A 55,610-nucleotide genomic window follows, 5' to 3' on the forward strand; every position below is an offset into this window, starting at 1 on the left:
CCGCCGTTCACCCTGATTCATGCCGTGCACCGCGAGGCGGAACAGATCGGTGTTGGCGCGCAGGATTGTTTCCCCGGTGAAGACGGCGCGCATACCGGAGATATCTCCGCGACGATGCTCGCCGACGCCGGTGCCAAGTTCGTCATTATCGGACACAGCGAGCGGCGCGGCGACCACAAGGAAACCGCCGCACAGATCAATGCCAAGATCGAAAGCGCGATCGAGGCCGGCCTGCGCATTATCCTGTGCTGCGGTGAAACTCTGCCTGTTCGCGAGAAGGGCCAGGCAGAAGATTTCGTGCTCGAGCAGCTGCGGGCCAGCCTCTCGAAGATCGAAGATCCGGCCGAACGGCTGACCGTGGCCTATGAGCCGGTCTGGGCCATCGGCACCGGCAAGACCGCCACGCCTGACGATATCGAAGCCATGCATAAGGCGATTCGCGGCCTGCTGGATGAAACCTATGGCGAAGAGCAGTCTTCCGGGGTGCGGATCCTCTACGGTGGATCGGTAAAGCCAGAAAACGCCCGCGAAATCCTCTCTCTGCCGGAAGTGGGCGGTGCGCTGGTCGGCGGTGCAAGCCTTTCGGCCGAAAGCTTTCTCGGCATCGTGGTTGCAGCGTCGGAGACCGAAGAGGCCTGACGCTTGCCGTTTTGCCGCACTGCCATTAGATGCGGCGCAGAAATTCACAGCTTTCCCAGAGTATCTCATCCATGTTTCTCTTTCTCACCGTCGTTCAGGCCATCATCGGCGCGGCACTCATCACGGTAATCCTGATGCAACGCAGCGAAGGCGGCGGCCTGGGTATCGGCGGCAGCCCGAGCGGCATGTTGAGTGCACGCGGTGCGGCTGACTTCCTCACTCGTTCGACGAAGTGGCTGGCTATTGCTTTCGTCGCGCTTTCCATCGCGCTCGCCGCGATGGCCGTCGAAGGTGTCGGTGCAGGTGAGATTGAATCGACGCTCGATCGCAGCGTTGCTCCTGTGGAAAACGATCCGCTTGGCGGACCGGCAACAGCTCCTGCCGCACCGGCTCAGGCACCTGCTCCTTCCGACGATCCGCTGGCCGAATAAGGCCCGCGCTTTCGATATTCGCTTGCGCTATGGTGGATGGCGCGCCTTGCCGCGCGCCTTTTCCCTTGCGCCGACTCAACACGCACGCTTAAGGCCCGACTCCCATGGCGCGGTATATCTTCATCACCGGCGGCGTGGTCTCCTCGCTTGGCAAAGGTCTCATGGCAGCATCGCTTGCTGCCCTCCTCCAGGCGCGTGGCTACAAGGTCCGCATTCGTAAGTTCGACCCCTATCTCAACGTCGATCCGGGCACGATGAGCCCCTATCAGCACGGCGAGGTCTATGTGACCGACGACGGGGCGGAAACCGACCTCGATCTCGGCCATTACGAGCGCTTCACCGGCGTTTCGGCGCATCAGGGCGACAATATCACCAGTGGCCGGGTCTATCAGCAGATCATCGCCAAGGAACGGCGCGGCGATTATCTCGGCGCGACGGTGCAGGTGGTCCCCCATGTGACCGACGCGATCAAGGAATTCGCGCTGGCCGGGCAGGACGATCACGATTTCATCCTGTGCGAAATCGGCGGTACGGTTGGGGATATCGAGAGCCTGCCGTTCATGGAAGCGATCCGGCAGCTCCGTAACGAACTGGAGCCGATGCAATCGCTGAGCGTCCACGTGACGCTGGTGCCCTATATCGCGGCGGCGGGTGAACTGAAGACGAAGCCGACGCAGCATTCCGTGCGCGAACTGGCCAGCCTCGGCATCAAGCCCGATGTGCTGCTATGCCGCGCCGAGCATCCCATTCCCGACAGCGACCGGCAGAAGATCGCCAATTTCTGCAATGTGCGCAAGGAAGCGGTCATTCCCGCTCTCGACGCGCCCTCGATTTATTCGGTCCCGCTACAATATCACAGGGAAGGGCTGGATACCGAGGTCCTGCGCGGTTTCGGCATTAAAGATGCGCCCGAACCGGATCTTTCGCGGTGGTACGATGTGGTGGACCGCCATTCGAACCCCGAAGGCGAGGTGACTATCGGCGTGGTCGGCAAATATGTCGGCCTGCAGGATGCGTACAAATCGCTCAACGAAGCGCTTATCCACGGCGGAATGGCGCACCGCGTTAAGGTCAACATCAAGTGGATCGACGCCGAGGTATTCGAACAGGCAGATGGCGATATCGCCGCCCAGCTCGAGCCCATGCACGGTATCCTTGTGCCCGGCGGGTTCGGCGAACGCGGCAGCGAGGGCAAGATCGCCAGCGTCCGCTTCGCCCGCGAACGCAAGGTGCCGTTCCTGGGCATCTGTCTGGGCATGCAGATGGCCTGCGTGGAAGGGGCCCGCAATGCCGGCTTCTCCCAGGCCAGCTCGACCGAATTCGGCAGCACGGACGAACCGGTGGTCGGTATCATCACCGAATGGATGACACAGGAAGGTTTGCAAACTCGCGAGGACGGGGGCGATCTGGGCGGTACGATGCGGCTCGGGGCCTATGACGCAAAGCTCGCCGCCAACAGCCATGTGTCCTCGATCTATGGCGGCAGCACCGAGATTTCCGAGCGCCATCGCCACCGTTACGAAGTGAACGGCAAATATATCGAACCGCTGGAAAAGCAGGGCCTGATCTTCTCCGGCATGTCGCCTGACGGTCTGCTGCCGGAAATCGTCGAACGGCCCGATCATCCGTGGTTCGTCGGTGTTCAGTTTCATCCTGAACTCAAGTCCAAGCCGTTCGATCCGCATCCGCTTTTCGCCGGTTTCATCGGTGCAGCGCTCGAACAGGCTCGGCTCGTCTAAATTTTTTTGCCCGGCGTCCGCCTAATCTAAAGTCCTGTAATCCCTGCGAACGATAGTAGGCATTTGTACGGGGGCGACACTCTGCCCGTCGCACCCACAAGCGCGCGACTTTATCTTTTGTTATAGATGAGGCAGACAATCTCCGACTCAGCCCGAGGCTGACGAGCAGGGAGATTTACGCTGCGTTGAGCAAGCGGTGGGGCTTGCCTCGAACTCGGTCGTCTTCTGCGACCCGGACAACCGTATCCGAGGCTTGGCGGCGCATCGCGTCGTGGGGCAGTGCTCTAGGGCGCTGCCCCTATCGCGTTGTTAGCCGTGAAGTTTTGTGGTCATGAAAAAGGCGGCGCCCCTTTCGAGGCACCGCCAGCGGTAAGCAAGCGAGCGGGATCAGGCCGCTGCGCTATCGTCCTCATTCTTGACGACTTCGAGCGTCTTCTGTCCGCCGATGGCGATCTTCTTGGGCTTCATCGCATCGGGGACCTCACGGACGAGATCGATGTAAAGCATCCCGTCCCGCAGATCGGCATTCTCGACGCGTACGTAATCGGCCAGGTCGAAGCGGCGTTCGAAACCGCGATTGGCGATGCCGATGTGCAGCATTTCGCCTTCGGGCTGGTCGTCACGCTTGCGGCCCTGGATCACGAGCAGGTTCTGCTGGGCAGTGATCTCGAGATCTTCGGCGCGGAAGCCGGCAACGGCGAGAGTGATGCGGTACGCATCCTCGTCGCGGCGCTCGATATTGAAAGGTGGGTAATTATCGCCCCCGGCATTGCGTGCCTGACGTTCCATCAGGTCGAACAGGCGATCGAAGCCAACTGTGGAACGGCGATAGGGGGTGGTATCAAAACGGTTCATCGAAACAAATCCTCCAGTGAGCAATTTGATTGTGTAAGGAGCCCTAAGTCGGCACTCCCGTGTCTGCTCAAAGCGAGCCGACCCGAATAAAATAGGTACCGCCAAAACGCTTTCAAGCGTTGTCATTCGTAGCTAGCGATAGCCCGCAACATCAGAGGATATGCAATGAGCCAACCGCAAATCGACATCTATACCAAATTCGGTTGCGGCTTTTGCGTCCGTGCAAAGCGCCTGCTCGACGAAAAGGGCGCCGATTACAACGAGCACGACATCACGATGGGCGGCCCGAAGCGAGAAGAGTTGCAGCAGCGCGCCCCGCAAGCGCGCACGGTGCCGCAGATATTCATCGGTGAAACCTATGTCGGCGGTTCGGACGAACTCGCTGCGCTGGAGCGTTCCGGGAAACTGGATGCATTGCTCGAGGGCTGAATGACCGACATTGCCGTCCTGCAGATGACTTCGGGCATCGCTCCCGAAGAAAATGCCGCATTCCTCGCAGACATGATCGGGGCAGCGGCGGGGGAAGGGGCGGCCATGCTGTTCACGCCCGAAATGTCGGGCATGCTCGACCGAGATCGCAAGCGGGCGGCCGGGTCGATAAGGCTCGAGGAAGAAGACAGGGTTCTGTCGACCGTCCGCGATTGCTCTGCGAAGCACGGGATTTGGATCTGCATCGGCTCGCTCGCCATCGACACTGGCGAAGGTATATGGGTCAATCGATCATTCGTGGTGGATGATAACGGCGAGATAGCGGCCCGCTATGACAAAATGCACATGTTCGACGTGGATCTGGCTTCGGGCGAATCCTGGAGGGAATCCAATGCCTATCGTCCGGGCAATAACGTTGTGACGGTTCAAACCCCGGCCGGAAAGCTTGGCCTCGCGATCTGTTACGACCTTCGCTTTCCCGCTCTGTTCGAAGCGCTGGGCAATGAGCGCTGCGACGTGATCGCCGTTCCCGCCGCGTTTACGGTGCCCACGGGCGAGGCGCATTGGCATGTCCTGCAAAGAGCCAGGGCCATCGAGGCAAGCGCCTATCTCGTCGCCTCGGCGCAGGTTGGCACGCATGCCGACGGCCGGCAGACCTATGGGCACAGCCTGGTGATCGACCCGTGGGGCGAGGTCCTGGTAGATTTGGGCGATGCTCCGCCGGGGCTGGGATTTGCCCAGGTGAACCCAGCGCGCATTTCAGAAGTGCGTGCGCAAGTTCCCAGCCTTGCCAATCGCCGTGAATTGGCCAAGTAGCGCCGCATGATTGTTTATGATCTCCATTGCAACAACGGCCACCGGTTCGAAGGATGGTTCGGCTCGTCGAGCGATTATCAGATGCAGCGCGACCGAGGCCTGGTGGATTGCCCCGAATGCGGCAGCAATCTCGTCGACAAGGCACCGATGGCTCCTGCGGTGGCGCAAAAAGGAAATCGCGGATCAACTCAGGCACCAGCATCAGAGGGGGCGCAGCTTTCCAACGCTCCCATGCCCCCGGAGGTTGCGGAGGCACTGACCAAGCTTGCGAAGGCGCAGGCAAAAGCGATCGAGAGCAGTCAGTGGGTCGGCGACAAATTCGCCGAGGAAGCGCGTTCGCAGCATTACGGCGAAAAGGATGAAGCGCCCATTCACGGCAAGGCCACGCGCGAGGAGGCGGAGAACCTTGCAGCGGAAGGAATTACGGTTGCCCCCCTCCTTTTCCCGATTTCGGATCCGGACAAACTGAACTGATTGCCTCGGAGCATCGAGACGTTATAGAGCCGTGCTGAAGCGCCCGTAGCTCAGTCGGATAGAGCACCAGATTCCTAATCTGGGGGCCACAGGTTCGAATCCTGTCGGGCGCACCATCATTTCCCCAGTTTCATCGCCCGCCATGCAAGCAGGGTCAGAATTGCTGATGATGCGATCAGCAATGCGCACACCCCTGTCCAGCCCAGATTGCCATAGACGGAGGTCGCAAAGATGCTCCCGATCCCGCCTCCGACGAACATGAGGACAATGTAGACAGTCGTCAGCCGGGTCCGCAGGTCAGGCTGGAGTGCAAGAAACGTCATGCGGCCCGTCACATCGATCGGCGGACCGACGAGATTGACGATCACGAGCGGCACCAGCAATCCCCACAGGCTGCCGCCAAGGGGCAGGAACAGAGCCATGCCGACAAGCTGGATCAGAGCAAAGATTACGCGCGCCTTGCGCGGGCCGATGGCGTCTGCCCAGCGGCCGAGACGAGGGGTGGAAAGAATGCTGACGGCGGCAATCGCGGCAAGATAGCCCACGACATCAGTTCCATATCCCAGCGGGCCGGTGAGATAGAGCGCGAGCGCAAGCCACAGCGCAATAAATTGCGCGAAGTTCAAGGCCTGGATCGTGCCGGAAAGCAGCACTTCCTTATGCTTCCGAGCGACCGGAAAGACCGAGAGGACCAGCCTACCGTAAGGTTCGCCGCCCCGATCCCGCTCGCCGCTCTCCATCAGACGGGGAAGGGCTAGGGTCACGGCGAGCATGAGGCCGGTCGCGATCCAGTAAACCAAACGCCAGCCATAATGTTCAGCAACCCAGCCAGCACCGACTCGGGCCACGAGAATGCCGAGAATCACCCCCGCGGTGAGCAGGGCGGTGACCTGGCCCAGCCTTTCCGGAGCGACCCTCTTGGAAGCATAGGCCGGCAGCAGATATGGGGCGATCGTGAAGAAGCCAAGAAGAGTGGATCCGGCAGTGAAGCCGAAAAATCCGCCGGAGAACGCCATCAGGGCGAGTGAAAGTGTCTGGCCGATGGAGAAGATGATCGTCAGCCGCCGGTTGGAATAGCGATCTCCCAAAGGAAGCAGAAAGAGTATCCCGATTGCCAACGCGATCTGGTTGAGAGCCGGGACAATTCCGATGCGCGCTTCGCTGACACCGAAATATGCCGCGACATCACCAATTATGGGATGAATATAATAGGCATTCGCGGTCACTACCGCCGCAGCGAAAGCGAGCGCATACTCCTGTTTGCGCGAAAGCCGCGACGCATTGCTCATCTGCCAATTTCCAATAATCTGGTTCGATTGGCGCCTTAGGGCGTCGGCTTCGAACTCTCGCCCAACTGGCTAATGGGCACGGTCTCTTTGAAGGTATGCGTCACATAAGGGAACGGAATTTCTATTCCTTCCTCGTCAAGCGAGGCCTTTATGGCGCGGACGACCTTGTCCTTACTTTCCCATCCCGCCCGAGGGGCGGCACCAGCCCACCAGCGGACGAGAAAATCGACGGAGCTGGAATTGAACTCCTGCGCAAAAATATCGACGCCCTTGCTGGCAAGAACCAGATCCACCCCCTCGACGGCCCGGCGGATTACGTCCGCTGCGTGGTCGAGATTGGTGTCGTAGGAAACGCCAACGACTACATCGTGGCGGCGCTGTTCGACATCGGTCAGGATCTCCACCGGATTCTTGAACAGGATGGAATTGGGAACGACGGTGAGTTCGCCCGAAAGCTTGCGGACGTGCGTTTCACGCAGGGTAATATGTTCGACCTTGCCTGTGATGCCTTCACACTCGATCACGTCGCCGATCTGCATCTTCTCCCGCAGCATGATGAGAATGCCGGCAAAGAAGTTTTCGAAGATGTCCTGAAAGGCGAAACCAATCGCGACCGCCCCGATGCCGAGGCCGGCGAGCAGGCTGGCGAAGGTTAGGTCGGGCATCACCACGACAGCCGCGATGAAAAGGCCAATTACCCATATCGTCAGCTTGACTACGGTATCGACCAGATTCTTGAGACTGGTCCGGATTTCCGTCCGGCCCACGATCATATCGGAAATGCGCACCGCGAACCGGGCAACGATCCAGGTCAGCAGAATGATGAACAAGGCGATCGCAATGCTGGGCAGGGCCTCTATGAACCCCTTTCCCATCGACTGAAGCTGATCGCGCAGCGTTCCGATATAATTCACTAAGCAAGCTCCCTTTGCAGGGCAACGACCAGTCGCCTCTCAGGTTCCTCAACGCCGCCGAAGGGCGGACAAGGACGCGCTATTTCTGGGCATGCTCCTGGCGTGCCAGTTCATGGAGCCAGTCGGCGTGACGAGGGGCCTTCTTGGTCTCGCTCCATTCTTCCAGCATCATCGGTGCCACGCGCTTCAGTTCGGCATATTGCTCATCCGTCCCGATATCGGCAGCCAGTTCTACGCGATGGCCGTTCGGATCGAAGAAATATATCGATTTGAAAATGCCGTGATGCGTTGGCCCGAGGACGTCGATACCAAGGCTTTCGACATGCTTTTTGGCTGCGTTCAGTTCCTCTTCGTTCTTGACCTTGAACGCGAGATGCTGGACCCACTGGGGAGTGTTTTCGTCCCGGCCCATGTCCTTCTGGTTCGGCAATTCGAAAAAGGCGAGGATGTTACCATTACCTGCGTCTAGAAAGACATGCATGTAGGGATCGTATTCACCGGTAGACGGAACATGATCCTCGGCAAAGGCAGTGGTGTACTCCATGCCCAGCACCTTTTCGTACCATTCGACGGTCTTTTTGGCGTCCTTGCAGCGATAGGCCGCGTGATGGACGCCGCCGAGCTTTACGGGATGTGCAGAAGGGGCGCTCATTCTGCTGGCTCCGCATCCACGGTCTGCGCATCCTCTACGCTGAGGACGCCACGCTTGATCTGGTCCCTTTCCATGCTTTCGAAGAGCGCCTTGAAATTGCCTTCACCGAAGCCGTCGTCGCCCTTGCGCTGAATGAACTCGAAGAAGACAGGGCCGACCTGAGCTTCTGCAAAGATCTGCAGCAGAAGTCGCGGCTTTCCGCCTTCGGTCGTTCCGTCGAGCAGGATGCCCCGCATCTTGAGTTCGTTCTCGTTCTCACCATGGCCGGGGAGACGTTCGGGCAGCATTTCGTAATATGTTTCGGGCGGGGCGGTCATGAACGGAACGCCGAGATCCTTGAGATTGTCCCACGCCTTGATCAGGTCGTCGCAGATCAGCGCAATATGCTGGATACCTTCGCCATTGAATTCGCGAAGGAACTCTTCGATCTGGCCCTTGCCGCCTTCGCCTTCCTCGTTGAGGGGGATACGGATCTTGCCGTCAGGAGCGGTAAGCGCCTTCGAGGTCAGGCCAGTATATTCCCCTTTGATGTCGAAGAAGCGGATTTCACGGAAGTTGAACAGGCTTTCATAATAGTCGGCCCAGTATTTCATGCGACCGTTGTACACGTTGTGGGTCAGGTGATCGATCACGTTGAACCCAGCGCCCTTCGGCCACTTGTCGACGCCATCGAGATATTCGAAATCGATGTCGTAAATCGACAGCGTGCTTTCGCCCTGTTCCGCGTAACGGTCGATCAGATAAATGATCGCTCCGCCGATGCCGCGGATTGCAGGGATGCGCAGTTCCATGGGGCCGTTTTCGACAACGACCGGCTCCGCACCGCGCTCGAGCAATTCGGCGTAAGCCTTTTTCGCATCGCGGACTCTAAACCCCATTCCGCAAGCAGAGGGACCGTGTTCTCTTGCAAAATACCAAGCCGCGCTTCGCGGTTCATAATTGATGATGAGATTGATCCCGCCCTGGCGCCAGAGATGGACATCTTTCGAACGATGGCTGGCCACCTGGATAAAGCCCATGGCCTTGAACACCGGTTCGATAACGCCTTTTTCCGGCGCGCAAAATTCAACGAATTCAAATCCGTCGAGGCCGATAGGGTTCTCATAAAGGTCGGGCATGGGAAATCCTCTGTCCATTAAGTAGTTTCAATAGAAACCAAATACATTTCACGTTTGGCACTGTCAAGAATCCAACGGTTTTCGATCGGCTGATGTTCCGCATCCTCAATCTCATCCCATCGATCGAACGGCCTGGCTTCGGGCGCGAAATTCCGGCTTGCGCGCGGGTCGCAACTGTGATTCTGTGAAATCGATGAGAAGCAGGGGCAGACTCGATCTGGTGCGCAAGCAAAAGGCGACGCAAAGCGCGGCGCTTTTCGTGCTGCTTGTCATCAGCGGCCTGGCGATTGCAGGGCCGTCCGGGCTTCTTGCGTGGAGCGAGAATCTCCGCCTGCTTGATCAGCGCAAAGCCCAGCTCGCTGCGCTTGAGAAAGATCGCGCGGCTCTGGAAAACAAGGTCGCTCTTTTGCATCCCGATCATGCGGATCCCGACATGGTCGGCGAACTTCTTCGCAGCCAGCTCAATGTCGTCCATCCGGACGAAGTCGTAATCAAGCTGGACGACTGATCGGCCGCGCTCGAGCTCGGCAATTCCGTAAGGTTTTCGTATGCAGATGAAGCGGGCCGTTGCGCTCTGCGCGGCGCTGTGGCTATAGGCGCAGCGAGAGAATTCCCCGACTGGAAAAGGGACGAGATATTTTGGCCAAGGCCCCTAAAAGCAGCACGCCGCGCAGCCCCGCGGAGAACCACGATTTCGCTCTCGGCTCCCTTCAGGAGGAGTTCGAAAAGAGCAAGCGCTTCGATGCGTCGCCTGAGCAGATGCACAAGTTCTACGAGCAGATGCTTCTGATCCGCCGTTTCGAAGAGCGCGCCGGGCAACTCTACGGGCTCGGACTGATCGGCGGCTTCTGCCATCTGTATATCGGTCAGGAAGCTGTTGCCATCGGTCTGCAATCCGCGCTCGATGGTGATAAGGACAGCGTCATCACCGGATATCGCGATCATGGCCACATGCTGGCCTATGGAATCGACCCCAAGGTCATCATGGCCGAATTGACCGGCCGCGAGGCCGGCATTTCCAAGGGTAAGGGCGGGTCGATGCATATGTTCTCGACCGAGCACAAGTTTTACGGCGGCCACGGCATCGTCGGCGCGCAAGTCGCGCTCGGAGGCGGTCTGGCGCTCGCTCATCAGTACAATGAGGATGGTGGTCTCTGCCTCGCCTATTTCGGCGATGGTGCCGCCAACCAAGGGCAGGTTTACGAAACCTTCAACATGGCATCGCTCTGGAAGCTTCCGATTGTTTTCGTGATCGAAAACAACCAGTATGCCATGGGTACGGCCGTCAGCCGCAGCTCTGCCGAAACAGAATTTTACCGCCGCGGCACTGCATTCCGCATTCCGGGCATGAAGGTCAACGGCATGGATGTGCTCGAAGTGCGTCAGGCCGCCGAGGTCGCCTTCAAACATGTCCGCGAGGGCAAGGGCCCCGTCCTGATGGAATGCGAAACCTATCGCTATCGCGGCCACTCGATGTCCGACCCTGCAAAGTACCGGTCGCGTGAAGAGGTCCAGGACATGAAGGATCACAAGGATCCGATCGAAAACCTGAAAAAGATCCTGATCGAGCAGGGCAGCAAGGAAGAAGAGTTGAAGGCGATCGACAAGGATATCCGCAAGCTCGTTAGCGAAGCCGCGGATTTTGCTGAGAATTCTCCGGAGCCGGAAGCATCCGAGCTCTACACCGATGTTCTGGTGGAGGAGTATTGAGCCATGGCGATCGAACTGAAAATGCCAGCTTTGTCTCCCACAATGGAAGAGGGAACGCTAGCAAAATGGCTCAAACAGGAAGGTGACGAAATCGTCGCCGGTGACATCATTGCCGAAATCGAAACCGACAAGGCCACCATGGAATTCGAAGCTGTCGACGAAGGCACGCTCGGGAAAATTCTGGTCGCGGAAGGTACGGAGAACGTAGCTGTCGGTACCGTCATCGCGATGCTCGCGGCAGAGGGCGAAGACGCTTCCGAAGTTGCCGCTTCGGCTCCCGAGAGCGAGGACGTCCCGGGCGAGGGCAAGGATGTCGGCCGCGACGCGTCCGAAGCCGAGATCACCAAGCCCGCTAAAAAGACTGACGTAAAGGATCCTGAGATCCCGCACGGCACCAATATGGCGACCGTCACAGTCCGCGAGGCGCTGCGCGATGCGATGGCCGAGGAAATGCGCCGTGATGAACGCGTTTTCGTCATGGGTGAGGAAGTCGCCCAGTATCAAGGCGCTTACAAGGTCACGCAGGGCCTGCTTGACGAATTCGGCCCTAAGCGCGTGATCGACACGCCGATTACCGAATATGGCTTTGCCGGTATCGGGACGGGCGCTGCGATGGGTGGTCTGCGTCCGATCGTGGAGTTCATGACTTTCAACTTCGCGATGCAGGCGATTGATCACATCATCAATTCGGCAGCCAAGACCAATTACATGTCCGGTGGCCAGATGCGCTGCCCGGTCGTTTTCCGTGGTCCGAATGCCGCAGCGAGCCGCGTTGGCGCGCAGCACAGCCAGAATTACGGTCCGTGGTATGCCAGTGTCCCGGGCCTGATCGTGATCGCGCCTTACGATGCGTCCGATGCAAAGGGCCTTATGAAAGCTGCGATCCGCTGCGAAGACCCTGTCGTGTTTCTCGAAAACGAGCTTGTTTACGGGCGCAGCTTCGAGCTTCCGGAACTTGATGACCACGTCCTTCCGATCGGCAAGGCACGGATCGTGCGTGAAGGCTCGGACGTGACAATCGTGTCTTACTCGATCGCGGTTGGGCTCGCCCTGGAGGCTGCCGAACAGCTGGCGGAAGAGGGCATCGACGCCGAGGTGATCGACCTGCGGACGCTGCGCCCGCTCGACAAGGAAACGGTCCTCGAAAGCCTGAAGAAAACCAATCGCATGGTGATCGCCGAAGAAGGCTGGCCGACCTGCTCGATCGCTTCGGAAATCGTTGCGATCTGTATGGAAGAAGGCTTCGACCATCTCGATGCCCCGGTCACGCGCGTATGCGATGAGGACGTGCCTCTGCCCTATGCCGCAAACCTCGAGAAACTGGCGCTGATCGATACGCCGAAGATCGTGAAAGCGGCCAAGAAAGTCTGCTATCGCGACTGAGCAGGGCGGGTGGTTTAACCATCCGCCTTAGCGAAATATTAGCGAACATGACGCTACGCATCTCCCCAAAGTGTAGAGAACCTTTGGGGTTACGAATATGGTGCGTGAATATCGAGGAATGCTTTCACAGCTTCGGGAAAGCGAAGCTGGTAACGTCTTCCCGCTGACTGCGGCCGCCATCTTCGTCCTGGCTGGATTGGTGGGCGGCGGCGTGGACGCGTCTCGCGGCTATCTTGTCCGTAACAAGCTCCAAAACGCCTGCGATGCCGGGGTTCTTGCTGGCCGCAAGAGAGTGGGTACCGATGGCTTTGATGAAAATGCCTTGAAAGCAGCGCGAAGCTATTTCAACGTTAATATGGCTGGCGCATCGAACTTCGAAGTTCCGGAATTCAACCCGACCAGCTCCGATAACGGAAATACAGTGGAAGCTACGGTTTCCACTTCAGTCGACACGACACTCATGCGGATATTTGGGTATGATACCATCCCCTTGAGTGTTTCGTGCAGCGCCAGCATGTCGATGGGTAACGCCGATGTCATGATGGTGCTCGACACGACCGGCTCGATGAACTCAACCGTTGAAGGATGGAGTACAAGCGACGATTCAAAGAGGCGGATTACTTTCTTAAGATCCGCGATGATGGACTTTTACGATACCGTAGCAGAATCGGCCGACGGCACCAATGCGCGCATCCGTTACGGTTTTGTACCTTACAGTTCGTCGGTCAACGTTGGCAGACTCCTTCAGCCTGAATGGATTGTCGACCAGATGGACATCCAATCTCGTCAACCTGAGTTCAACTGGAAGTGGACAGTAGTCGGCTATAAACCAGCTGTATACTCTACTAATCCTGGGGTGACAGATCCAGAAGATACCGAATGGATAAAGTACGGCAATCAAACAAATGCTTCGAAATGTAGGAATTCCCTACCAAATAATCAAAATTGGACCAACTATGGTGGACCAGAAGAAGAAACAATAGAAGAAATAAATTCTGCTCAGCAGCGTATTAGGCGCGAACGTACTTATGTGACTCAGGTTCGGCGCGCTTATTCGTGTCAGTCTGATGGTCGCAATAGTTTCAAGCCAGCTTATCGCGATGAGACAAGAAAGAATTTCGTTGACGAAGTTTGGACGGAAGATCCCATCTGGGCGCAGCGGGAAGATGAGAATGATTTTCGGCGGTGGCTTTACAAAAAAATCACTGTTGACGTCAGCCGTTATAAGACTTTTTCTCCCGTCACTGTTCGAAATCGCGACTCCGACGCGGGCAATGTTAGCTACACTTGGGCCGGTTGCATCGAAGAGCGGGAAACGGAAGCGGCCGACAGTTTTAGCTTTAGCTCGCTGACAGGGATGTCGCCTTACACTTGGGATTTGGACATCGATTCCGCTCCCGATGGATCACCAGAGTCGAAATGGCGCCCTTTTTGGCCAGAACGATCATATTTCCGCGGCGAGAGATATTGGAATTCTTATTACCGGCAGTGGTACACGAACTATTTCAATCGTGACGAAGACTATAAAGGGCTGAAGAGCGACGCCTTCTGTCCGTCACAAGCTTCCCTGCTCGCGAAAAGAGACAGGGGCGAATTTAAGGATCAAGCGGATGCTTTGAACCCGAACGGGAGTACTTATCTGGATCTCGGCATCCTGTGGGGGGGAAGACTAATATCTCCCACGGGCATGTTCGCTTCGAATGTTATGGAGGCCCCTGCCAATGGTGCCGAGGTCTCCCGTCACATGATCTTTCTCACTGACGGAGAAATGCAGCCGAGTTCCGTGATTCATTCCTCTTACGGATTTGAATATTACGATAAACGCGTCACGAGCGACGGGCAGACAAATCAGCGTGATCGCCACACAAGCCGGTTTCGCGCTGTCTGCCAGGCTGTGCGCGCGAAGGGTATCCGAATTTGGGTCATCGCATTCGGCTCGAGCCTGAATGGTGATTTGCAAGCCTGTGCATCGCCGGACAGCGCTTTTCAGGCATCAAGCTCAGACGAATTGAATGAAGCGTTCCAAGATATCGCTAAAAACGTCGGCGAACTTCGGATCACGATGTGAATCGTAGGAGGGAAATCATGGTTGGAAGGTCGCTTTCGAACTCCTTAGTTGCCGATCAAGAAGGCAGCGCTCTTATGGAATTCGGACTTATCGCCATTGTCTTCATAACGATGGTGCTGGGCATGATGGACATTGGCCAAGCAGCTTACACCCAAGCCGTTTTAAATGGCGCGGCGCAAGAGGTGGCCCGAGCAGCATCACTTGAAACAAGAGATGTGGCTCTCGCGGACGCAGAGCTAGAGAAAATTGTGCAGCGCGTCGCCCCAAACGCGAAGCTAACTCCTAAGCGCGTCAGTTACTTCGATTTCGAGGACATCAGTCGAAGTGAAAGTTTTCGAGATACAAACGGAGACGGCGTCTGTAATAATGATGAAAACTACGATGACGAAAACGGCAACGGCCAATGGGACGAAGACATTGGCGTAGAAGGCAACGGCAATGCTAGCGATGTGGTGGTTTATACAGTCAGTGCCGAATACAAGCCTTTATTCGCAATCCCTTTCTATGACGATGGGGAATCGACAAGAACGCTCTCGGCTACATTTGTGAAAAAAAACCAGCCTTTTGAAAGACAAGAAGGCTACGGTAATACGGTGGAAATATGCAGCTAAGGGCAATCGAGAGGAGCAACTTTGCTCGGTCGTGGAGCAAAATTGCAAGCAACATACGCAGCCTTTGGCGGCAAGTTGACGGTATCGCGTTAACTGAATTCGCGGTGGTTACACCGGTATTTCTATCGTTAGGGATGGTCGGTTTCGAAATCGCCAACTTGGCGGTTACGAAAACCCGAGTGAGTCAGATTGCGTTATCTGTTGCCGACAACGCATCTCGTCTGGGCCAGACTGACAATACCGCGCTCGCTCCGACGATAAGTGAGAACGAAGTCAATGCGGTACTTCGCGGTGCCGAAGAGCAAGGAAAATCGATCTCATTTGCTGAGAATGGAAGGGTTATATTAAGTAGTCTCGAATATGATGACGTGCTTGATCGACAGTTTATCCATTGGCAACGCTGTTATGGAGATAAAGACGTCGAAAGCGCCTATGGCAATGATTCAGACAAGAATGGCAAAAGCGGTCCTCGGCTTAACGGGATGGGTGAAGTAGGCCGCGAGGTAACTGCTCCGTCCGGCGAGGCTGTAATGTTTGTCGAGGTTTATTACGAATATCCCGCGGTATTTTCTAACTCGCTCACTCGCGATATTACATTTAGAGAAGAGGCCGCCTTTATCATTCGCGACGATCGAACTCTGACCCCTGTAGACGATCCGAATGAAAAGGGTTTGACAGGAGCTCTTCTCAACGAGTGTTAAACGACGAATCGTCGCTTTAGGATTGTTGACAGCGCCTTTCCTCGGCAATTGGAATAAATGGCCGAACTCAACGATGCTGTCAGATTCGCCCTCACAGGCGCGGGGAAGAGGAAAGATCTGTATCGTGCATCGTTTCAACTGGATGCCGTTCTCGGGACGATCGCACTAAGCGCGAGAGAGCCGCTTTTGGCTCAAATACGTATGGCTTGGTGGCGCGATCAATTGACGGTTCCGGAAGCAGGATTTCGAGCGAAAGATCCACTAGTGCGTTCGTTAGCTGAAGCTTGGGGAACGGATGCTTCGCAATTGGTAAATTTAGTCGACGGATGGGATTCCCTAATCGACGACCGTGGCAGCGGCTCAGCGTTCGTTGAAGGCAGAGCTGATTTTGGTGCAGCAATTGCTAAGTCGCTCGATTGTGAGCAAGATGTTGATGCTGCACGAATGTACGGAGCATTGTGGGCATTTTCTGATTTAACGAATTATTCTCCTCATCCAAAAGTCAGAGAATGGGCTATCGAACACTGGAAGACCGAGTTTGAGGGGACTTCCAAGACGAGTCTTGAATTAAGACCTCTCGCCATACTCGGTGGCTTAGCTAGGCGAAGTCTTGAAAGAGGCGGCACTCCGATGCTTGGTGATCGAAAAAGTCCCTTTGTCGCTCTAAGATTGTGGTTTACGGGAAAGTAAATCTGGGGTCTTCTGTATCTGCGACAGGTGAGCAATGAAAAGCTTGGTATTAGGGGCGCTTTTAACTTTGCTTCTTCTCGCGATCGGGCTTTTCTGGTGGGAAGGGCGTGCCGAAGTTGAAGAGGCGGCTCCTCCGCCTCAAGACGACATAGTTAAAAAGGTTGATCCCGACGAGCTACCCATTGCCGATCCGCTTAATGCGATTGGACCAGCGCCGCCAGAAGCGACCGAGCTTTCAAAAGAACAGCGCCGTTTCTTTCGTTATGATCGCAATCGCGATTGGCGGATAACGCGGAGCGAAATGCTCTCCACCAGATCCGATGGGTTCCGCAAGCTCGACAAGGATGGCAACAATCTACTGACATTCGAGGAATGGGCGGTAGCGACGGTCGACAAGTTCGAGGGCGCCGACGCCGATGGCAACCGGGAGCTCTCGCCGGCTGAATTCGCCACCACGAAACCAAAACCTACGAAAAAGCGGAGCTGCGCCTGCTGATCAGGCGGGGACGACGTCCATGCCTGCAATCCATTCTCCAAGCTCTGCCTTGGCTCGGGAGGTGTAGGCTTCCTTGCGCTGCTTCTTTTTCACCTCGTGGAGCGGCGGGAACAATCCGAAATTGACATTCATCGGTTGAAAGGTTTCTGTTTCGGCATCGCCCGTGATGTGGGAGAGCAGGGCACCGAAAGCTGTAGTGCGCGGAGGAGGTGTCCAATAAGCTCCAGTCAATTCGCTCGCGGCCATCATTCCGGCCAGCAGACCGACGGCCGAACTTTCCACATAGCCTTCGCAACCGGTTATCTGACCAGCGAACCTGATATGTTCGGCGCCGCGTAGCCGGAGCTGGCGATCAAGAACAAGCGGCGAGTTGATGAATGTATTGCGATGAAGCCCCCCAAGCCTTGCGAATTCCGCATTTTCGAGTCCTGGTATGGTTCGAAACAGTTCGACTTGAGCGCCGTATTTAAGTTTCGTCTGGAAGCCGACCATGTTCCACAAAGTGCCAAGCTTGTTGTCCTGACGCAGTTGGACAACGGCATAAGGCCAGCGACCCTGCGGGTGCTCCTCCGTTGTATCGTAAGGATTATCGAGACCAACGCCTTTCATCGGACCATAACGAAGGGTCTCTATCCCGCGAGCCGCCATCACTTCGATCGGCATGCAGCCATCGAAGTAGGGGGTATCCGCCTCCCATTCCCGGAACTCGGTTTTCTCGCCGTCCATCAGGCCCTGATGAAAGGCATGGTATTGCTCCTTCGTCATCGGGCAATTGATATAATCGCCTTCTTCGTTCGATGCTTCGGTGCGCTTGTTCCAGCGGCTCTGGATCCAGCATTTCGACATGTCGATGCTGTCCCGGTGGATTATGGGCGCAATGGCATCGAAAAACGCTAGCCGGTCCTGACCAGTGGCTTTCACGATGCTTTCCGCCAGTGTTTGGGCCGTAAGGGGACCGGTTGCCACTATTGTGAGGCCGGTCACTGGTAGCGCATCAACCCGTTCGCGAACAACGGTGATGTTGGGATGTTCTTCGAGTGTCCGCTGGACTTCGGCAGAAAATACGTCGCGATCTACGGCCATGGCACTGCCGGCCGGGACCCGGGAAACCTCTCCGGCACGCATAATGATGCTATCGAGACGTCGCATCTCGTCATGAAGGAGGCCCACGGCATTCTTGTCGCTATCGTCTGATCGAAAGCTGTTCGAGCAGACCAGTTCGGCCAGACCTTCAGTCTGATGCGCGGCGGTCATATCCCCGCTGCCGCGCATTTCAGATAGCTTTACCTTGAAGCCACGTTTAGCCAATTGCCAGGCCGCTTCGCTTCCCGCGAGGCCGCCTCCGATAATTTGGATGTCATGTGTCATTGCAGCTACGCACCTAGAGCTTGCACCCACCCGGTATCAAGGGAATAGATGCGCGATGACAAAGCGCGCCTTGATTGACCATCGGCCATACCTTCTGCTGAGCCTGCTGTTTGCGATCAGCTACTTCTTGGCTATGGACGGAAAGGTGGGCGGGGCATGGATGGCTTTGTGGAAAGGTGCGGGCATCGCATTTCTCGCCGCTTATGCGGGCCATCGCGGAAAAGGAAAGGGGCGCGTTCTGATCGCCTCGGTCATGGCCCTCGGGGCCCTGGGCGATGTAGCTCTGGAATTCAGCTTTTTTGCAGGTGGCCTAGTTTTTGCGCTAAGCCACCTCACAGCGGCCTATCTTTTTCTGAGCCACATGCGCCATCCGACCAGCGCCAGCCAAAAGATGGCAGGCTTGGCGTTGCTTCTCGTTACTCCAGCTATCGCAGGTATGTTGACATATCCCTTGGATAATTGGTTGCTCGCTACTTTCTATGCCTCGCTTCTAGGGGCGATGGCAGGAACGGCGTGGATCAGTACCTTCCCGCGATATCGGGTTGGAGTGGGCGCAGTCTTATTTGTCGCAAGTGATCTGGTGCTTTTCGCGCAGGAGTCCTCGCATGTCTCAAATGAACTGACCGCATGGATAATCTGGCCGCTCTATTACAGCGGCCAGTTTCTCATCGTGACCGGAGTGGTTCAGACACTCCGAAAGCAGCAAGTGTGACGAAAAGGGACCCGGTCTAACCTCCCGGTTCGTCCTCGATATTACGGTCCGAATGCGCAGTCGTATGCGGGGTAGTGGGGTTCAACCCGCCACCGCGCGCTGCGATCTCATCATGGACCATTTCTTCGGCCTCGTTTTCCGGCTCTTCTGTCTCGTCGATCAGTGCAGCGCCGACAATCTGTTCGCCTTTGGAGACGTTGAAAATACGAACACCGGACGAACCGCGGCCCGAAATCGAGAAGCCTTCGTGGTTTTCGAAGCCGCCTTCGACCAGATGCCGCAATTTTATCGGCATGCGAATGAGCTTCGCCTGATCAGTCACCAACATAAGCTGCGAACCGTGCTTCACCGGGAAGCTGGCGACGACCGGCCCGTTCCGGTCGGGGTTGCTCGACGGCTCCCCGATATTCGTCAGCCCCATACCGCCACGACCGATGGTGCGGTATTCGTATGAGGAAGAGATCTTGCCATATCCGTTGGCAGTCAGAGTGAGAATGAATTCTTCAGTCTCAGCCAGTTCTGCCGACTTTTCTTCGTCGAGCGTCGGCTCGTTATCGTTGTTCTTCCAGTTGGCCGCACGCAAATAGGCTTCGCGTACTTCCGTATCGCGCTCGCCAGCATCGAGGACCGTCATCGAGACGACCTTCTGACCGTCTTTCAGCTTCATACCGCGAACACCGATACCGGTCCGGCTCTTGGTCTCGCGGGCGTCCGTTGCGGAGAAGCGAATTGCCTTGCCCGAGTCCGATGCCAGGAAGATTTCCTGATCTTCGGTGAGCAATTCGACGCCGATGAGACGATCGCCGCTGTCTTCCACAAAACCCATGGCATATTTGCCGTTGCTGGGCACGTTTGTAAAAGAGTCCATCGAGTTGCGCCGGACCATGCCTTGCTCGGTCGCAAATACGATATTGAGCTTCGACCACTCGCCTTCATCTTCCGGTAGCGCAAGTACGTTGGTTACCCGCTCATCATCTCCCAGAGGAAGCAGGTTGACCATCGGCCTCCCCTTCGTCTGCGGGCTGCCTTCGGGCAGTTTCCACACCTTCTTACGATAAACGCGACCCGTATTCGTGAAGAATAGCACGGGATTGTGGGTCGAGGTGACGAACATTTCCACCACGGCATCTTCGTCCTTGGTGGCCATCCCGCTGCGGCCTTTACCACCACGCGCCTGGGCGCGGAAGGAATCCAGCGGCGTCCGCTTGATGTAGCCGCCGTGAGTAACCGTGACGACCATCTCTTCACGTTCGATCAGATCTTCGTCGTCGATGCCGTCCCAAGCCGGCGCAATCTCGGATACGCGCGGGGTGGCATAGGCCGCCTTGATCTCTTCGAGTTCAGCGCGCATCACACCATAGAGTTTGACACGATCAGCCAGGATCGAGAGATATTCCTCGATCGATAGAGCCAGTTCCTTGAGTTCGTCGCCGATCTCGTCTCGCCCCAAGGCCGTCAGGCGGTGGAGGCGAAGGTCGAGGATGGCTTTGACCTGCCGCTCGGACAGACGGTATGTTCCGCCCTCCTGTTCAGCGTTCGGCTCTATCGCCTCAACCAGGCGGATATACTGCGCAATGTCCCCAATCGGCCACTCCTTGGTGAGCAGGCGAGCACGCGCTTCGGCCGGAGTAGGGGCGCTGCGGATCATCGCGACGACCTCGTCGAGGTTGGACACGGCAACGACCAGACCCAGCAAGATGTGCGCACGGTCTCGCGCCTTGTTCAGCTCGAACTTGGTACGGCGGGTAATGACCTCTTCACGGAACGTGATGAAGGCCTGGATAAACTCTCGCAAAGTGAGAACTTCAGGACGCCCGCCGCTGATCGCCAGCATATTGGCAGGGAAGCTCGCCTGAGCTGGGGTGTATCGCCATATCTGGTTGAGCACGACTTCAGGCGACGCGTCGCGTTTCAGATCCACAACAACGCGGACACCCTTGCGACTTGATTCGTCACGGATGTCGGAAATGCCCTCGATGCGCTTGTCCTTGGCAGCCTCGGCGATCTTCTCGACCAGTCCGCTCTTGCCGACCTGGAAGGGAATGGAGGTGAGCACGATCGACTTTCTGTCTCCGCGCTTATCCTCGATCTCGTGTCGGGCGCGCTGCAATATCGATCCACGTCCGGTCGTATACGCTGCGCGGGCGCCTGATTTGCCAAGAATGAGCGGCGCGGTGGGGAAATCGGGCCCCGGAATGATCTCAAACAATTCCTCGCTCGTGATGGCGGGATTGTCCATATACGCAAAACAACCGTCGATCACTTCGCCGAGGTTATGCGGAGGGATGTTGGTCGCCATACCGACCGCGATACCGCCTGCACCGTTGACGAGCAGGTTGGGGAACCGAGCAGGAAGGACAGTCGGTTCCCGGCGGGACCCATCGTAATTGTCCGCGAAGTCGACTGTGTCTTTGTCGAGATCGTCGAGCAGGGAGTTCGTAACACGGGCCAGGCGGGCCTCGGTGTAACGCATCGAAGCTGGCGGATCGGGATCCATGGAACCGAAGTTGCCCTGCCCGTCAATCAGGGGGACGCGGAGCGACCAGTCCTGCGTCATGCGGGCCAGAGCATCGTAAATCGCGGCGTCACCGTGAGGGTGATAGTTACCCATCACGTCACCCACGATCTTGGCGCTCTTGCGGAATGGCCGGCCCGCCACGAAACCGCCTTCGTTACTGGCGAAGAGGATCCTGCGGTGAACCGGCTTCAGACCGTCACGCACATCGGGAAGTGCGCGGCTCACTATCACGCTCATCGCGTAATCGAGATAGCTCGTCTTCATTTCCTCGACGATGTCGATGCGTGTGTGTTCTTCGCCACCCGGTACGGGGGAATCGATCGTGTCGATGTCGTCAGCCAAAGCTAAACCATTCCATATACTGTGTAAGACAGATTTTCAGAGCGGAACCCTAGGACAGAAGGCCGGGATGCGCCACCGAAGCCGGGAACCATTGGTCCATGTCCGGCGCTTTTTCCACATATGGGTTGTGTCCGGACGGAAGATAAGCATGAACTGCGCACAAGATCGCTATTCAAATGCCGTTCAGGGCAAAATCCTCAGTTTATTTGCAATGATTGCGCGCACGCGGCAATGGCAAGTTCGATGAGCTTTCCACCCTGCTAGCACGGTGCGCTATCCTAACATTTTGGGAGTTTACGAATGATTTTTACCCGTCTTAACAAGGCTTCGCGGCCGTCTTCCGCAGTGGCCATGGCCCTCGTGATCGCTGCCACGGGCGCGCTGGGCGCGACCGCGCTTGAAGCGCCAGCTTTTGCACAGAAGAAAAAGAAGGAAGAGAAAGAGCAGAAGGGTCAGTACAGCAAGGAGTTCCTTGCTGCGTACCAGCCGATTGACGCGGTTCAGAAGGCGGAGACACCAGACGCCGCCGCGGCAAAGGCTGCCGTACCGGCTCTGATTGCTGCGACCTCAAGCCCGGATGAAAAGCGCGCGACCGGTGGAGCGCTCTTCAACATCGGCAACAAGATCGGCGACGAGGATATGCGTATTCGTGGTCTCGAATTGATGATGGAAAGCGGCACTCTGGAGCCTGAACTCGCCGGACAGATCGGTTTTGCTGCGTATCAGGCCTATAGCGGTCGCAACGACATTCCAGCAGCGCGAAAAGCCCTCGAAAGCGCGATTGCAGCCAATTATTCGACCACTGCCACAATGTCGGATGGGTCGCAAAAAACGATCGGCAAGCCGGAAATGCAGCGGATGATCGCCGATCTTTATTTCAATGCCGATCAAACCCAAGAAGGTTTGGCCTATGTAAGCCAAACCATTGACGGGCTGAAAGCTGCTGGCGAGCCGGTACCCGAACAGCTGATCCGTGTCGGGCTGGCACAGGCATATGAGAACAATCTTCAGCCACAGTCGCGTCAGTACGTGGCGATGCTAGCCGAAAACTATCCCAGTCCTTCGGTCTGGGGTGACGCAGTGATTATCACGCTGAATTCGGGTGGGTACGCCAATGCGGATGCTCTTGATCTTCTTCGTCTTTCGCGCCGGTTGAACAGCTACAACGATACGCGCGTTCTGGCAGAGTACATCGAACTTCTGGACTCTCGCCGCTATCCGGGCGAGGTGGTCAGTGCGATCGACGAAGGTTTCGCCCTTAGTAATGTCGACAAGAGTGATCCATTCCTGATCGAATCCCGCAAGGAAGCTGCTGGTCGCGTCGCGGCCGACCGTCAGGGCCTCTCGGCGCTGGCTGCAGACGCACGCAAATCTGGTGCGACGTTGAAGACGCTCGTCGTGGCGGGTGACACCTTCCTCAGTTACGATCAGCCAGCAGAAGCCGAAGAATTCTATTCGAAGGCTCTGGGGATGAGCGGCGTTGAAACGCCAGTGGTTCTGACCCGTCTCGGGATCGCTCAGTTCGATCAGGGCAAATACGCCGAAGCCAACGAAACGTTTGGTAAAGTTGAAGGCGCTCGCAGGGATATCGCTAATCTCTGGGCGATCTACGCAGCTCAGAAGGGCGGAATGTAAAAGCGCTCCGCTCCATTACCATTGTTATTCGCGGCGCGGGTTCTTTCGAATCCGCGCCGTTTTTCGTTCAGCGTAAACGCTTCACGTAAAGAGTGTTGTCACGGCGCTCGACTTTGAACTGATCCATCGATTCCAGCAGATCAGACAATCGTTTGAATCCGTAATTCCGAACGTCGAAGCTTGATCGATTGCCTGCCAGACTGCCGACCTCGCCCATCTGGGCGTAGCCTTCGTCGTCCCTTTTGGCAGCCTTCCAGGCAGTCCCCAGCAATTCGACCAGTTCTTCATCGATCTGGCCGTTGCCTCCGGAGCGTTTGCTTTTCTCCGCTGCGGGCTCTTCGTCCGCGCCGGCAATGAGAGCATCAATATCGATGAACCTCGTGCAAGCACTTTTGAAGGCATCCGGAGTCTTATTCTTGCTGCCGAAACCGTAGACGATCAGGCCATCCTGGCGCAGCCGCGTGGCAAGCGGCGTAAAATCGCTGTCGGAGCTCATGATCCCGAAACCGTCGACCTTGCCCTGATAAAGCAGATCGATGGCGTCGATGGTCATGGCCATGTCGGTGGCATTTTTGCCAGCAGTGAGGTCGAATTGCTGCTGCGGCCGGATGCCGAACTTGTGCGTTATCGTGTCCCATTTAGCGAGGTTGTTCTTGGCGAAATTGCCATATGCTCGCTTGATATTGACCTGGCCCAGTTCCGCCATGACGGTCAGGACCGGATCGATGCCGCGTGGTGACGTGTTGTCAGCATCGATGAGCAGGGCGATGTTTTTTAATTCTTTGTCAGACATGCGTATTCACATGCCGGGCAAGATAGGCGGACGCAAGCTATTCGGCGGCGAAGAATTCACCCTGTTGATTGTCGAGCAGGCGCAGAATCCCGTCTGAAATTGCAAAATGTGCGCCGCGAAGGGAGAGTTCGCCGCTTGAAACTTTGTCAGCCACATATGGAAAAGTCTGCAAGTTCTTCAGGCTGACCTTTACCGCTTCCAGCTCCATCGCCAACTCCGCTTCCCTGCCGTCGGTGCCAAGCTTCTGCGCGATGGGGGCACGCGCGTCGTCGAGCATGTCGACCCAGTGAGCAACGTGTCCCCCTTCGCCCAGTTCATTGCCGTGGAGGTCCTGAGTAAGCGCAGCCTTGCAGCCCCCGCAAAGCCCGTGTCCCATGACGACGATCTCTTTGACTTTCAGGAACTGCACGGCAAATTCCACCGCTGCTGACACACCGTGACGACCGGGAGTGGTTTCAAAGGGAGGAACCAGAGCGGCCACGTTGCGAACCACGAAAATTTCTCCGGGCACCACATTCAGGATTTGGGCAGGATCTACGCGGCTGTCGGAGCAGGAAATGACCATAACCTGCGGCGACTGGCCTTCGGCGAGTTGCTGCCACCGTTCACGCTCATCCTGCCATCCGGTGGCACGGAAGTGGCGATAGCCCTCGATCATCTGCTCGAACGTTTTCATGCAAATGCTGCTGCCCCGAAAGGCCGTACAAGGCAAGAGATCAAATTGTGGTTCCGATGCGTTAGGATGCAAGGTTGCGAGAAGGGGGCGTCGAGCCTAGATGGGGCGCGACATGAACGATCTCTCATCCACGCCCAACTCCGCTAGCGAGCCTCTTCGCAAAACCCGCAAACCGGATTGGATTCGGGTCAAGGCGCCCGTTAGCAAGGGCTATCATGAAACGCGCAAATTGATGCGCGAGCTTTCGCTTAACACCGTCTGTGAAGAAGCGGCTTGTCCCAATATCGGCGAGTGCTGGGACAAGAAGCACGCCACCGTCATGATCCTCGGCGATGTCTGCACTCGCGCCTGTGCTTTCTGCAACGTGAAGACGGGCATGCCGCGACTGGTCGATCCGATGGAGCCAGAGAACGTTGCGATCGCCGCTGGCCAGATGGGTCTCAATCATATCGTGATAACCAGCGTGGACCGGGACGACCTGCCAGACGGGGGTGCGGATCAATTCGTTAAGGTCATCAAAGCCCTCCGGCGCGAGACGCCCGAAACTACGATCGAAATTCTTACGCCCGACTTTCGCGGGAAGATGAGAGCGGCGGTGGAGAAGATTTGTGAGGCTGGGCCTGACGTGTACAACCACAACCTAGAGACTGTTCCGCGTCTCTACCCGACGATCAGACCCGGCGCGCGCTATTATGCCTCGCTTCGCCTGCTGGAGGAAGTGAAGGCTCACGATCCGCTTATCTTCACCAAATCGGGTATCATGCTCGGCCTCGGTGAACAGCGGCTGGAAGTCCATCAGGTGATGGACGACATGCGAAGCGCCGATGTCGATTTCGTCACTATGGGGCAGTATCTGCAACCAACGCCCAAGCATGCGGCAGTCGAAGATTTTGTCACGCCGAAGGCGTTCGACGCGTACGGCTCGATCGCACGAGCAAAGGGCTTTCTGCAGGTCGCATCCAGTCCCCTGACCCGCTCCAGCTACCATGCCGGTGATGATTTCGCGGTAATGAAGGACGCTCGTGAGCAACGCCTGGCGAAGGAGAAGGCGAGGGCGCACGCCTGATGCCTGGAATTCGTGAGACGCGGCGGCTGCCGTATAGTTGCGAGCAAATGTTCGATCTGGTCGCGGATGTCGGCAGCTATCCCAAGTTCCTACCTTGGGTCGTAGCGACGCGCATTCGCAGCGACAGCGCCACCGTGATGGAAGCGGATATGCTTGTCGGTTTCAAAGCTATCCGCGAGAAATTTACTTCACGTGTCGTCAAAAGTCGGCCGGAGCGACTTGAGGTTTCCTACGTGGACGGACCTTTGCGGGATCTCGACAACAAGTGGAATTTTGTGTGCCTGCCCGATGGTGGATGCGAAATCGATTTCTGTGTAGATTTCACCTTCCGCAACGCTGTGTTTGAAGCGCTTGCAGGGCAATATTTCGATAGGGCTTTTCGTAAGATGGTTGAAGCGTTCGAAAAACGCGCAGACGAGTTGTACGGCCGGGAAAACGCAGCAGCCAATCTTTAGGGAAGAAGCAGTTCCAGTGCGCAAATCGTTGCCTGTCTGCGGATATCGGCGCGTGAAGTCTGACCGAATTGCTTGAGTTCGCCCTCGGGTTCCCCCTCCGCACCGCGAACTACACGGGCAAACACCACTGTGCCGACAGGCTTTAATGCAGTGCCGCCTGAGGGGCCTGCAACGCCGCTGATCGCGACCGCTACATCCGCATTGCTGTTGGCCAATGCGCCCTTAGCCATTGCCCAGGCACAGGCGATGGAAACCGCACCGAAGGTCTCAATAATGTCGAGTGGGACATCGAGAACTTCCATCTTTGCTTCGTTGGAATAGGTCACGAAGCCGCGGTCGACCACGGCCGAAGAGCCAGCAATCTCGGTGAGTGCGGCCGAAACCAAGCCGCCCGTGCAGCTTTCAGCCAGAACGACTTTTCGTCCTTTGACTTTATTCTCCGCCACAACGCGCTCGGCAAGGCGTTCGACGTCGTCTGGCAAGAGTTTGGTGAGGGTCATTGGCGCGTCTCTTATTTCAACTTCTGACGACGGTAGCAACCGCTTGAGCGGCGATTCCCTCTCCGCGACCGGCAAACCCCAGCCTTTCGGTAGTAGTCGCCTTCACAGATATGGCCCCGATGTCGACGTGGAGCAGTTCTGCTATTCGGCCACGCATTGCCTCTCGATAGGGGCCAATTTTGGGAGCCTCGCAAATAATCGTGAGATCGATATTCCCAATCTGAAAACCAGCACTTTCAACCAGCTTCGCCGCATGTTTAAGAAACTGGTCGCTGCTCGCTCCTTTCCATTGGGGATCGGATGGAGGGAAATGGCTACCTATGTCGCCGCAGGCGATAGCTCCGAGCAGTGCGTCCACGATGGAGTGGATGGCCACATCGGCGTCGCTATGCCCCGCCAGGCCAAATTCGGATTCGATTTTGATACCGCCCAGCCACAATTCTTCGCCAGCGGCTAGCTTGTGAACATCGAAGCCTGTCCCGACGCGGACCGGCGGTCGAGGGTCGCCAAAATCCTCCGCGAAAGTAAGTTTCTTCAATCTCTCATCCCCTTCGACCAAAGCGACCTCGCCTCCAAAAGCTTGCAGTACCTGTGCGTCGTCACTCGCAGGCGTTTCCTTTCTCCAAGCCTGATGGGCTTGCGAAATCTGACTATAGTGGAAGGCCTGCGGGGTCTGCACCCGCCGCAAACTATCTCGATCGGCGGGATCGCCCATCGCCCCCGAACTTTCCGAGACTAAGCTGTCCACCACAGGCAGAACTGGAATCGCCGCGGGATGATTACTCAGCGCTGCCAGAAGCCTTTCGATCACCGGAAAAGGGAGATCGGGGCGCGCTGCATCGTGAATGAGTACTCTTTCTGCGCCATCGAGGATATCCAATCCCTTTGCCACTGACTGCTGGCGTGTTTCCCCTCCAGTGACGGGCATCCACCCATCAAGTCCAACCAATGCCCGTGAGATAAGGTCCTCACTTCCAACAGGTATGACCACGACAACTGGAGATGCTCCGGCATCAAGCAGCGCTTCGACAGAATGACGCACGACTGGCTTGCCGCGCCAGACTGCGAATTGTTTTGGCGTGGGCAATCCTGCCCGCAGGCCTTTTCCAGCAGCGACGATAATGGCCCCGAAAGGGGGAAGGGAGGGAGATATGTCCATGGCTCGCCAATCCGCTAGCGGCTTGAGGTTTTCGCCGCAACGCACTATGTGGCTGCCCAAAATTTAGGCATTCCAACATGACGACAAAAACTCATCAGCACGCCCCGCCGGCCCCGATCATGATCGGAAATGTCATGATCGACACGCCAGTCATTCTGGCGCCGATGACTGGTGTAACCGATCTGCCATTCCGAAAGCTGGTCCGGAAATACGGGTCGGGCCTTAATGTGACAGAAATGATAGCGAGTGAGGCGGCGATCCGTGAAACGCGGCAATCGGTCCAGAAGGCCGCATGGGACCCGATTGAAGAACCGGTATCGATGCAATTGGTCGGCTGTGATCCCTCGAGCATGGCAGAAGCTGCAAAACTCCAGCAAGATAATGGCGCGGACATCATCGACATCAATTTTGGTTGTCCTGTCCGCAAGGTCGTTGGTCAATTGGCAGGTTCTGCCCTGATGCGCGAAGTCGGCCTTGCAACCAAACTGATGGAAGCAACCGTGCGAGCCGTTGATGTGCCTGTCACGGTAAAAATGCGGATGGGCTGGGATCACGCTGATCTCAACGCCCCTGAACTGGCAAGGATCGCTGAAGATCTGGGTGTTAAGATGGTGACGGTGCATGGGCGCACACGCAACCAAATGTATAAAGGTAGCGCGGACTGGAAATTCATCCGTAAAGTGAAGGAAGCGGTCTCCATACCGGTGATCGTCAATGGCGATATCTGTACCGTCAATGACGCCGGATTGGCGCTGGAGCAGTCAGGCGCAGATGGATTGATGATTGGGAGGGGGGCTTATGGGAAGCCCTGGCTTCTCGCTCAAGTCATGCACTGGTGGCGAACGGGGCAGACTCTCAAGAGCCCAAGTTTCGATGAGCAATTCGAAGTCGTACTCGAACATTACCGCGATATGCTGGAGTTGTATGGAGAGCAGGTGGGCGTCAAGATCGCTCGAAAGCATCTTGGATGGTATACCAAAGGTATGCACGGCTGCGCAGAATTCCGACACAAGGTTAACTTCATCGAGCAACCATCTGTTGTGATTGACGAAATAACTCGTTTCTATGAACCGTTTCTTCGTCGGCGGGCAGCGTGAATCAAGGATTGGGCGCGCCAGACGCGGCCACCCAGATTGCCGGTCTTGTCTTCGCGGTTCTCCTCATAGATCAACAAGGGCGGATCATACAGGCTAACCAAGCAGCCGAAGAACTCTTGGGCCGTAGCGCCCAACGGATGGCGAACGCCAACCTTCTCGAAATTCTGAGCATTGACAGCGAACGTCTCCGCTCCAGCTTGCTGGCTTGCGACGAGAAAGTGATAGCGAGAAAGATATCCATCATTGCGGGAGCGCGCTCGCGACTGGTGAATATTACCAGCTCTCCGGTGCCCGGCCATTTTGGATGGCAGGTGGTTACGCTGTCTGAAGTCGGGCAGGAGGAGATGGGCGATATCGATTCCGAAAGGGTGGAATTACGCGCGCCCTCGGTTCTTGCACATGAAATCAAAAACCCTTTGTCAGCGATACGCGGAGCAAGCCAGCTTCTATCGAAACGAGCATCGGAGCGCGATCGTCCGCTAGCCACCATGATCGAGGGCGAGGTCGACCGCATTGCGCGCCTGATTGACAGGATGCAGCAATTGGGGAGCCGAAATCCCGTGGAAACAGGACCCTGCAATCTTCATGCGGCTATCCGCAATGCGATGGCGACCGTGAGGGCGGGGCGGGGCGATGCTTGCGAGTTGCTAGAAGAGTTTGACCCTTCACTTCCAGCGGTCGAAGCGGATCAGGGCGCTCTCGAGCAAGTTCTTATAAACCTTCTCGCGAATGCCTGCGATGCAAGTAGCACTGTGGAAGGTGCCCAAATCGTGGTTCGCACCCGGTTCGTAAGTGGGCTGGTATTTTCAGCAATACGGCTTGGAAAGGCTACGAAATTGCCGATCGAAGTGACTGTCAGCGATAAGGGACCTGGCTTACCGCCCGAATTGAAGGATCACGCGTTCGAGCCATTCGTTTCGGGAAAGAAGAACGGGCAGGGATTGGGGCTTGCTCTGGTACGCAAACTGTTGCGCGACATGGGCGGTCGCATCGTTTACGAGCGAGACGACCGCGCCGGGCTTACACATTTTCGGGTCAATCTTTCGGTCGCCAACGGGAAAGCAGCATGAAACCTCGTGTTCTTCTGGTCGAAGACGATCGTGCAATTGCCACGGTGATCTCAGAAGCGCTGCAGGATGAGGGGCTTCACGTTACGGCCTGCAGTTCGATCGCCCGCCGGAACGAGTTGATCGAGGCGTGTGAATTCGATGTCATGCTGACTGACATAATGTTGGATGATGGCGACGGGCTCGAGACCATCAAGGTTGTTCACGAGACGGCACCGGCCATGCCCATCATTGTCCTTTCTGCACAAAACACGCTGGATACAGCTATTCGGGCGAGCGACAGCAACGCCTTCGAGTATTTTCCGAAGCCATTCGACCTCGACGAACTTGCACAGGCAGTCCGCCAAGCGATCGCAAAAACACCCAGCAAGTCATCCCAGCCAGATGAGACGGATGCTGGATCCTTGCCGCTGATCGGCCGCAGCGTGGCCATGCAGGACGTTTATCGCATGATCACGCGTGTCTTGCGAAACGATTTGACTGTTCTGGTCACCGGAGAAAGCGGGACAGGAAAGGAACTGGTTGCAGAGGCAATACATCAATTGGGGGTGCGGCGAACGGGACCTTTCGTGGCAGTCAATATGGCTGCCATTCCGCATGACTTGTTGGAAAGCGAATTATTCGGTCACGAGCGCGGCGCCTTCACCGGCGCCCACTCACAGTCTATCGGGAAGTTCGAGCAGGCCAATGGCGGGACGCTCTTTCTTGACGAAATAGGTGAGATGCCCGCGGATGCGCAAACGCGGCTTCTGCGTGCTCTCCAGTCAGGCAGGATCCGGCGAGTGGGTGGCCGTCAGGAAATCGGTGTGGATGTGCGGATAGTCGCCGCCACAAATCGCAATCTGCCAAATTTAATTGCCTCGGGCGGGTTCCGCGAGGACCTGTATTACCGTCTGAATGTAGTTCCGATACACCTTCCCCCTCTGCGTGATCGGCGGGAGGACATCGGGGTGCTAGCTCGACACTTTTTGTCACAAGCAAAGGCTGAAGGCCTTCCCTCCAAGGCTATCGAGGAGAAGGCAGTTGAAGCTCTTTCGGGGTATGAGTGGCGAGGCAATGTTCGGGAATTGCGCAACGTAATCTTCCGACTGGCCTTGATGGCAAGAGATGATGTAATCGACGCCCATTCAGTCGAGGACCTACTATCTACAGCTAAATCGCCGGCCGAGGCTGCGCATAGCAACGCTTTCGAGCCCGCTCTATCTGAGTGGATCAGATCGAAAAAACCGGCTGAAGGCAATGTATATCAAGAGGCGATCGCTTCGTTCGAAAAGCCACTGCTTGAGCATGCTTTGAAGGTCACCGGGGGGAACCAGCTTCGCGCCTCTCGGCTATTGGGCATAAACCGGAACACCTTACGGAAAAAACTGAGTGACCTCGGGGTGATCGCCGATCAGTTCATCGAGCGCGGATGAGGAGCCGTCCGTCTTTTAATGCTTGCAATATTGCAACAGTAGCGATGTAAGCCGGACACTATGGCGACCCAGGCGGCTACTCGAACAGGACACACGCCGCGCTTCTGGCGCAGGTTCGTCGTGGCATCCAAAAAGGCTAACCTCTTTACTTTGATTGAAATCGCGGCTGCGACTTCCTTCTTAGTGATGCTGGGTACGACTTGGGCGGCGTTCACGAGCGCGCCAGCTAACGGTCAGCTTTTGCCTAGTGGCCAAGTTGCCATGCTTTTGATTGGCACTCTCCTGCCCGCCATGGCCCTATTGATTTTGATGGGCCGGAGAGTCGCGCTCAGGCGAGCGGCCGGAAGCACGGCCCGCTTGCACGTGCGCTTGGTGTTCTTTTTCTCAATTGTAGCTGCGGTGCCAACGCTGCTCGTCGTCGCATTTGCGGCGGTTCTCTTCCAGTCGGGCGTGGACTTCTGGTTCTCTGACAACTCTCGGGGGCTCATGAAAAATGCCAATGAATTGGCAGAGAGTTATTACGAGGATAACCAGCTCGATCTCGGGCAGGAAACGATCTCGATGGCGATGGACATGCGCGCTAATTTGCAGAAAATCGCAGTCACCGATCCAGATTTTATGCTGGTTTATGAATATCAGGCCCAGCCCCGGGACGTGGTCGAAAGTGCAATTCTACAGGCCATGCCAGACGGGAGTGCACGGACAGCTGTGCTCTATAACATTAGTGAAGGTTCTGATCCGGTTGCTTTCACCGAGGAATGTCTTTCCGAGCTAAGGTCGGGGCAGGCAGTAGCAGTTCGCGGGAGTTCGGAACGAATTGAGGCGATTGCGCCTATTGATCGCCAAGCGGGCATTTATCTCTATACCTCGCGCAATGCCGAGGCATCAGGCTTTCGCAGCTGGGAAAGTGCGCGTTCGATCTCCAATGCCTACGATGATCTGACTACCCGCGCCCGGGCCCTGCAGTTGCAGTTCAACGTCTCCCTTTTTCTCGTAAGCCTCTCCTTGGTTGGACTTTCGGTCTGGTTCGCACTGAAATTTGCCGATCGACAGGTGGAACCACTAACCGACTTGGTCGCTGCGGCAAGAGAAGTGGGCGCAGGCAATTTCAGAATGCGGGTCGATGGGCGGACCGGAGCCGATGAGATCGGCCTCCTCAATCGGGCCTTCAACAGAATGACGGCACAGCTTGAAAAGCAAACCGATGCATTGGTGTCGGCAAATGGAGAGCTGGAGGAACGGCGCAGCTTTATTGAAGCAGTTCTGGAATCGGTCAGTGCGGGTGTCATCACGATCGATGGCGAGAGGCGGGTGTTGCTGATGAATGCTCCGGCGCAGAGCATCCTTCTCGATGAGGGGGAGGGGGGCACGGCGCCCGACACTCTCGATCAGATGGCACCGCAGATCGCGGCGATGGTCATCGCCAATCTGGAAAAGGGTGTTGTGAGCCATTCCAGGCATGGTGAAATGATGACCCTCGCGGTCAAGCTGGTTCGTGAGGGCACCGGCCACGTGATTACTTTCGAAGACATTACCCGGCAATTGCTGGATCAAAGGCAGGCTGCTTGGTCTGACGTTGCCCGGCGCATTGCTCACGAGATCAAGAACCCACTGACGCCGATACAGCTCGCCACGGAACGCCTCAAACGTCGATACCGGAAGCAAATTCAACAGGACGGTGAGCTGTTTGACGAGCTTACGAACACGATTGTTCGGCAGGTCGGTGATCTGCGTAAAATGGTTGACGAGTTTTCCAGCTTTGCGCGCCTGCCCAAACCGGTTTTCAGGGCCGAAGACGCGCTTGATCTGGTTCGACAGTCAATCTTCCTCCAGGAAGTGGCCAATCCAGACATCAATTATGGGCTATCAACACCGCTTGAAGGTCCCCTTAAAATACAGGCCGATCGCCATCAGCTGGGCCAGGCAGTCACTAACATTCTCAAGAATGGCGCAGAAGCCATTGAGGCGCGATCAGCTCAAGCCGAACCTGATTTTCGCGGGCGAATAGCGGTCGAGGTAACCGAGACTGAGAAACATATTGCGGTCGGAATCACCGACAATGGCATCGGTCTGCCACAAGATCGCGAACGCATCGTCGAGCCCTATGTCACGACGCGGGCCAAGGGCACTGGCTTGGGCCTCGCCATCGTAAACAAGATTGTGGAGGAGCACGGCGGTGAGATGTCCTTCTCTTCGGCAGAAGGTGGCGGGACGAAGGTTACCCTCAAATTTGCTCGTGATCCGCACGGCACCAATGCGGGCGCCTCTAAAACCCTAGATGAAGATACTGGACTCTAATTATGGCTTTGGACATCCTCATAGTAGACGACGAGCGCGACATCCGCGAACTCGTAGCGGGCGTCCTCAGCGATGAAGGTTATGAATGCCGAACCGCAGCTGACAGCACGTCAGCATTACAGGCTGTAGACGAGAAGCGCCCCAGTCTCGTGCTACTCGATGTGTGGCTGCATGGAAGTCAAATGGACGGCCTCGAAGTGCTCGATGCCATCAAAGCGCGCGAACCTGAGCTTCCAGTCATCATCTTCTCGGGCCACGGAAATATAGATACCGCCGTCAGCGCTGTCAGCCGTGGAGCGATGGATTTCATCGAGAAGCCGTTCGAGGCCGAGCGCCTCTTGCTCTTGGTCGAGCGCGCGACTGAGACTGAAAATTTACGACGGGAAAATAGCAGGCTGCGGGCGAAAAACGTTGAAACGGGAGAATTCACCGGGAATTCCGTGGCAATCAATTCGGTAAGGGCAACGCTTAAGCGCGTCGCCCAAACCGGTAGCCGTGTGTTGATCACCGGTCCGGCAGGTGCGGGCAAGGAGGTGGCAGCCCGCCTGCTTCACAATTGGTCTACCCGAGCAGAAAAGCCTTTCGTCACCGTAAACTCTGCCCGCATTACCCCGGAGCGCTTTGAAGAAGAGCTGTTCGGCGAAGAAAGTGACGGCAAATTGATCCGGCCCGGTTTGCTGGAAAGCGCGGACGGGGGCACACTCTATCTCGATGAGATAGCCGACATGCCCCTATCGACGCAGGCCCGCATCTTGCGTGTTCTCACAGAGCAGAGTTTCGTGCGGGTCGGGGGAAGTCGGCAGGTCGGGGTCGATGTTCGAGTGGTTTCATCATCCGCTCGCGACCTCGCAAAAGAGATGGAGGATAAAAGTTTTCGCGAAGATCTCTTCTACCGATTAAACGTGGTTCCAGTTGAAATTCCTTCCCTTGCCGAACGCCGCGACGATATTCCTGCGCTGGCCGAGTATTTCTTCGCTCGGTACGCTTCGGAACAGGGGATCCGTCCTCCGAAGATCAGTGAGGAGGCTATGGCCGCCCTTCAGGCCTATGACTGGCCCGGAAACGTGCGCCAATTGAGAAACGTGGTGGAAAGAACCATAATTCTCACTCCAAGAGACAAGATCGACACGATCGAGGCGAACATGCTCTCCGAAGAAGTGGCGGGCGGAAGTGACAGCGGCGCCGCGGGCGTCGCAGGCTTAATGGGGGCGCCGCTAAGAGAAGCACGCGAAAGCTTTGAAAGGGAATATTTATCCGTTCAGATACGGCGCTTCTCTGGAAACATTTCAAAGACGGCCAGTTTTATCGGAATGGAGCGATCGGCGTTGCACCGTAAATTGAAACTGCTTGGCATGGCAGAGCGGAAGGAAAGCGAACGCAAGTAAGATAGCATGATGCGGGGATCTACCGTGGCAATTTTTCTTCGTTGCGGATCCGTTGGCTGATAGCCAGATTGACGAGCACTTGGCCAATCAGGCTGGTACCCGGACGCGGGTGGAAGCGTCCAGATTGCGGTCGCGAATGATCGCCAAGAAAAGGAGACACAAAGATGTCCGGAGAGCGAACCCTGTCTGCCCGGCCAAGATCGGAGAAAGACGCTCGCAGCAAAGGCAAATCACCTAGCCTTCAAGATGCCTTCCTGAACCTTTTGCGGAAAGAAAAAACGCCGGTTACGGTGTTTCTCGTGAAGGGAGTGAAGCTTCAAGGTATTGTGACGTGGTTCGATAATTTTTCGATCCTTTTGCGTAGGGATGGGCAGTCGCAATTGGTCTACAAGCATGCGGTGAGTACCATAATGCCAGCGCAGCCGATCGACGCTACACAGTTTGTAAGCCAAGGGTCGGGGGCAAAACAGCGCCTTCTTCAGGACGTATTTCTAAGTCGGGTGCGTGAAGCAGAGGCTCAGGTCACCATGTTCCTTGTCAATGGCGTGATGCTGCAAGGTAAAATTGCCGCGTACGACCTGTTCTGCATGCTACTGGAACGCGAAGGGTACGTGCAGCTCGCTTACAAGCACGCGGTGTCCACAATTCAACCTGCAGAGCCGGTCGACCTCACGGAAGACTGGGAAGAGGACGAAAACTGAGTTTCGATGATGATCTTATGGGGGAAGTTTCGCGCGGTGCGCGAGCCCTCGTCGTGTGCCCAGATATCCGTGGCTTTGCTTACGATCTCGACGCTGAAAGCCGGCTGCAGGAAGCCGAAGGTCTCGCTCTAGCCATTGGCATCGAGATTGAGGCGAGTTTTGTACTTCCTATACGAGAAGTCCGGCCAAATCTTCTCTTCGGCGCTGGCCAAGTGGATAACATCCGCATCGCCTGTGAGCAGAACGAGGCCGAACTTGTGGTCGTTGATGGCGCGCTAAGCCCCATCCAACAACGAAATCTCGAAGAAAAACTCACTCGCAAGGTAATCGACCGTACCGGGCTCATCCTTGAAATTTTCGGTGAACGCGCAGCTACAGCCGAAGGGCGTCTACAGGTTGAACTCGCGCATCTTGATTATCAGCAAAGCCGTCTTGTTCGGAGCTGGACACACTTGGAACGGCAGCGCGGCGGTTTCGGCTTTCTTGGCGGACCCGGCGAGACGCAGATAGAAGCGGACCGCCGTATGATACGTCAGCGAATGGGGAGGCTACGCAAGGAACTGGAGCAGGTACGGAAAACTCGCGGCCTTCATCGAGAGAGGCGTGAACGTGCTCCTTGGCCAGTAGTCGCGCTTGTTGGCTATACCAATGCGGGAAAGTCTACCCTTTTCAACAATTTGACCGGTGCCGAAGTGATGGCGGAGGACTTGCTCTTCGCCACTTTGGACCCAACCATGCGCGCGATCTCGCTTCCCGGAGTGGAAAAGGCAATTCTGTCCGACACGGTAGGGTTCATCTCTGACTTGCCCACGCAGCTTGTGGCGGCCTTCCGCGCGACGCTGGAAGAGGTAACAGCTGCCGACGTTATCTGCCATGTGAGAGACATATCAAACCCATCAGCCGAGGCACAAAAAGCCCAAGTGCTGAACGTGCTGACGGATCTGGGTGTCATCGAAGGGGAGGGTGGAGGCTCCACAATTCCCATTCTGGAAGTGTGGAACAAATGGGATCTGCTAGGTGAGGAGCAGGCTGCGGAGCTACGGGCCGTGGCCGAAGCATCCGACGAGATCGTTAAGCTGTCGGCACTGTCGGGCGAAGGAATTGACGAGTTCGTCGAAACCCTTGGGCAAATGCTGACTGCCAAAGCTTCCGTCCGTCAATTTGATTTGCCGGCAAGTGATGGTCGGCGGATTGCCTGGCTCCATGCGCATGGCGATGTTTTGGAAGAAAATGATGCCGGGGAGGGCGAAGAAGGCCCAATCCGCAGGTTCGTGGTTCGATTGAATCCTAAGGAACTTGGACAGTTCGAGACCCTTTAGTTCCTTTTTTCCTGCCTTTTAACCTCTTGCCACAACTCTTCCTGCTCCTCCAGTTCGCGCTCGGCAAAGTCACCGCCGGCCAATTCTTCCATGGCTCGGAAACGGCGCTCGAACTTGGAATTCGCGAACCGTAAGGCTTGTTCTGCATCCACTCCGTAAGCTCTGACCAAATTCACAGCCGCAAAAAGGAGATCTCCAGCCTCCTCGGTCCGGTCAAGTTCACTGGCTTCTTGAAGCTCGCCAATCTCTTCGATCACTTTCGCTTTGGGGCCAGCAATGTCTGGCCAATCAAAGCCTTGGCGCGCGGCTCTTTTTTGTAATTTTTGAGCACGCATCAGAGCCGGAAGGGCGAGGGCGACTCCATCCAGAGCACCGGTCGCGCCTTCCGCCTCGCGCTCCGCCGCTTTCAGATTCTCCCAGCGAGCGTCCTTCATCACGCCGCCTTCGTTACTGAAAATATGAGGATGCCGCCGTTCCATTTTCTCCGAGATGGTTTTGGCAACATCGTTGAAAGCGAAATGTCCGGCTTCTTCGGCAATGCGGGAGTGAAACACTACCTGCAATAGGAGATCCCCCAATTCGGCCTTGAGATCGTCTAAATTTGAACGCTCGATCGCGTCCGCTACCTCATAAGCTTCCTCGATGGTGTAAGGCGCGATAGTCGAGAAGTCCTGCGCGAGGTCCCATTCACATCCTCTGACGGGGTCTCGAAGTAATGCCATGATCGAAAGCAAGTGATCTAATTGTTCGGTCATGGGATATCACCTGGATTTTCACACATATAAACGGGCAGTGCCTTTAGTCGAAGAGTGATAATATATATTATGTTAAATCTCATGCGTTTTGAGAGGCATGTTCTCAGGACAATCCCGTCACCCAGCTTACAATGAAATACGCCCCACCGATAATGGCGACCCAGATCAGTGCCATCTTGATGATCTGATTTCCACGCAATCCATCATCGCGTTTCATCCCAGCCACATAAGCGATCACGAGAGCCGCCATCATGGCGACCCAAGCCATTTCGCCCAGACCGGCATTCATACGCGGACTTCCAAGCCATCATATCCGACAATCACTCCCTGAGGAACCTTGTCGCACAAGCTTCTGTAATCGAGCGATTTGTCCATATGCGTCAGGACGACCGCCTTTGCCTTGCACTTCTTTGCGAGCTCCAGTGCCATATCGAGGTGCGCGTGCGTAGGATGCGGTCGCTCGCGCAGGCAGTCCACCACCAGAAGATCGCAGTTGCGGAAGCAATCCACCATCCCGGGAGTGATCTCACTGAAGTCGGTTGCGTAGACGAGAGATTTCCCATCGGCGTCGAAACGGAAGCCAGTGCTTTGCACCGGGCCATGAGGCATCTCGACATCATCGAAAGAAAAGCCAGCAACCAATTGGGCTTGCGAGGTTTCTTTGAGCTCAATCAGCGTTGGATAGCCAAATTGCCCTTCGAAGACGTAGTCGAAGCGGCGGCGTAGCCGCTCACATGTAAACTGGCTCGCAAACCCAGGTAACGGATTGCTGCGATCGTACCTCATGACCCGCAGGTCATCGATACCATGGCAATGATCCGCGTGGTCGTGAGTCCAAAAAACGGCATCGACCTTGCCGATGTCGTTGGCGAGAAGCTGGGCCCTTAGATCGGTCGACGTATCCACCAGAATACGCTGTCCGGAGTCGTTTTCGACGACAATGGAAACGCGTGACCGGCGGTTTCGGGGTTCTGATGGATCGCATTCGCCCCAGTCGTTGCCAACACGCGGCACGCCTGTCGATGTTCCGCATCCGAGCATGATCAGTTTCATGCCGCTGCCTTTGAAAACAGCCGGTAGAAATTGCTCGTCGTGTATTCGGCAAGATCGTCAACCGTTTCGCCGCGCAGACCGGCGATGAAGGTAGCTGTGTTCCGAACGTAGCCGGGCTCGCATGTTTTGCCGCGATGTGGAACCGGAGCGAGAAAAGGACTGTCGGTTTCGACAAGCAACCGGTCCTTGGGCACGCTTTTGGCAACTTCTTGCAAATCTCTGGCATTCTTGAAAGTTACGATGCCAGATATGGAGATAGAGAGGCCGAGCGCCAGTACCTTTTCCCCGAATTCTGCTGATGCGGTGAAGCAATGGATGAGAGCTGGGAAAGCACCCTTGCCCATTTCGTTAGTTAGAATTGCGAGAGTATCGTGCTCCGCAGCGCGTGTATGAATGATGACCGGCAGGCCCGTCTCGCGCGCCACATCGATATGCAGACGGAACAGCCGTTGCTGACGCGCACGGTCCGAATGATCGTAGAAATAATCGAGACCGGTTTCACCAATACCGATGACCCGCGCGTTCTGGGTCGCGCGCAATAACTCTTCGCGGGTCAGATCGGCATGATCGTCGGCATTGTGAGGATGGATGCCGACACTGGCCCAGACGTCGGGTCGCGCGTTCGCGGTCCCAACCACCTGATCCCATTCTTCCCGCTTGGTCGAGATGTTGAGAAACGCCCCTACCCCGGCCTCGCGTGCGCGGCGAAGGACCTCGGCTTTGTGATCTACGAGGCCCTCATACTCGAGGTGGCAGTGGCTATCGACGAGCATCAGCTGTCCTCTGTTTCCGGAAGTTCCAGTCTCGGGAATGCCGGGACTGGTTTGTCGATCACGTGGCCTGCCGCTACAAGTGCAGTGAACCATCCTTCATCCGATAAATCGGCATAGCTTCTACCGTCTGATTTCACGCCAAGCTGGTCGAGCACTGCAGAAGACTTTGTTGGCACGACTGGCTGAATTGCGATGGCAAGGTCACGGATGGCAAGGAAGAGCGTCTGCAATACTGCCTTCATGCGCTCGGGATCTGTCTTCTTCAGCGCCCACGGGGCCTGCTCGTCGACATAGGCGTTGCAGGCGAACACAGCCTTGAGCCAGGCTTCGATCCCGACGCTGAAATTAAGCGCCTCGAATTCCGTCGGCAACGTGACGTTACACGCCTCCCGCACAGTAGCGAGCAGCGACTTGTCCTCTCCGTTTGGAGAGAAGCCTTCGAGCTTGCCGTCCATGTTCTTGTGGATCATCGACAGCGTGCGCTGGGCCAGATTGCCGAAGCTGTTGGCCAGTTCGGCATTGACCTTGTTTACGAGCGCTTCTGCCGAATAGCTGCCGTCTTTTCCAAAGACCACCTCGGCCATGAGGAAATAGCGGAGCGAGTCGACTCCGAAGAGGTCCACCAGCTCGTTGGGGTCCGTTACATTGCCTGCCGATTTGGATTCCTTCACCCCGCGATTGAGCAGGAAGCCGTGGCCGAAAACCTTCTGCGGCACAGGTAAATCGGCACTCATGAGGAAAGCCGGCCAATAGACCGTATGAAAGCGGACGATGTCCTTGCCGATCAGATGCAGATTTGCGGGCCAGAATTTGTCCCACATTTCTCCGCCATCTGGATAGCCGAGCCCGGTGATGTAATTGGTGAGCGCATCCACCCACACATACATTACGTGATTATCGTGCCCGGGCACTTTCACGCCCCAGTCGAAACTGGTGCGGCTGACTGACAAGTCCTTCAAGCCGCCTTCGATGAAGGCGATCATTTCGTTTCGCCGGCTCGCTGGCTCCAGAAAGCCCGGCTTGTTGAGCAATTCGACAAGCTGATCGGCGTATTTCGACAGGCGGAAGAACCAGGTTTCCTCTTCGGTCCATTCGACAGGCGTACCTTGCGGAGACAGCTTTTCGCCGCCCTCCCCTTCGATCAGCTCCTTTTCGTCGTAATAGGCCTCGTCGCGGACCGAGTACCAGCCCTCGTAGCGATCCAGGTATAGATCGCCCTTGGCCTCCATCGCCTGCCAGATCGCGCGGCTCGCCTTGTGATGATCCTCGTCGGTCGTGCGGATGAAGCGGTCGTAAGTTATATCGAGCCGGTCGAAGAGTTCCTTGAACGCACCCGACATCTCGTCGGCAAGCTCCCTCGGAGTTTTGCCAAGGTCGCGTGCCTTCTGCGCCATTTTTAGCCCGTGTTCGTCCGTGCCTGTCTGGAACCGCACTTGGCGGCCCATCAGACGCTGGAAGCGCGCGATGACATCGGCAGCAATCGTTTCATAAGCATGGCCGATGTGCGGCTTGCCGTTGGGATAATGGATTGCGGTGGTTATGTAATAAGGGTCAGCCATTGCCGCGTTCGCTAGCCGCGCCCGCTTGTACGAGCAAGGTCCCGATTTCCATTCCAAGCAGACCGGGATCGAAATTATAAGTCGGCTGCTCTGCGCTTAGCCGTACGAGTTCAGCGTGTGTATCCACCAGGCCGGCGGGATTTCCCGCATGCTGGTGGGTCCGTTCCGATAAAATCGCACGTGCCAGACCCAGCACCGCCTGAAGCCGCGGAATGTCCTGCTTGGCGCCGATCGCACCGGCTAATTGACCGCGTAGGACGAAGTCGCGGTCTCCCTGCTCAAGGATTGTGCGCATCAGCTGCGCAGGCTTGCCAAGCTCGTATTTGAGAAACGTCAGTGCAGAACCTGGCGATCCGGACGATGCGGCAATCGCAGCATCGCGTGAAGCGATATCCGCTTCCGGGGCAAGGTCGCGCAAGAGATCATCCATCGCTTCCTTGCCGATCGGTGAAAAGCGGACCGTGCGACAGCGCGAGCGGATCGTGGGAAGCAAGCGCGCGGGACTATGAGCGATCAGCAGGAAATATGTTCCCTGCGGCGGTTCTTCGAGGCTCTTCAGCAGTGCATTGGATGCCGATACTTCCATATCGTCAGCGGGATCGATGATCACTGCACGCTTCGAGCCGAGCGTTGGCCTTGTTGTGAGGCGGCGCTGAATGTCGCGGACCTGGTCGACCTTTATGCCGCGCGCGAGTTCGAAGGGCTTGCCGTCGTCGCGCTTCTTCGCTTCTTCCTTGTTCTTCGGGCCGTATGTCAGCGTGAGAATGTCGGGATGTTCCGCCCCCCCTTCCCCGCCCAGAAGTTCACGCGCTGCCGCTTGCGCAAAGCTTGCTTTTCCGAGCCCTTTCTTGCCGGCCAGGAGCCAAGCGTGATGCATGCGATTGCCGTCCAAGGCGCGGCGCCACTGGCTCCATGCCTCGTCATGTCCGATGAGGCTCATGGCGCTGCTTCCGCCAGGAACGGGGCCAAAGCTTCGAGGAGGCGAGCATGCACCTCTTCAACCGTCCCGTCCCCGTTCACACGGAGAAAACGCTGGGGCTCGGCTTCCACGAAAGTGTCGAAGGCTGCATTTACGCTGGCGTGATAATGGCTATCGCGCCCGCCGATCGCGTCAGACATCTCGCCATCGCGGGCGCGCAGGCGACGTGAGACTTCGGCGCTCTCCGCTCCGATCACGATGGTCAGATCGGGCAGCAGGCCGGCACTGCCAACGTCGTGCAGCCTGCGCACCGCATCATCGCCAAGAGTGCCGGCAGCCCCCTGATAGGCTCTGCTGGAATCGAGGAAGCGGTCGCATACCACCCATTCCCCACGCTCCAGTGCGGGCAGTATTAGGCGCTGAACATGGTCCGCGCGCGCCGCCGCAAACAGCAATGCTTCTGCCTGCGGCCCCCACCCCTCCCCTGGCGGGTGGAGCAGCAAGCCGCGAATGGCTTCGGCTCCCGGCGTGCCGCCTGGCTCACGCGTCGCCACGACATCCATTCCGCGCCGCTTCAAGGCGTCGCACAGAAGCCGGGCCTGGGTGGATTTACCCATCCCTTCGCCGCCTTCGAAGGCAATGAACTTGCCGCGTGTCACGTGATCCAGCCTAGGACGCCGTTTAGGATACGGCGCCCAAGCCCGGCCTCCTCGACTGCATCACGCGCGACGAGCGGGACGCTGAAATCTGACATACCGTCGATCGAGACAGTGAGTTTCGCGATCTGCTCGCCCTGGCGAATTGGCGCGCGAACGGGGCCTTCATAATTCACGGTCAATTTCACATCGCGATGGGCGCCGGCCGGGATATCGACATAGACCCCCGCAGGAGCGACGAGCGCAACCTGCGTGCTGTCGCCGCCCTGCACCTCTGCCACGGCGACCTGTGCTTCGGGAGCGAAGAGCCGCTGCTGGTCAAAGGCCGAAAAGCCCCATTCGATCAGGTCGCGTGCAGCCCGGTTGCGATCCCGGCCGCGCGGACTTGCCGCGACCACCATGACCAGCCGCCGCCCGTTGCGTTCAGCAGAGCCGAGAAAACCGTAGCCGGCCTGATTGGTGAAGCCGGTCTTGATGCCATCTGCGCCCGGCACCACGCCGCTGATCGGATCGTGGTTGGACTGGGTGATGTCGTTATAGGTAAATTCGCGGTGGCCGATGTAACGGCGATATTTCGAGGGATGGCGCCGCAGCATTTGCGTGGCCAGTGTCGTCAGGTCGCGAGCGGTGACGAAGGTATTACCTTCATCCATCCAGCCATTGGGCGTGCCGAAATGGCTGTCACGCATGCCGATCTCGCTGGCCTTGGCATTCATCGCGGCGACCCATTTGTCGACCGATCCCGCGGCCCCGTCGGCGAGCGCGGCTGCCCCATCATTGGCCGAGACGGTGGTTACGCCGTGCACCAGATCGTCCACCGTAACCCGCGCATCATGCGGCAGGAACATGGTAGACCCGACCTGATTCCAGCGCTTCCAGACTTCCGGCCGAATTGAAAAGCTCTGCTGCGGCAGGATCTTGCCTTCCTCCATCCACTCGAATGCGAGGAAGGTCGTCATCACCTTGGTGATCGAAGCGGGCATGAAGCGGCGATCCGCCTCGCGTTCGAAGAGAATCTGGCCGCTGGTGACGTCGAACAGATAAGCGATTGGCGCGTCGGTGGGGGATGGAGGCATCGGCCTCTCCATCTCCTGAGCGATTGCGCTTGATGGTATCAGAGCCGCAACGGAAGCGGCCAGAATGATTTTTCGCAATGATTGTCGCAACGGGTTTCGCGCCGCCGCGAGACGGCGCTCTCCTCTCGGATTAACTGGGCTGACTTCTATATCACGGAGAGCGGCGATGACGAGAGCTACCGCGCGCTTTCCACGGTGGCGATCAGCGCGCGATCTCGTCCGCCAGCAATCCCACGCTCATGGCGTAGTAGTTGGAGCAATTATATTCGAGGATCACGCGGTAATTGCTAGTCAGCAGCCAGGCGGGCGTACCCGGTCCATCGGGCTGGAACAGGCTCACCAGCGTATCCTGCGGCAAGGCCCGCTGCGGCTGCACGCCCAGCGATCGCCACTCGGCGACGGTCTTGTACTGGCTGTGGCGTTCATGGACACGTGGGCAGACCGGCGCGTTGAGTTCGCTCCTGTAGCGATCGATGTCGAAGCCCGATGGCACCGAAGCGCGGACACCCCATGGCTGGCCAGGGCGCCATCCGGCATCGCGGAAATAATTGGCGATCGAGGCCAAAGCATCGGCATCGTTGTTCATGATGTCGGCGCGGCCGTCCCCGTCGCCATCGGTTGCCAGTCTGAGATACACGCTCGGCAGGAACTGGGGATTGCCGAAAGCGCCGGCCCAGCTACCCTGCAGTTCGCTGCGGGAATAGCCCTTGTCGGCCACCTTCATGAGATCGACCCATTCGCTGGAGAAGAGTTCGCGCCTGCGGCCTTCCCAAGCGAGCGTTGCCAGCGATTGCGACAGGTCGAAGCCGCCCTTCACGCGGCCATACGCCGTTTCATGACCCCAGATGGCCACCATGATTTCACCGGGTACGCCATATTCCTGTTCGAATCCGGCGAGGCGGCTGCGGTAATTCGCATATTCACGGCGTCCGCCGTTGATCCTGGCGCTGTCTACGTGGGTAGAAATATAGGGAGCGAGCGGCGGATAGCCCGACCCGCTCGACGATCCGGGCTGGCTCTGGTCCAGCTCGATTACGCGGCGACTCGGCGTGAGGCCGGCGGTCATCCTGCGCAGCGTGTTTTCGCTTACGCCTTCTGCACGGGCGCGGGCGATCAGCAGTTGCATATAGGCGTCGAAGGACATGTCCTGTGCGGCCGCAGGTGCAGCGGGAAGTGCTAGAAGCGAAGCCGAAGCGGCGAGAAAGAGGTTTCGTAATTTCATAGATGATCTGTCGCAGGCTCAAGCTGAATGGCAAGTGTCATGAAGGGCTTACGCAAAAAGGCCTGCCACGGTTCCGATATTGGCGTGACAGGCCGGTTATGTTTGTCTAGCAAGCGCTTCGCTCGCGGACAGGTGGCAGAGCGGTTGAATGCACCGGTCTTGAAAACCGGCAAGGGTGCAAGCCCTTCGTGGGTTCGAATCCCACCCTGTCCGCCAGCTACTTCTGCTGGGTTCCGGTAAGATCGGCGCCCTTGCGATCGGCCTTCGGATAATCCTGCGGCTTTACGCTCGACTGATTCTTCAGCGCGCGATGGTCTTCCACGATACCGCCATCGGCCGTATTTTCATCGTCTTCATCGATACCCTGCGGTTCGTCGGCTATTTCGAATTCCATGATATCTCTCCTTTAAATACCCAACGCAGAGGGGAGAGGAAGTTGCCGGTCGCCAAGCCGAAGAGCTTTGAATTTACGGTGAAACGCCGAGAGAGGCGATCACCGGTCGCTCAATGGTTGTGTCGCAGTATCTCGATCATCTGTTCGCGCAGGATGGGATCCCAATCGTCGCGCAGCTGCCGCACCCGGGCGATCAGCGCCTCGTTCTCGCCATAAGGAATATCGGGATCGTAGAGATCGGCGATGGCGGGCATGAACTTGCGGTCCATTTCTTCGAACGCATCGGCCGAAGCCTGCGCCTGCGCCGCGTTCATGCCCAGTGCCTCGAAGGAAGAGCGGCCCATGCGGATGCTGCTGTCGTAGGTTTCGCGGATGATGTCCCGGCAGCCGTAATACCACAAATCGTAGACATGGCTGCGGTCGATCGCGCGGGCGACGACGTGGACCTGCGGGTGGTTCTTCACCACATATTTGACCAGCCGGTCGATCTGCTCGCGCTCGTCCAGGGCGACCACCAGCAGCTTTGCCCTGGCGATCCCGGCGGAATCGAGCAGGTCGGGCCGCGTGGCATCGCCGAAATAGGTGCGCAGGCCGAATTTGCGGGCAATTTCCAGCTGCTTGCTGTCATAGTCGATGACGGTGGTGGAATAGCCCGCGGCCTGGATCATCCGGTCAACGATCCCGCCGACACGGCCGCGGCCCGCAATGATGACCGGGTTTTGCTCTTCGATCACATCGGCCTCTCGCCCCTCCCCTTCACAGAGCGCATGGGCGATCACCTTGTCGTAGAGGATGAAGAGCAGCGGCGTGGCGAGCATGGTGAGCGCCACGACCAGCAGCAGCATGTCGGCCATTGCTTGAGGGAAGACCGCATTCGCCGCGGCAAAGGAGATCAGCACGAAAGCGAACTCGCCCGCCTGCGGAAGGCTGAGGCAGAACAGCCAGAGCGCCTGGCGCCTGAGGCCGTAGAGCCAGCCCACCACGAAGAGCACCGCGAACTTGGCGGCAATGATGACCCCTGCCCCCAGCACCACGGTTTGCCAGACTTGCTCCGCCAGCGCGAAATCGATGCTGGCCCCCACGGTAATGAAGAACAGGCCGAGCAGCAGGCCCTTGAACGGGTTGATGTCACTTTCGAGTTCGTGGCGATATTCGCTGGTCGCCAGCACGACGCCGGCGATGAAGGCGCCCAGGGCGGGAGACAGGCCGACAAGCGACATCAGCAGGGCGATGCCGATCACGACGACCAGCGCGGCAGCGGTGAACAGCTCGCGCAGCTGGGCGGCGGCGATATAGCGGAACAGCGGACGGATGGCGTAGATCCCGATGCCGACCACGGCGGCGACCGCGGCAATCCGCGTTGCGGCTGCGAGCCAGATCGGCATCTGCCCGGTCAGGTCGAGCCCGCCATGCGCGCCCTCCCCATGCCCGGCTGCTGCGGGATAAAGGTCCGGCAGGGCGAGCAGCGGCAGCAGCGCAAGGATGGGAATAACCGCCACATCCTGCACCAGCAGGACCGAGAAGCTGGCCTCCCCGCCCTCGCTGCCCATCAGTTTCTTTTCGGTCAGCGTCTGGACGATGATGGCGGTCGACGACAGCGCCAGCACCATGCCGATGGCCAGGGCCGTCTGCCAGGGCTGCGCATCGATCAGCGCAAGGCCGGTGATGGCCAAAGTGGTCAGCAGGACCTGCCCGCCGCCCAGCCCCAGCAGCTTGCCGCGCATGGCCCACAGCCGCCGCGGCTCGATCTCCAGCCCGATGATGAACAGCATCATCACCACGCCGAATTCGGCGAAGACCTGCAAGGCCTCGACATCGACGCGCAGCGCCACGAGCAGCGGGCTGATCGCCATCCCGGCCAGCAGGTAGCCGAGCACCGAACCCAGCCCGAAGCGGCTTGCCAGCGGCACTGCCACCACGCCCGCAACGAGGATGAGGAAGGCGAGGATCAGGAAACCGGCCATCCTAAGTCACTCGCCCCGCTCCGTTTTCGTGCATTCTGGCCTAGACGTGCAATGCGCGTCCGTAGCTGGCCAGAACGCTTTCATGCATGGATTCCGAGATCGTGGGATGCGGGAAGACGGTCTGCATCAGTTCCGCCTCGGTCGTCTCCAGCGTTTTGCCGACGACGAAGCCCTGGATCATCTCGGTGACTTCCGCGCCGACCATATGCGCGCCCAGCAATTCGCCGGTCTTGGCATCGAACACGGTTTTCACGAAGCCTTCCGCCTCGCCCAGCGCGATGGCCTTGCCGTTGCCGATGAAGGGGAAGGTACCGGCCTTCACCTCGTAACCGGCTTCCTTCGCCTTGGCTTCGGTCAGGCCGACGCTGGCGATCTGCGGGTGGCAATAGGTGCAGCCCGGGATGTTGTTGCGGTCGAGCGGGTGCGGATGAAGATCCTTCTTGCCCAGTTCCTGCGCGATGGCTTCGGCGCAGGTGACGCCTTCATGGCTCGCCTTATGCGCCAGCCACGGCCCTGGCGTGCAGTCGCCGATGGCCCACAGGCCCTTCGACTTGGTGCGGCCGTAATCGTCGATCTGGATGAAGCCGCGGTCCATTTCGACCAGCTTTTCGAGGCCCACATTCTCGGTATTGGGCACGATGCCGATGGCGGTGATGCAGTGGGTGAACTCGGTTTCCGACACCTTGCCCTTGCTGTCCTTGATCTTCGCCTTCACGCCGCTGCCGGTGACCTTGAGGTCTTCGACGCCTGCGCCGGTCATGATCGTCATGCCCTGCTTGGTCAGGCTCTTCTCGAGGAAGGCGGACACGTCCTTGTCTTCCACCGGCACGATCCGGTCGAGCATTTCGACCACGGTCACATCGACGCCCATGTCGTTGTAGAAGCTGGCGAATTCGATCCCGATCGCACCCGATCCAATGACCAGCAGCTTCTTCGGCATTTCCTTTGGCGTCATGGCATGGCGATAGGTCCACACGCGTTCGCCATCGGCCTTGGCAAAGGGCAGGTCGCGCGCGCGCGCGCCGGTGGCGACGATCACATGCTTGGCGGTGAGCATTTCCTCGCCCTTATCCGATTTCACGGTCAGGCTGGTGGGGCCCGTCAGCGTGCCCGTTCCCATGTGCACCGTGATCTTGTTCTTCTTCATCAGATGCGTGACGCCCTGATTGAGCTGCTTGGCGACACCGCGGCTGCGCTTCACCACCGCGTCGAGATCGGCTTCGATCTCGCCCGCGATCTTGAGGCCGTAATCCTTGGCGTGCTGCGCATAATGCAGGATTTCCGCCGAACGCAGCAGCGCCTTGGTCGGGATACAGCCCCAGTTGAGGCAGATGCCGCCGAGCAGTTCGCGTTCGACGATGGCGGTCTTCAGGCCCAGCTGCGCGCAGCGGATCGCCGCGACATAGCCGCCGGGGCCGGAGCCAAGAACGATGACGTCGTAATTATCAGCCAAGGGGTATTCCTTACTCTATTCAGCAATCAACAAGCGCGCGGCGGCCGGGAACAAGCCTGTCGCCGCGCCAATGAAGGCAATTATCGCGCAGATCGGACCCACCGGAGTCACGATTCGCCCATTGCCCATGTTCAGCTTCGCGGTGCGCACCCTGAAGCAAGTTGACACAGTTGACAGTGTCCTGAGGATAAAACTCCCTCTCGCAAAAGCGGCGGATTTGCAGGGTTTGCGAGGAGGGTCGGCGCGCGTGACATGCGCCTGTGCTAGCATTTGCAGCCGCGTGTAGGAAAGCGCTCATGCATCGTTCTCGGGCACGGGATTGGCCGCCTTTGCCGACATGCGGACGGGGCGCGGTTTGTCCTCGTCATCGAGGAGGACGAATTTGAAGGTGCCTTGCGCGACCTTGGTTTCCGCCGTGCCGTTGCGGGTGCGCGCGATCGCCTCTGCCGCCACGGTAAGCGAGGTGTTGCCAGTGGCGAGAACCTCGCAATAGACCGACAGCTCGTCGCCCACCTGCATTGCACCGGGGAAGGCGAAATCCGTGGCCGACACGACCACCGCCTTGCCCTCGCCCTCGCGGCTTGCGAGCGAGCCTGCGCCGAGCGCCATCTGGCTCATCAACCACCCGCCGAACACCCCGCCATAGGGGTTGAGATCGGTCGGCATGGCCGTGACGCGGATAAGGGGGGAACGGGTTTCCATCGATCAGCCTGCAATCATTTCCAAATAGCGCTCTTCAACCCAGCCCTGCCTGCAAGGACCGGTGTAATTCTCTTCGGACGCGACCGGTCTGCCGGTGCCGCAATCGGCGGCAGTCTGCCCTTCGCCCGGATAGACGATACCGCTCCAGCCGTTTTCGCTGGCGCAGATCTGCACGCCCTGCGCGGGCGAGAGCGTGTGACGCACCTTGGTCGAAGCGCTGGGCGCGTCGTGCACATAGGGCTTGTCTTCGCCAGCGGCGTCATACTCGGCGACTTCGGCATAGGTGCCGCAGGCGTCGAAATCCGGCCCATCGCCGCCGATCCTGATCGGCATGGGAATCGGGCCGTCATAGGCGGTTTCGGCAGGCGCGGCGCTTTCTGCCGGAGTAACGGCCGGCGCGTCATCAACCGCAGCACCTTCCTCCTGCGGCTGCGAACAGGCGGAGAGAAGGCAAAGAGCAATGGCAGGAACGGCGTATTTCATTGCATCAACTCCGGACATTCTTCGGTGCGATCCGGGTTCTGTGTGACCCGGCACGCTCCGCGATAGGTTTCGGGTCGTGGGCCGCGTCGCCGAACGGGCGTGAGCGGCCCCGATCACCGGTTCAGCCGTCCTTGCGCAGGACGAGCGTCATACCGTCGAACCAGTTTACCGTGACCGTGCCATCCGAATTCTGAGCGAAAGCGGGAGTGCCGGACACGGCGGGGCCGAAGGTCTCTCCGTCATCGCAGCGCAGGGAGAAGCCGCCTCGCGCCTCGGGATTGCGGATCGGACTGGCGCAATTCGCATCGAAGCCGTAACCCTTCAGCGGGCCGGAAATCGCGTCGCCTTGCCAATTGATGCTGGACGGTGTGACCGAGAGCGAAAGATTGCGCGCGGCTGCCAGTTCGGCATCGCCGATGGCGGAGACACCGTTCGGCCGCGTGAGACGGGTTTCGACCACCTTCCATGTTCCGTCGGCGAGCGGACCTTCGGGAATGGCTGGCTGTTCTGCATCGGCGGCCGGTTCTGCAGCAGCAGTCTCAGCCGCATTTTCCGTCGCTTCGCGATCTGCCGCCGTATCGGTTTCGGCGGGCTCATCGGCACCAGAACAGGCGGCCACGAGGCTCAGACTGGCGGCTGCGGTCAGAATGCCAATTAGTTTCGTTTTCATACCAAAAGTCCCATCGGGTTTTCACACAGCTGCTTGAAAGCTTCCATCAGCTGCGCACCGTCGGCGCCGTCGATGGCGCGGTGGTCGAAGCTGCCGGTGGCGCTCATCACGGTGGCGACGCCCAGTGCGCCGTCGATCACCCAGGGGCGCTGCTCGCCCGCGCCGACGGCGAGGATCATCGCCTGCGGCGGGTTGATCACGGCGTCGAACTGCTTGGTGCCGAACATGCCGAGGTTGGAGAGCGACGCGGTGCCGCCCTGGAATTCATGCGGCTGCAGCTTGCCGTCCTTGGCCTTGCCCGCCAGTTCCTTCATCTCGGTGCTGATCTGGGCGAGGCCCTTCTTGCCCGCATCGCGGATGATCGGCGTGATCAGGCCCGAAGGCGCGGCCACGGCGACCGAGATATCCTCGCGCGAATACTGGAACAGTTCGTCGCCCTGGAAGCTGACGTTGCAGGCGGGCACGCGCTGAAGCGCACGGGCCAGCGCCTTGATCAGGAGGTCGTTGACCGAAAGCTTCACGCCGTCCGCCTCGAGGCTCTTGTTGAGTTCGCCGCGCAGCTTGAGCAGCGCATCGAGGCGCACGTCCACGGTGAGGTAGATGTGCGGGATGGTTTGCTTCGCCTCGGTGAGACGCTTGGCAATGACCTTGCGAACATTGTTGAGCTTGGTCGCTTCGTAAGGCGCATCGAGATCGCCGCCCTGCGATGCCGGTTTCGGGGCGCTGGGTGCGGGTGTGGCGCTTTCCTTGGCGGGTGCGGCACCGGCTTTGGCATTTTCGACATCGGCCTTCACGATGCGGCCATTGGGGCCCGAGCCGGTGATGTCCGAAAGGTCGAGGCCCTTCTGCTCGGCGATGCGGCGCGCGAGCGGCGAGGCCTTGATGCGCTTGCCATCGTCGTCGGTGGGGGCCGCTGGAGCGGAACCGGTGGCTGCGGGAGCAGGCGCAGGGGAAGGAGAGGAAGCCGATTTCTCGGTCCGTTTTTCTTCCTGCTCGACCTTTTCCTCGCGCTGCTGCTTTTCGGCCTCGACCTTCCCGTCGTCGGACGAGCTTTCCGCTTTGTCGCCGGAAGGCGCGGCCTTGGCGGCTTCTTCCACGTCCTCGCCCTCTTCGGCGAGCATGGCTATCACGGTGCCGACCTTTACGCCTTCGGTGCCTTCCTCGATCTGGATCGAGGCGAGCGTGCCTTCGTCCACGGCTTCGAATTCCATCGTCGCCTTGTCGGTTTCGATCTCCGCCATGATATCGCCGGCGGAAATGGTATCACCCGGCTTCACCAGCCATTTGGCGAGGGTCCCCTCCTCCATGGTGGGCGACAGGGCGGGCATCTTGATCGGCGTGGGCATTGGTGACGTTACGTCCTCGCTGGGTAATGTGTTGCGGTGGTCTCTGGCCAATTTGCGCCGCCCCCGCAAGGTCCTTGCGTAGAATACGAATTAGCTTGTAACCGGCTTCCTCAACAGGGAGCCGGACCCATGCGTATTTATCTCGTCGTCATGGACGAAACCGAAGAAGCCAAGCAGGCGCTGCGGTTCGCCTCGCTGCGCGCCATGAAGACCGGCGGATCGGTGCATATCCTCGCACTCGTACCGCAGCAGACCTTCAATGCCTTCGGCGGGGTGCAAGCCACCATCGAACAGGAAGCGCGTGAGCGTGCCGAGGTCATGGCGAACAATGCCGCGGGCAATATCTTCGGGGAAATGGGCAAGCGCCCCGTGATCGCGGTCCGGCCAGGGGCGCCGGCCGATGTGATAGCCAAATATCTGGCAGACAATGGCGAAGTGGCCGCGCTGGTATTGGGTACGGCCACGGAAGGCGGCAACGATCCGCTGGTGGCCCATTTCGCCGCCCGCGCGGCCAGCCTGCCCTGCCCGCTCTATCTGGTGCCGGGCAATCTTTCGAAGGAAAGGCTGGACGAGCTCGCGTGACCGATCAGGTCAGCGTGCCGCGCGTCGGATAGCCCTTGTCCATGGTAAATTCGAGGCCTTCGAGCAGGTCGTCGAGGTTCGGCCGGGTAAACGGCGCACTCTGGACGACGGCAAAATGCAGCGTTCCGTCCGGCTTGACCACGAACAGGCCGGGTTCGCTGAATAGGTCTGGTTCTTCGCTGTCCTCACGCTTCTGCGAGATATAGAGCCCCCATTCGCGGGCCTTGTCCTCGCTCATCGAATGCGCCAGCGGCAGATCGGCCGTGTCCCATTCCTCGTGGCTGACGGCGGCGCGTTCGGGGCTGTCCATCGAGACGGCGAAGACGTTGATGCCCTTGTCGGTGAATTTGCTCAGCTTGCTGCCGAGTTCGGTCAGATATTTCTTGCAGATCGGGCAGTGCTTGCCGCGATAGAACACAAGCATGGTGAAGTTTTCGGGCGACTGCTCCGACAGCTCGAAACGGGCATCGATAGTCAGTGGCAGGTCGAGCGAGGGGACGGGCTGTCCGGGAACGAGGGTCATGATATCTCCTTTACGAAGATCAATGACCGGCCACCCGTGCCCGTTCCGCCCTACTTCTTCTTGCGGCCCTGGTGCCGGATATTCTTCGGCCGCCCGCGCTGGCCCTGAGCGTGCTTCTGGCGCGGGGCGCCCTGCCCTTTTCGCAGCGATTTCTTTTTGTGCTGGAACCGCTCGCCGCGCTTTTCGACCGGGGACCCGTCGCTGTCGGGAATTTCGAACTTGAGCGCGCCGGTGAGCGCATTGGCCTCGGCCAGCTTGAGCTTCAGCCGGTCACCCACTGCATAGGTGGTTCCGCTATCTTCGCCGACCAGTTCCCTCGCCGCCTCATCGTAACGGAAATATTCGCGTCCCAGCGTGGAGACCGGCACCAGCCCGTCACCGCCCAGATTTTCGATGGTCGCAAAGAAGCCGAAGCCCTGGACGCCGGTGATCCTGGTATCGAAGGTCTGCCCCACACGGCCCGAAAGCCACGCAGCGACATAGCGATCGATCGTATCACGCTCGGCCTCCATGGCGCGGCGTTCGGTCTGGCTGATCGCATCGGTAATCTGGTTGAGCGCGGTCTTGTCGCGATCCGAAAGCCCCGAAGCCTCGGGGATGTCGCCCTTCGGCTTGGGCTGTTCCAGCTTGTAGGCATCGACCAGTGCCCGATGGACGAGCAGATCGGCATAGCGCCGGATCGGCGAGGTGAAATGGGCATAGCTGCCAAGCGCCAGCCCGAAGTGGCCCGAATTGGAAGGACCGTAATAGGCCTGTGTCTGACTACGCAGCACGGCCTCCATTATCAGAGCCTTTTCAGCAGGATCGACGATGTCCTTCAGCATCCGGTTGAAGAGGCCGGGGGTAATCACCTGCCCCATCGCGAAGCTCTTGCCCTGGGTGGCGAGATATTCCTTGAAAGCCGTCAGCTTCTCGCGGCTCGGCGTCTCGTGCACGCGGTAGACCACGGGCGCGGCTTTCTCTTCCAGCGCCTTGGCGGCCGCGACATTGGCGGCAATCATGAAGTCTTCGACCACACGGTGGGCATCGAGTCGCTCGCGCACGGCGATTTCCTCGATTACGCCTTCGTCGTTGAGGCGGACCTGCCGTTCCGGCAGTTCGAGGTCCAGCGGGTCGCGGGCCTGGCGCGCCTTGAACAGCAGCTTCCACGCGCCCCACAGGTTTTTCAGGTGCTCGTCGGCACTGCCGTCGTCGATCGCCTTCTGGGCGTCTTCATAGGCAATATTCGCCGCAAGCCGCACGATCGCGCGAGTGAAGCGCCACTTGGTGATTTTGCCTTCGGGCGAGATACGCAGATGGCAGGCCATGGCGGCGCGGTCTTCGTTCTCCACCAGCGAGCAGACGTCCGCCGACAGGATTTCGGGCAGCATCGGCACGACGCGATCGGGAAAATAGACCGAATTGCCCCGCTTGCGGGCTTCCCTGTCCAGCTTACCGCCCGGACGGACATAAAAGGATACGTCGGCAATCGCGACGATCGCCTTGTAGCCGCCCTCCCCATCGGGCTGGGCCCAGATCGCATCGTCGTGGTCGCGCGCATCAGCGGGATCGATGGCGACGATGGGCACATCGCGCAGATCCTCGCGCTTGTCTTCGCTGAGCGGCAGGTCAGCGACGCGCTGCGCCTCTGCCAGCGCTTCATCGGGGAAGACATAAGGGATGCCGTGCTTGGCAATGGCGATGAGGCTGAAGCTCTTAGGCGCCAGCGGATCGCCGATAACCTCGACCACCTTGACGGCGGCGCGCGCCGATTTGCCAGCCTTTTCGGCCAGCACCAGTTCGCCTTCCTCGGCACCGCCAAGATCGGCAATGGGTGAAGAATTGCGGACCCGCTTGTCGACCGGCGCCAGCCATGGCTTGCCGCTGCCGTCGAACTCCACCACGCCCATCAGGCCTTCGGTGCGGGCAGGCAGCTTCTTCATGGGATGCGCCACCCAGCCTTTGCCGCGTTCCTCGGTC

The 55,610-nt window shown here is 58.0% G+C and carries 55 protein-coding genes, 2 tRNA genes and 1 pseudogene (2 of these 58 only partly in view); 29 read left to right on the top strand and 29 right to left on the bottom strand.

Annotated elements, in window-relative coordinates; translation table 11 throughout:
• The 3 genes from tpiA to ACI2I1_RS10350 all read left to right on the top strand — a co-directional run.
• Positions 1-639 carry the 3' portion of a triose-phosphate isomerase gene (gene tpiA, locus ACI2I1_RS10340; protein WP_404679024.1) on the top strand. The gene continues 123 nt to the left of window position 1, outside the view, so the window shows 639 of its 762 coding nt (coding positions 124-762); its start codon lies off the left edge, out of view; the stop codon is at positions 637-639.
• 71 nt (positions 640-710) lie between these two features.
• Positions 711-1,070 carry a preprotein translocase subunit SecG gene (gene secG / locus ACI2I1_RS10345; RefSeq protein WP_404679025.1) on the top strand — a complete coding sequence of 120 codons (360 nt, stop codon included), beginning with the start codon at positions 711-713 and terminating at the stop codon, positions 1,068-1,070.
• 104 nt (positions 1,071-1,174) lie between these two features.
• Positions 1,175-2,809, top strand: coding sequence for a CTP synthase (locus tag ACI2I1_RS10350; RefSeq protein WP_224811544.1), 1,635 nt, complete (start codon positions 1,175-1,177; stop codon positions 2,807-2,809).
• Between the two features lie 387 nt (positions 2,810-3,196).
• Here the strand turns inward: ACI2I1_RS10350 and ACI2I1_RS10355 are convergent, their stop codons facing one another.
• Entirely contained in the window at positions 3,197-3,664 is a 468-nt protein-coding gene (locus ACI2I1_RS10355) for an Hsp20 family protein (RefSeq protein WP_221541615.1), read from the bottom strand.
• Positions 3,665-3,829: 165 nt separating this feature from the next.
• Between ACI2I1_RS10355 and grxC the strand changes: the two genes are divergently transcribed.
• The 4 genes from grxC to ACI2I1_RS10375 all read left to right on the top strand — a co-directional run bounded on the left by grxC (position 3,830) and on the right by ACI2I1_RS10375 (position 5,499).
• Positions 3,830-4,093 (top strand): glutaredoxin 3, encoded by a 264-nt coding sequence (gene grxC, locus ACI2I1_RS10360; protein WP_404679026.1) that lies wholly within the window; start codon positions 3,830-3,832, stop codon positions 4,091-4,093.
• Positions 4,094-4,909, top strand: coding sequence for a carbon-nitrogen hydrolase family protein (locus ACI2I1_RS10365; protein WP_404679027.1), 816 nt, complete (start codon positions 4,094-4,096; stop codon positions 4,907-4,909). It begins immediately after the preceding gene.
• A gap of 6 nt (positions 4,910-4,915) precedes the next feature.
• Entirely contained in the window at positions 4,916-5,383 is a 468-nt protein-coding gene (locus ACI2I1_RS10370; RefSeq protein ID WP_404679028.1) for a DUF1178 family protein, read from the top strand.
• 39 nt (positions 5,384-5,422) lie between these two features.
• A tRNA-Arg gene (locus ACI2I1_RS10375) sits at positions 5,423-5,499 on the top strand.
• Here the strand turns inward: ACI2I1_RS10375 and ACI2I1_RS10380 are convergent.
• The 4 genes from ACI2I1_RS10380 to hppD form a co-directional block, all read right to left on the bottom strand.
• Complete coding sequence (locus tag ACI2I1_RS10380; protein ID WP_404679029.1) at positions 5,500-6,672, bottom strand: MFS transporter; 1,173 nt, start codon at positions 6,670-6,672, stop codon at positions 5,500-5,502.
• A 35-nt stretch (positions 6,673-6,707) separates the two neighbouring features.
• The gene (locus ACI2I1_RS10385; protein WP_404679030.1) at positions 6,708-7,586 is read right to left on the bottom strand and encodes a mechanosensitive ion channel family protein; all 879 of its coding nucleotides are present in this window, start codon (positions 7,584-7,586) and stop codon (positions 6,708-6,710) included.
• 79 nt (positions 7,587-7,665) lie between these two features.
• Positions 7,666-8,238: a VOC family protein gene (locus ACI2I1_RS10390; protein ID WP_404679031.1), complete on the bottom strand. Its 573-nt coding sequence runs from the start codon at positions 8,236-8,238 to the stop codon at positions 7,666-7,668.
• Positions 8,235-9,356, bottom strand: a complete 1,122-nt coding sequence (gene hppD, locus ACI2I1_RS10395) for a 4-hydroxyphenylpyruvate dioxygenase (RefSeq protein WP_404679032.1) — start codon at positions 9,354-9,356, stop codon at positions 8,235-8,237. The genes ACI2I1_RS10390 and hppD overlap by 4 nt, the downstream gene beginning before the upstream one ends.
• Before the next feature lie 193 nt (positions 9,357-9,549).
• Between hppD and ACI2I1_RS10400 the strand changes: the two genes are divergently transcribed.
• From ACI2I1_RS10400 to ACI2I1_RS10435, 8 genes are all read left to right on the top strand, one after another.
• Positions 9,550-9,864 (top strand): septum formation initiator family protein, encoded by a 315-nt coding sequence (locus tag ACI2I1_RS10400; RefSeq protein WP_404679033.1) that lies wholly within the window; start codon positions 9,550-9,552, stop codon positions 9,862-9,864.
• 131 nt (positions 9,865-9,995) lie between these two features.
• A complete protein-coding gene (gene pdhA, locus ACI2I1_RS10405) occupies positions 9,996-11,066 on the top strand; it encodes a pyruvate dehydrogenase (acetyl-transferring) E1 component subunit alpha (protein WP_404679034.1) in 1,071 nt (356 codons plus the stop codon).
• Positions 11,067-11,069: 3 nt separating this feature from the next.
• Positions 11,070-12,449: a pyruvate dehydrogenase complex E1 component subunit beta gene (locus ACI2I1_RS10410; RefSeq protein ID WP_221541605.1), complete on the top strand. Its 1,380-nt coding sequence runs from the start codon at positions 11,070-11,072 to the stop codon at positions 12,447-12,449.
• Positions 12,450-12,567: 118 nt separating this feature from the next.
• Positions 12,568-14,517 carry a pilus assembly protein TadG-related protein gene (locus ACI2I1_RS10415; RefSeq protein ID WP_404679035.1) on the top strand — a complete coding sequence of 650 codons (1,950 nt, stop codon included), beginning with the start codon at positions 12,568-12,570 and terminating at the stop codon, positions 14,515-14,517.
• Positions 14,518-14,534: 17 nt separating this feature from the next.
• Positions 14,535-15,128: a TadE/TadG family type IV pilus assembly protein gene (locus tag ACI2I1_RS10420; RefSeq protein ID WP_404679036.1), complete on the top strand. Its 594-nt coding sequence runs from the start codon at positions 14,535-14,537 to the stop codon at positions 15,126-15,128.
• Between the two features lie 134 nt (positions 15,129-15,262).
• Complete coding sequence (locus ACI2I1_RS10425) at positions 15,263-15,829, top strand: pilus assembly protein TadE (RefSeq protein WP_404679037.1); 567 nt, start codon at positions 15,263-15,265, stop codon at positions 15,827-15,829.
• A 57-nt stretch (positions 15,830-15,886) separates the two neighbouring features.
• A complete protein-coding gene (locus ACI2I1_RS10430) occupies positions 15,887-16,519 on the top strand; it encodes a hypothetical protein (protein WP_404679038.1) in 633 nt (210 codons plus the stop codon).
• Between the two features lie 34 nt (positions 16,520-16,553).
• Positions 16,554-17,015: a hypothetical protein gene (locus ACI2I1_RS10435; RefSeq protein ID WP_404679039.1), complete on the top strand. Its 462-nt coding sequence runs from the start codon at positions 16,554-16,556 to the stop codon at positions 17,013-17,015.
• Here the strand turns inward: ACI2I1_RS10435 and trmFO are convergent, their stop codons facing one another.
• On the bottom strand, positions 17,016-18,383 hold the full coding sequence (gene trmFO / locus ACI2I1_RS10440) for a methylenetetrahydrofolate--tRNA-(uracil(54)-C(5))-methyltransferase (FADH(2)-oxidizing) TrmFO (RefSeq protein WP_404679040.1): 1,368 nt from the start codon (positions 18,381-18,383) through the stop codon (positions 17,016-17,018).
• Between the two features lie 55 nt (positions 18,384-18,438).
• Here trmFO and ACI2I1_RS10445 point away from each other — a divergent pair, with 55 nt between their 5' ends.
• Positions 18,439-19,095 (top strand): lysoplasmalogenase family protein, encoded by a 657-nt coding sequence (locus tag ACI2I1_RS10445; protein WP_404679041.1) that lies wholly within the window; start codon positions 18,439-18,441, stop codon positions 19,093-19,095.
• Between the two features lie 16 nt (positions 19,096-19,111).
• Here the strand turns inward: ACI2I1_RS10445 and gyrA are convergent, their stop codons facing one another.
• Positions 19,112-21,955 (bottom strand): DNA gyrase subunit A, encoded by a 2,844-nt coding sequence (gene gyrA, locus ACI2I1_RS10450; protein ID WP_404679042.1) that lies wholly within the window; start codon positions 21,953-21,955, stop codon positions 19,112-19,114.
• Between the two features lie 300 nt (positions 21,956-22,255).
• Between gyrA and ACI2I1_RS10455 the strand changes: the two genes are divergently transcribed.
• The gene (locus ACI2I1_RS10455; RefSeq protein ID WP_404679043.1) at positions 22,256-23,590 is read left to right on the top strand and encodes a hypothetical protein; all 1,335 of its coding nucleotides are present in this window, start codon (positions 22,256-22,258) and stop codon (positions 23,588-23,590) included.
• 67 nt (positions 23,591-23,657) lie between these two features.
• Here the strand turns inward: ACI2I1_RS10455 and ACI2I1_RS10460 are convergent, their stop codons facing one another.
• Positions 23,658-24,383 carry an NYN domain-containing protein gene (locus ACI2I1_RS10460; protein ID WP_224811562.1) on the bottom strand — a complete coding sequence of 242 codons (726 nt, stop codon included), beginning with the start codon at positions 24,381-24,383 and terminating at the stop codon, positions 23,658-23,660.
• 37 nt (positions 24,384-24,420) lie between these two features.
• Positions 24,421-25,059: a carbonic anhydrase gene (locus tag ACI2I1_RS10465; protein ID WP_404679044.1), complete on the bottom strand. Its 639-nt coding sequence runs from the start codon at positions 25,057-25,059 to the stop codon at positions 24,421-24,423.
• A 112-nt stretch (positions 25,060-25,171) separates the two neighbouring features.
• Between ACI2I1_RS10465 and lipA the strand changes: the two genes are divergently transcribed.
• Positions 25,172-26,125, top strand: coding sequence for a lipoyl synthase (gene lipA / locus ACI2I1_RS10470; RefSeq protein ID WP_404679045.1), 954 nt, complete (start codon positions 25,172-25,174; stop codon positions 26,123-26,125).
• A complete protein-coding gene (locus tag ACI2I1_RS10475; protein ID WP_404679046.1) occupies positions 26,125-26,580 on the top strand; it encodes a type II toxin-antitoxin system RatA family toxin in 456 nt (151 codons plus the stop codon). The genes lipA and ACI2I1_RS10475 overlap by 1 nt, the downstream gene beginning before the upstream one ends.
• Here ACI2I1_RS10475 and ACI2I1_RS10480 read toward each other — a convergent pair.
• Positions 26,577-27,080 carry a CinA family protein gene (locus tag ACI2I1_RS10480; RefSeq protein ID WP_221541592.1) on the bottom strand — a complete coding sequence of 168 codons (504 nt, stop codon included), beginning with the start codon at positions 27,078-27,080 and terminating at the stop codon, positions 26,577-26,579. The two genes, ACI2I1_RS10475 and ACI2I1_RS10480, sit on opposite strands and share 4 nt — an antisense overlap.
• 16 nt (positions 27,081-27,096) lie before the next feature.
• A complete protein-coding gene (locus tag ACI2I1_RS10485) occupies positions 27,097-28,239 on the bottom strand; it encodes a bifunctional 2-C-methyl-D-erythritol 4-phosphate cytidylyltransferase/2-C-methyl-D-erythritol 2,4-cyclodiphosphate synthase (protein ID WP_404679047.1) in 1,143 nt (380 codons plus the stop codon).
• Between the two features lie 77 nt (positions 28,240-28,316).
• On the opposite strand from ACI2I1_RS10485, the gene dusB reads away from it, so the two are divergent.
• From dusB to hflX, 8 genes and pseudogenes are all read left to right on the top strand, one after another.
• Positions 28,317-29,336, top strand: coding sequence for a tRNA dihydrouridine synthase DusB (dusB, locus tag ACI2I1_RS10490; protein ID WP_404679048.1), 1,020 nt, complete (start codon positions 28,317-28,319; stop codon positions 29,334-29,336).
• Positions 29,333-29,527, top strand: a pseudogene (locus ACI2I1_RS10495) (PAS domain-containing protein); the annotation flags it as partial. The gene dusB and the pseudogene ACI2I1_RS10495, both read left to right, overlap by 4 nt.
• A 75-nt stretch (positions 29,528-29,602) precedes the next feature.
• On the top strand, positions 29,603-30,406 hold the full coding sequence (locus ACI2I1_RS10500; protein ID WP_404679168.1) for a nitrogen regulation protein NR(II): 804 nt from the start codon (positions 29,603-29,605) through the stop codon (positions 30,404-30,406).
• On the top strand, positions 30,403-31,818 hold the full coding sequence (gene ntrC / locus ACI2I1_RS10505; protein WP_404679049.1) for a nitrogen regulation protein NR(I): 1,416 nt from the start codon (positions 30,403-30,405) through the stop codon (positions 31,816-31,818). The genes ACI2I1_RS10500 and ntrC overlap by 4 nt, the downstream gene beginning before the upstream one ends.
• A gap of 60 nt (positions 31,819-31,878) precedes the next feature.
• Complete coding sequence (locus ACI2I1_RS10510; RefSeq protein WP_404679050.1) at positions 31,879-34,116, top strand: ATP-binding protein; 2,238 nt, start codon at positions 31,879-31,881, stop codon at positions 34,114-34,116.
• A 2-nt stretch (positions 34,117-34,118) separates the two neighbouring features.
• On the top strand, positions 34,119-35,501 hold the full coding sequence (locus ACI2I1_RS10515; RefSeq protein ID WP_404679051.1) for a sigma-54-dependent transcriptional regulator: 1,383 nt from the start codon (positions 34,119-34,121) through the stop codon (positions 35,499-35,501).
• A gap of 164 nt (positions 35,502-35,665) precedes the next feature.
• Positions 35,666-36,202 carry an RNA chaperone Hfq gene (gene hfq, locus ACI2I1_RS10520; RefSeq protein WP_404679052.1) on the top strand — a complete coding sequence of 179 codons (537 nt, stop codon included), beginning with the start codon at positions 35,666-35,668 and terminating at the stop codon, positions 36,200-36,202.
• A 17-nt stretch (positions 36,203-36,219) separates the two neighbouring features.
• On the top strand, positions 36,220-37,521 hold the full coding sequence (hflX, locus tag ACI2I1_RS10525) for a GTPase HflX (protein WP_404679053.1): 1,302 nt from the start codon (positions 36,220-36,222) through the stop codon (positions 37,519-37,521).
• Here the strand turns inward: hflX and mazG are convergent.
• From mazG to ACI2I1_RS10570, 9 genes are all read right to left on the bottom strand, one after another.
• Complete coding sequence (gene mazG, locus ACI2I1_RS10530; protein ID WP_404679054.1) at positions 37,518-38,276, bottom strand: nucleoside triphosphate pyrophosphohydrolase; 759 nt, start codon at positions 38,274-38,276, stop codon at positions 37,518-37,520. The genes hflX and mazG overlap by 4 nt on opposite strands.
• A 103-nt stretch (positions 38,277-38,379) precedes the next feature.
• Positions 38,380-38,565, bottom strand: a complete 186-nt coding sequence (locus ACI2I1_RS10535) for a hypothetical protein (RefSeq protein ID WP_404679055.1) — start codon at positions 38,563-38,565, stop codon at positions 38,380-38,382.
• Positions 38,562-39,329, bottom strand: a complete 768-nt coding sequence (locus ACI2I1_RS10540) for an MBL fold metallo-hydrolase (protein WP_224811576.1) — start codon at positions 39,327-39,329, stop codon at positions 38,562-38,564. Before ACI2I1_RS10540 ends, ACI2I1_RS10535 begins: the two co-directional genes overlap by 4 nt.
• Positions 39,326-40,102 (bottom strand): TatD family hydrolase, encoded by a 777-nt coding sequence (locus ACI2I1_RS10545; RefSeq protein ID WP_404679056.1) that lies wholly within the window; start codon positions 40,100-40,102, stop codon positions 39,326-39,328. The genes ACI2I1_RS10540 and ACI2I1_RS10545 overlap by 4 nt, the downstream gene beginning before the upstream one ends.
• Positions 40,102-41,661, bottom strand: coding sequence for a methionine--tRNA ligase (metG, locus tag ACI2I1_RS10550; RefSeq protein WP_404679057.1), 1,560 nt, complete (start codon positions 41,659-41,661; stop codon positions 40,102-40,104). Before metG ends, ACI2I1_RS10545 begins: the two co-directional genes overlap by 1 nt.
• Positions 41,654-42,601 (bottom strand): AAA family ATPase, encoded by a 948-nt coding sequence (locus ACI2I1_RS10555; protein ID WP_404679058.1) that lies wholly within the window; start codon positions 42,599-42,601, stop codon positions 41,654-41,656. The genes metG and ACI2I1_RS10555 overlap by 8 nt, the downstream gene beginning before the upstream one ends.
• Positions 42,598-43,239, bottom strand: coding sequence for a dTMP kinase (gene tmk, locus ACI2I1_RS10560; RefSeq protein WP_404679059.1), 642 nt, complete (start codon positions 43,237-43,239; stop codon positions 42,598-42,600). Before tmk ends, ACI2I1_RS10555 begins: the two co-directional genes overlap by 4 nt.
• Positions 43,236-44,312: a D-alanyl-D-alanine carboxypeptidase family protein gene (locus ACI2I1_RS10565; protein WP_404679060.1), complete on the bottom strand. Its 1,077-nt coding sequence runs from the start codon at positions 44,310-44,312 to the stop codon at positions 43,236-43,238. Before ACI2I1_RS10565 ends, tmk begins: the two co-directional genes overlap by 4 nt.
• Positions 44,313-44,514: 202 nt before the next feature.
• Entirely contained in the window at positions 44,515-45,534 is a 1,020-nt protein-coding gene (locus ACI2I1_RS10570; RefSeq protein ID WP_404679061.1) for a lytic transglycosylase domain-containing protein, read from the bottom strand.
• A 126-nt stretch (positions 45,535-45,660) separates the two neighbouring features.
• On the opposite strand from ACI2I1_RS10570, the gene ACI2I1_RS10575 reads away from it, so the two are divergent.
• Positions 45,661-45,750: transfer RNA gene (locus ACI2I1_RS10575), tRNA-Ser, on the top strand.
• A gap of 1 nt (position 45,751) precedes the next feature.
• Here the strand turns inward: ACI2I1_RS10575 and ACI2I1_RS10580 are convergent.
• The 7 genes from ACI2I1_RS10580 to ACI2I1_RS10610 all read right to left on the bottom strand — a co-directional run bounded on the left by ACI2I1_RS10580 (position 45,752) and on the right by ACI2I1_RS10610 (position 52,546).
• Positions 45,752-45,928 (bottom strand): hypothetical protein, encoded by a 177-nt coding sequence (locus ACI2I1_RS10580; protein WP_221541574.1) that lies wholly within the window; start codon positions 45,926-45,928, stop codon positions 45,752-45,754.
• Positions 45,929-46,038: 110 nt separating this feature from the next.
• Entirely contained in the window at positions 46,039-47,892 is a 1,854-nt protein-coding gene (locus ACI2I1_RS10585; RefSeq protein WP_404679062.1) for a cation:proton antiporter, read from the bottom strand.
• A 40-nt stretch (positions 47,893-47,932) separates the two neighbouring features.
• The gene (gene lpdA, locus ACI2I1_RS10590; RefSeq protein ID WP_404679063.1) at positions 47,933-49,345 is read right to left on the bottom strand and encodes a dihydrolipoyl dehydrogenase; all 1,413 of its coding nucleotides are present in this window, start codon (positions 49,343-49,345) and stop codon (positions 47,933-47,935) included.
• Between the two features lie 294 nt (positions 49,346-49,639).
• Complete coding sequence (locus ACI2I1_RS10595; RefSeq protein ID WP_404679064.1) at positions 49,640-50,047, bottom strand: acyl-CoA thioesterase; 408 nt, start codon at positions 50,045-50,047, stop codon at positions 49,640-49,642.
• Between the two features lie 3 nt (positions 50,048-50,050).
• A complete protein-coding gene (locus ACI2I1_RS10600; RefSeq protein WP_404679065.1) occupies positions 50,051-50,530 on the bottom strand; it encodes a hypothetical protein in 480 nt (159 codons plus the stop codon).
• 121 nt (positions 50,531-50,651) lie between these two features.
• Positions 50,652-51,200, bottom strand: a complete 549-nt coding sequence (locus ACI2I1_RS10605; protein ID WP_404679066.1) for a hypothetical protein — start codon at positions 51,198-51,200, stop codon at positions 50,652-50,654.
• Positions 51,197-52,546 carry a pyruvate dehydrogenase complex dihydrolipoamide acetyltransferase gene (locus ACI2I1_RS10610; protein WP_404679169.1) on the bottom strand — a complete coding sequence of 450 codons (1,350 nt, stop codon included), beginning with the start codon at positions 52,544-52,546 and terminating at the stop codon, positions 51,197-51,199. Before ACI2I1_RS10610 ends, ACI2I1_RS10605 begins: the two co-directional genes overlap by 4 nt.
• A gap of 129 nt (positions 52,547-52,675) precedes the next feature.
• Between ACI2I1_RS10610 and ACI2I1_RS10615 the strand changes: the two genes are divergently transcribed.
• Positions 52,676-53,128 carry a universal stress protein gene (locus ACI2I1_RS10615; RefSeq protein WP_404679067.1) on the top strand — a complete coding sequence of 151 codons (453 nt, stop codon included), beginning with the start codon at positions 52,676-52,678 and terminating at the stop codon, positions 53,126-53,128.
• Between the two features lie 4 nt (positions 53,129-53,132).
• Here the strand turns inward: ACI2I1_RS10615 and ACI2I1_RS10620 are convergent, their stop codons facing one another.
• Both ACI2I1_RS10620 and rnr read right to left on the bottom strand, forming a co-directional pair.
• Complete coding sequence (locus tag ACI2I1_RS10620) at positions 53,133-53,651, bottom strand: peroxiredoxin-like family protein (RefSeq protein ID WP_404679068.1); 519 nt, start codon at positions 53,649-53,651, stop codon at positions 53,133-53,135.
• Between the two features lie 50 nt (positions 53,652-53,701).
• Positions 53,702-55,610: the 3' portion of a ribonuclease R gene (rnr, locus tag ACI2I1_RS10625; protein WP_404679069.1), read on the bottom strand. 386 nt of this gene lie beyond the right edge of the window; the window shows 1,909 of its 2,295 coding nt (coding positions 387-2,295); its start codon lies beyond the right edge, outside the window; it ends in the stop codon at positions 53,702-53,704.

This window comes from Qipengyuania sp. NPDC077563 (genome assembly GCF_044901345.1).
Classification (GTDB): Bacteria; Pseudomonadota; Alphaproteobacteria; order Sphingomonadales; family Sphingomonadaceae; genus Qipengyuania; species Qipengyuania aestuarii.

What these genes read in the sequence shown, in the direction of transcription:
- secG (WP_404679025.1), top strand. Translation starts at nt 711, where the DNA reads ATGTTTCTCTTTCTCACCGTCGTTCAGGCCATCATCGGCGCGGCACTC.
- ACI2I1_RS10350 (WP_224811544.1), top strand. Translation starts at nt 1,175, where the DNA reads ATGGCGCGGTATATCTTCATCACCGGCGGCGTGGTCTCCTCGCTTGGC.
- ACI2I1_RS10355 (WP_221541615.1), bottom strand. Translation starts at nt 3,664, where the DNA reads ATGAACCGTTTTGATACCACCCCCTATCGCCGTTCCACAGTTGGCTTC.
- grxC (WP_404679026.1), top strand. Translation starts at nt 3,830, where the DNA reads ATGAGCCAACCGCAAATCGACATCTATACCAAATTCGGTTGCGGCTTT.
- ACI2I1_RS10365 (WP_404679027.1), top strand. Translation starts at nt 4,094, where the DNA reads ATGACCGACATTGCCGTCCTGCAGATGACTTCGGGCATCGCTCCCGAA.
- ACI2I1_RS10370 (WP_404679028.1), top strand. Translation starts at nt 4,916, where the DNA reads ATGATTGTTTATGATCTCCATTGCAACAACGGCCACCGGTTCGAAGGA.
- ACI2I1_RS10380 (WP_404679029.1), bottom strand. Translation starts at nt 6,672, where the DNA reads ATGAGCAATGCGTCGCGGCTTTCGCGCAAACAGGAGTATGCGCTCGCT.
- ACI2I1_RS10390 (WP_404679031.1), bottom strand. Translation starts at nt 8,238, where the DNA reads ATGAGCGCCCCTTCTGCACATCCCGTAAAGCTCGGCGGCGTCCATCAC.
- hppD (WP_404679032.1), bottom strand. Translation starts at nt 9,356, where the DNA reads ATGCCCGACCTTTATGAGAACCCTATCGGCCTCGACGGATTTGAATTC.
- ACI2I1_RS10400 (WP_404679033.1), top strand. Translation starts at nt 9,550, where the DNA reads ATGAGAAGCAGGGGCAGACTCGATCTGGTGCGCAAGCAAAAGGCGACG.
- ACI2I1_RS10410 (WP_221541605.1), top strand. Translation starts at nt 11,070, where the DNA reads ATGGCGATCGAACTGAAAATGCCAGCTTTGTCTCCCACAATGGAAGAG.
- ACI2I1_RS10415 (WP_404679035.1), top strand. Translation starts at nt 12,568, where the DNA reads ATGCTTTCACAGCTTCGGGAAAGCGAAGCTGGTAACGTCTTCCCGCTG.
- ACI2I1_RS10420 (WP_404679036.1), top strand. Translation starts at nt 14,535, where the DNA reads ATGGTTGGAAGGTCGCTTTCGAACTCCTTAGTTGCCGATCAAGAAGGC.
- ACI2I1_RS10425 (WP_404679037.1), top strand. Translation starts at nt 15,263, where the DNA reads ATGGTCGGTTTCGAAATCGCCAACTTGGCGGTTACGAAAACCCGAGTG.
- ACI2I1_RS10430 (WP_404679038.1), top strand. Translation starts at nt 15,887, where the DNA reads ATGGCCGAACTCAACGATGCTGTCAGATTCGCCCTCACAGGCGCGGGG.
- ACI2I1_RS10435 (WP_404679039.1), top strand. Translation starts at nt 16,554, where the DNA reads ATGAAAAGCTTGGTATTAGGGGCGCTTTTAACTTTGCTTCTTCTCGCG.
- trmFO (WP_404679040.1), bottom strand. Translation starts at nt 18,383, where the DNA reads ATGACACATGACATCCAAATTATCGGAGGCGGCCTCGCGGGAAGCGAA.
- ACI2I1_RS10445 (WP_404679041.1), top strand. Translation starts at nt 18,439, where the DNA reads ATGACAAAGCGCGCCTTGATTGACCATCGGCCATACCTTCTGCTGAGC.
- ACI2I1_RS10455 (WP_404679043.1), top strand. Translation starts at nt 22,256, where the DNA reads ATGATTTTTACCCGTCTTAACAAGGCTTCGCGGCCGTCTTCCGCAGTG.
- ACI2I1_RS10460 (WP_224811562.1), bottom strand. Translation starts at nt 24,383, where the DNA reads ATGTCTGACAAAGAATTAAAAAACATCGCCCTGCTCATCGATGCTGAC.
- ACI2I1_RS10465 (WP_404679044.1), bottom strand. Translation starts at nt 25,059, where the DNA reads ATGAAAACGTTCGAGCAGATGATCGAGGGCTATCGCCACTTCCGTGCC.
- lipA (WP_404679045.1), top strand. Translation starts at nt 25,172, where the DNA reads ATGAACGATCTCTCATCCACGCCCAACTCCGCTAGCGAGCCTCTTCGC.
- ACI2I1_RS10475 (WP_404679046.1), top strand. Translation starts at nt 26,125, where the DNA reads ATGCCTGGAATTCGTGAGACGCGGCGGCTGCCGTATAGTTGCGAGCAA.
- ACI2I1_RS10480 (WP_221541592.1), bottom strand. Translation starts at nt 27,080, where the DNA reads ATGACCCTCACCAAACTCTTGCCAGACGACGTCGAACGCCTTGCCGAG.
- ACI2I1_RS10485 (WP_404679047.1), bottom strand. Translation starts at nt 28,239, where the DNA reads ATGGACATATCTCCCTCCCTTCCCCCTTTCGGGGCCATTATCGTCGCT.
- dusB (WP_404679048.1), top strand. Translation starts at nt 28,317, where the DNA reads ATGACGACAAAAACTCATCAGCACGCCCCGCCGGCCCCGATCATGATC.
- ntrC (WP_404679049.1), top strand. Translation starts at nt 30,403, where the DNA reads ATGAAACCTCGTGTTCTTCTGGTCGAAGACGATCGTGCAATTGCCACG.
- ACI2I1_RS10510 (WP_404679050.1), top strand. Translation starts at nt 31,879, where the DNA reads ATGGCGACCCAGGCGGCTACTCGAACAGGACACACGCCGCGCTTCTGG.
- ACI2I1_RS10515 (WP_404679051.1), top strand. Translation starts at nt 34,119, where the DNA reads ATGGCTTTGGACATCCTCATAGTAGACGACGAGCGCGACATCCGCGAA.
- hfq (WP_404679052.1), top strand. Translation starts at nt 35,666, where the DNA reads ATGTCCGGAGAGCGAACCCTGTCTGCCCGGCCAAGATCGGAGAAAGAC.
- hflX (WP_404679053.1), top strand. Translation starts at nt 36,220, where the DNA reads ATGGGGGAAGTTTCGCGCGGTGCGCGAGCCCTCGTCGTGTGCCCAGAT.
- mazG (WP_404679054.1), bottom strand. Translation starts at nt 38,276, where the DNA reads ATGACCGAACAATTAGATCACTTGCTTTCGATCATGGCATTACTTCGA.
- ACI2I1_RS10535 (WP_404679055.1), bottom strand. Translation starts at nt 38,565, where the DNA reads ATGAATGCCGGTCTGGGCGAAATGGCTTGGGTCGCCATGATGGCGGCT.
- ACI2I1_RS10540 (WP_224811576.1), bottom strand. Translation starts at nt 39,329, where the DNA reads ATGAAACTGATCATGCTCGGATGCGGAACATCGACAGGCGTGCCGCGT.
- ACI2I1_RS10545 (WP_404679056.1), bottom strand. Translation starts at nt 40,102, where the DNA reads ATGCTCGTCGATAGCCACTGCCACCTCGAGTATGAGGGCCTCGTAGAT.
- metG (WP_404679057.1), bottom strand. Translation starts at nt 41,661, where the DNA reads ATGGCTGACCCTTATTACATAACCACCGCAATCCATTATCCCAACGGC.
- ACI2I1_RS10555 (WP_404679058.1), bottom strand. Translation starts at nt 42,601, where the DNA reads ATGAGCCTCATCGGACATGACGAGGCATGGAGCCAGTGGCGCCGCGCC.
- ACI2I1_RS10565 (WP_404679060.1), bottom strand. Translation starts at nt 44,312, where the DNA reads ATGCCTCCATCCCCCACCGACGCGCCAATCGCTTATCTGTTCGACGTC.
- ACI2I1_RS10570 (WP_404679061.1), bottom strand. Translation starts at nt 45,534, where the DNA reads ATGAAATTACGAAACCTCTTTCTCGCCGCTTCGGCTTCGCTTCTAGCA.
- ACI2I1_RS10580 (WP_221541574.1), bottom strand. Translation starts at nt 45,928, where the DNA reads ATGGAATTCGAAATAGCCGACGAACCGCAGGGTATCGATGAAGACGAT.
- ACI2I1_RS10585 (WP_404679062.1), bottom strand. Translation starts at nt 47,892, where the DNA reads ATGGCCGGTTTCCTGATCCTCGCCTTCCTCATCCTCGTTGCGGGCGTG.
- ACI2I1_RS10595 (WP_404679064.1), bottom strand. Translation starts at nt 50,047, where the DNA reads ATGGAAACCCGTTCCCCCCTTATCCGCGTCACGGCCATGCCGACCGAT.
- ACI2I1_RS10600 (WP_404679065.1), bottom strand. Translation starts at nt 50,530, where the DNA reads ATGAAATACGCCGTTCCTGCCATTGCTCTTTGCCTTCTCTCCGCCTGT.
- ACI2I1_RS10605 (WP_404679066.1), bottom strand. Translation starts at nt 51,200, where the DNA reads ATGAAAACGAAACTAATTGGCATTCTGACCGCAGCCGCCAGTCTGAGC.
- ACI2I1_RS10610 (WP_404679169.1), bottom strand. Translation starts at nt 52,546, where the DNA reads ATGCCCACGCCGATCAAGATGCCCGCCCTGTCGCCCACCATGGAGGAG.
- ACI2I1_RS10615 (WP_404679067.1), top strand. Translation starts at nt 52,676, where the DNA reads ATGCGTATTTATCTCGTCGTCATGGACGAAACCGAAGAAGCCAAGCAG.
- ACI2I1_RS10620 (WP_404679068.1), bottom strand. Translation starts at nt 53,651, where the DNA reads ATGACCCTCGTTCCCGGACAGCCCGTCCCCTCGCTCGACCTGCCACTG.